Here is a 55,009-nt window from a genome sequence, read left to right on the forward strand (position 1 = left end):
GAGTTCGGCACGCTGAACGAACCCGTGCGCGCCAAGGCGCCAACCGTCCGCGGCGAGCGTATGGAACCGTCGATGGAGCCATCGATGGGGGCAAGGGCGGCATCACCGCGCCGCATCGTCTCTGCGCCGTCGCTCTCCATCGATGACGACGATGATGACGACGATCTGCCCTTCGATGCCGACATGCCGCCGCGCCCGGCCGATATCCTGCCCGACGACGATGACGACGACTGGATGATCCGCGCGCCGGCAAAACCCGCCGGCAAGCCGGAGCCGCGCGTCGTTCCCGTGGTGGCGCGTCCGAAGCCCAGCGCCCGCATCGAGCGGGAGGCACAGGGCTCGTTCATCCGTCCCGAGGGTTTCCAGCTTCCCTCGATGCATCTGCTCGCCGAACCCAAGAATGTCGTGCGCGATTCCACGCTCTCGGCCGACGCGCTGGAGCAGAATGCCCGGATGCTCGAAGGCGTGCTCGAAGATTTCGGCGTCAAGGGCGACATCATCCATGTCCGCCCCGGCCCTGTCGTGACACTCTACGAACTGGAGCCGGCGCCCGGCATCAAGTCGTCGCGGGTCATCGGCCTTGCCGATGATATCGCCCGCTCGATGAGCGCCATTGCCGCCCGTGTCGCTGTCGTGCCCGGCCGCAACGCGATCGGCATCGAATTGCCCAACCAGACGCGCGAGACCGTCTATCTGCGCGAACTCATCGCCTCCCGGGATTTCGAAGGCAGCAAGGCGAAGCTCGCCATGGCGCTGGGCAAGACGATCGGCGGCGAAGCCGTCATCGCCGACCTCGCCAAGATGCCGCATCTGCTTGTTGCCGGCACCACCGGCTCGGGCAAGTCGGTCGCCATCAATACGATGATCCTGTCCCTGCTCTACCGCATGACGCCGGAACAGTGCCGGCTGATCATGATCGACCCCAAGATGCTCGAACTCTCCGTCTATGACGGCATCCCGCATCTGCTTTCGCCTGTCGTCACCGATCCGAAGAAGGCCGTCGTCGCGCTCAAATGGACCGTGCGCGAGATGGAAGAGCGCTACAAGAAGATGTCGAAGATCGGCGTGCGCAACATCGACGGCTTCAACACCCGCGTCGAGCAGGCGCTGTCGAAGGGCGAGGCGATCTCGCGCACGGTGCAGACCGGCTTCGATCGCCATACCGGCGAGGCGATGTACGAGACCGAAGAATTCGATCTCAGGCCGATGCCCTATATCGTCGTCATCATCGACGAGATGGCTGACCTGATGATGGTCGCCGGCAAGGACATCGAAGGCGCCGTGCAGCGGCTGGCGCAGATGGCGCGCGCCGCCGGCATCCACGTGATCATGGCGACACAGCGCCCATCGGTCGATGTCATCACCGGCACGATCAAGGCAAACTTCCCGACCCGCATTTCCTTCCAGGTGACCTCGAAGATCGACAGCCGCACCATTCTCGGCGAACAGGGCGCCGAGCAGCTGCTCGGCATGGGCGACATGCTTTATATGGCGGGCGGCGGGCGTATCCAGCGCGTGCACGGCCCGTTCGTTTCGGATGTCGAGGTGGAAGAGATCGTCTCCTACCTGAAGACCCAGGGCTCGCCGCAATATCTCGATGCGATCACTGCCGATGACGATGACGACGGCGATTACGGCGGCGGTGGCGGCGGTCCGGCCGGCACCTCCAACCTGTCCGATTCGGAAGATCCCTACGACCAGGCGGTCGCCATCGTGCTACGCGACGGCAAGGCCTCGACCTCCTACGTCCAGCGCCGGCTCGGCATCGGCTACAACCGTGCCGCCTCGCTCGTCGAGCGCATGGAGAAGGAAGGCATCATCGGACCGGCCAACCATGCCGGCAAACGCGAGATTCTCGTTCCCACCGAAGGCGACATCCTCGACCGCTGACAGAACAGCCATATATTTCCGATGCAGCCGCTTTTGCGGAAACCTGACAGCATCGAAGCCGTTACCTCTCGCAGGCCGATCGCAATGCCTTGAAGACGCCGCCTTTCGGCAGCATGCAGATCGCATAAAGGAGATTTAGATGAGTCACTCCGATACCTTCCTCTCCGGCCTGACGGTAACGCGCCGCGATCTGCTCGGCGCCTTTGCCGTCGCTGCGGTGGCGAGCGCCATTCCCCTCGGCGCCTACGCTCAGGCGGCGGCTCCCGCCTCCGGCACCGCGCAGGCAATCGCCGACCATTTTTCCGGCGTCACGACGATGCAGGGCGAATTCGTGCAGTTCGGCCCGCGCGGCGAGCAGACCGGCGGCAAGTTCTTCATCCAGCGCCCAGGCAAGCTGCGCTTCAATTATGACGACCCGTCGCCGATGCGGGTGATCGCTGACGGCAAGAACGTCGCCATCGGCAATACGAAGCTCAAGACCTGGGATCTCTATCCGCTCTCCAAGACCCCGCTCAGCCTGCTCCTGGCGCAGCGCATCGACCTGTCGGCCGGCATGGTGAAGGGCGTGAAGGAGGAGTCGGACCTGACGACGATCGCGCTCGGCAACAATACGGTGTTTGGAAACTCGACCATCACCATGATGTTCGACCCGAAGACCTACGACCTGCGTCAATGGACGATCACCGACAATCAGGGCAAGGACACCTCGGTGATGATCTTCAACGTCAAGACGGGCATGCAGTTCGATGATCGCGTCTTCCGCGTGCCGTATGAGAGCATCCCAGGCACGCCTCAGTCGCGCGACTGAGCTTTTCGGTTGCTTTCGCACGCGGCCGGTTCCCTCGCGTCCGCGTTTATTCTAAAGCCCTTTCATGAAAGCGCGTCGCGTCGAGCTGCAGCTCGGCCGACACGCGGGCATTGGACGCGAGAGGGCATCGGGCATGGGTTTTTCGATCACCACCTGGAACATCAACTCGGTGCGGCTGCGCATGCCGATCGTCGAGCAACTCGTCCTCAAGCACAGGCCTGATATCCTGTGCCTGCAGGAAACCAAGGTGACGAACGAGCTGTTTCCGGCGGCACCGCTGCGGGCGATGGGCTATAACCACATCATCATCCACGGTCAGAAGGGCTATCACGGCGTGGCGATCGCTTCGCGCATTCCGCTGACCGAGGATCACCGCCAGGATTATTGCGGCGTCGGCGATGCCCGCCACATCTCGGCGATCTTCGAGCACGGCAATCGCCGCGTCCGGCTGCACAATTTCTACGTCCCGGCCGGCGGCGACGAGCCTGATCGGACGATCAATCCGAAATTCGGCCACAAGCTCGATTTCATCGAGGAGATGAAGCTGCTGAAAGCCAATGGCGAGGCCAATACCTCGGCCATCCTCGTCGGCGACCTCAATATCGCGCCGCTGGAGCACGACGTCTGGTCGCACAAGCAGCTTCTGAAGATCGTCAGCCATACGCCCGTCGAAACCGAGGGGCTGCTCGAGGTGATGAAGCGCGGCGCCTGGCTCGATCTCATGCGCCAGCATGTGCCGGCCAGCGAGAAGCTCTACACCTGGTGGAGCTACCGCGCCAAGGACTGGGAGGCCGCCGATCGCGGCCGCCGTCTCGACCATATCTGGTCGTCATCGGATCTCGGGCCGCATCTGAAGCGGATCGAGATCCTGAAGGAGGCGCGTGGCTGGGACCGGCCCTCCGACCACGTGCCGGTGACGGCGCATTTCGATTTCTAGCGCGTCCTTTCGGACGCGCTGTCTCTATCAGTCTTAGCTGAAGCGGTAGAACTGGCTTGCGGCCTTTGCCGCAAGTTCGGCGAGATTGTCGCGGATGCGGTTCTCGATCAGTCGGGCTGCGTCCGGATATTCCTCGATCAGCCGGTGGAAGAGGGCACGGGTGATGCGGATGATGCTGGTGTCCTCGCGCGCGATGGCCGTGAACTTGCGCTCCACCAAGGTGACCAGTGCCAGCTCGGAAACCAGCGTTCCGGGACCGGCGACCCCCTCTGTCCTCTGCATGCCGTCGCTGCTCGTCGCGCTCAGTTCCAGGCTACCGCTGAGGATGACGTAGGCGCTCTCGGCGGGCGAGCCCTGGCGAAACAGCATCTGGCCGGCGGCGATCATGCGCCGGTCGGCGCCGAAGGCGATCAACCGCAGCTGATCCTCGTTCATGTCCTTGAACAGAGGAAGCTGCGCGAGCAGGTTGATATCGTCGGTCAGCGCCATGCGGGCTTTTCGCCTTAGTACGGAGCGATTTTGCGTCCGGAATTGCGTGAAACGCAGAGATAGAGCATTTCGGTGATTCGGAGAAAACGGAAATGCTCTAGGGTATGATCTTGTAGCCGCCGTTTTCCGTGACGAGGATTTCGGCATTGGAGGGGTCGCGCTCGATCTTCTGGCGCAGGCGGTAGACGTGGGTTTCCAGCGTATGCGTCGTTACGCCGGAATTATAGCCCCAGACTTCCTCGAGAAGCACGTCGCGGGTGACCACCTTCTGTTCGGCACGGTAGAGATAGCGGATGATCGCCGCTTCCTTTTCCGTCAGCCGGATCTTCTGACCATTGTCGGTGGTGAGCAACTTCTGGCTCGGCTTGAAGAGGTAGGGGCCGACGGTGAAGGTCGCATCCTCGCTCTGCTCGTGCTGGCGCAGTTGCACCCGGATACGCGCGAGCAGAACGGCGAAACGGAAGGGCTTGGTGACATAGTCGTTGGCGCCGGCTTCGAGGCCGAGGATCGTGTCCGAATCGGTATCGTGGCCGGTCAGCATGATGATCGGCGCCTTGAAGCCGCCCTTGCGCAGCAGTTTCACCGCCTCGCGGCCGTCCATATCGGGCAGGCCGACATCCATGATCAGCAGATCGACCGGTGTCGAGCGGGCGGTCGCAACACCCTTGCCGGCGTTGGCTTCCTGCAAAACCGAAAATTCCTCATACAGCGACAATTGCTCCGTCAGGGTCTGACGAAGGTCATCGTCGTCATCCACCAGAAGAATGGTGCGTGCGGTCATGCCCTTGCTTTCCTCATGTTAAGTCCCCTAGTCCTACGCCAAATTCCTGGTTTGGCAAGGATCGGGCGCAGGCTGTTGCCGCGCAGGTTTTCATATGATTTCAATCAAAGCCCCAGACAATGCAAGACATGCGAGAAAAATGGAAAAAACAAGGCAGGGACGGGGCATGACGCCATCGACGATCGTGGTGCGCCCTGCGCCGGGGCGTAAGAGCCGGGCGATCGTCCGGCTTGGCGCGATCACCGTGCCTGCCGCGATCGGCCGTTCCGGCCGCACGGTCATGAAACGCGAGGGCGACGGCGCCACGCCGATCGCCTCGATGAGGCTGATATCAGGCTTCCGGCGGGGCGAGCGGAACGGCCGGCTCGTCACGCCGCTTCCCATCCGCCGCATACGTGCCGACATGCTCTGGTGCGATCAGTCCGGCAATGCCAGCTACAACCGTCTCGTCAGGGCGCCGTTCGGCGCAAGTCATGAGGAGATGCGGCGCAGCGACGGGCTCTACGATATCTGCCTGGTGATGGACTGGAACATTTCCTCGCGTGCGCGCAATCGCGGCTCGGCGATCTTCTTCCATCTGATCCGGCCAGGCTATGAGCCGACGGCCGGCTGCGTCGCGGTGAGCCTGCGCGACATGCGCCGCCTGCTGCCGCACCTTCGACAGGGAACGATTGTCCGGGTCGTCTGATTGTCTTCCGGATGCGGCCGCCTATATGTTTTCGGTGACCGAACGCTCCGGCTGAAATGCGTTCCGGGACGCCCGCAGGTGCGGACGCAATTCATGCCTCGTCCAATTCTTCAAACTCCCGGAGATATAGTGTGACCGCTCAACCCATCATCACTTTCCATGACGGACATTCCATTCCCCAGGTCGGCCTCGGTGTCTGGCAGACGCCGCAGGAGATCGCCGCTCCGACCGTGCGGACGGCGATCGCCGCAGGCTACCGCCATATCGATACTGCTTCCGGCTACGACAATGAAGAGGGCGTCGGCGAAGGCATTCGCTCCTCCGGCCTCGACCGCAAGGACATCTTCGTCACCACCAAGCTCAGGAATACCGACCAGGGCTACGACAATGCGCTGCGCGCCTTCGACGGCAGCCTGAAGAAGCTCGGTTCGGAGTATGTCGATCTCTATCTCATCCACTGGCCGTCGCCGCATCGCGGTCTTTATACCGAGACCTGGAAAGCTTTCGTGCGCATCCGGGAAGAGGGCCGCGCCCGTTCGATCGGCGTGTCGAATTTCTATCCCGAACATCTGGAGCGCATCATCGGCGAAACCGGCGTCGTTCCCGTCATCAACCAGATCGAGCTGCACCCCGACTTCCAGCAGAAGGCGGCGCAGGAGGCTCATCAGAAACTTAACATCGTCACCGAATCCTGGAGCCCACTCGGCCAGGGCAAGTTCATCTCGAACGCCGTGATCGGCGAGATCGCCAAAAAGCATCAGAAGACGCCGGCACAGGTGATCATCCGCTGGCACATCGACACCGGCCTCGTCGTCATCCCGAAATCGGTGACGCCATCGCGCATCGAGGAGAATTTTAAGGTGTTCGACTTCAAGCTCGATGCCGATGACATGGCGGCGATCGCCAAGCTCGACAGCGCCGACGCCCGCATGGGACCGGATCCGCACACAGCAACCTTCTGATCGCCGTCCCAATCATTGCTAAGCCAATCAGCGGCCGCCCCGGGAGAGATCGCCCGCGGCGGCCTTTGTATGGCGGTCGCATCAATAATTACATTTGGACGAGCCGTTGGTCGGGGTAAAACCGAAGTTGCAGGCATTGTTCAGGCGCTGCGGCCGTCCGATCGAGCCGGTATATTCGTCCGAAGCATTGAAAGCGCGCGCGGGATACCAGTAGCCGTTCGAGCTCCTGATATAGCCAGCCCGGGCGCTGCTGTAGCCGCGATACCCGTTGAGGGACGGTATCTTGCTTTGCGCGACCTGTTGCAGCAGGGCGGAAGAGATCACCGGCGGCGGTGTCGGATGGATCGGCGCGGCAGCAGCGACATCGATCGATGCCAGCGATACGAATACGCCCAGGATGGTTCGCGGCAGGCGTCCTGCCATTTTCGGTCTCATGGCTATTCTCCCAGATCACACAACGCGGAGCTTTCCTGGTGCAGCCAGGCCAGTTGATCGCCGAGGCCGGTAACGGACGCCCGAAAGCGGTGCCTGTCGAACGTCGCGCGAGTTGCGCCTGAAAGCGCCATGTCGATGAAGCCACAGGCATTCTTCGATGTCGATTGCCCGAACGGGTGAAATCGGGAACTCGGGTCATGCACTGACACGGATATGGGGCATCGCCCGATGAGACAGGGTACCATAAAATGCGAAGCCCCCGATGCCTTCAGGAGGCATCGGGGGCTTCGGACTGTCATCCGTTTTGACGGATCAATTCCACTCGCGGATATCGACGAAGTGTCCGGCGATCGCGGCTGCCGCTGCCATTGCCGGCGAGACGAGATGCGTGCGGCCCTTGAAGCCCTGACGGCCTTCGAAGTTGCGGTTCGAGGTCGAGGCACAGCGTTCGCCCGGCTTCAGGCGGTCGTCGTTCATGGCAAGGCACATGGAGCAGCCCGGCTCGCGCCAGTCGAAACCGGCGGCCTTGAAGATCTTGTCGAGACCTTCGGCTTCCGCCTGTTCCTTGACGAGGCCTGAGCCCGGAACGATCATCGCGTCGACGGTCGGGGCAACCGTCTTGCCTTCGACGACCTTGGCGACTTCGCGCAGATCCTCGATACGGCCGTTGGTGCAGGAGCCGATGAAGACGCGGTCGAGCGTGATGTCGGTCATCTTGGTGCCCGGCTTCAGGCCCATATAGTCGAGCGCGCGCCACTTGGAGGTGCGTTTGGTTTCGTCCTGGATATCGTCGGGGTTCGGAACGATGCCCTGGACGGAGATGACGTCCTCGGGCGAGGAGCCCCAGGAGACGATCGGCGGCAGGCTGGCGGCGTCGAGGACGACGACGCGGTCATAGTGAGCGCCTTCGTCGGTCTGCAGCGTCTTCCAATAAGCGATCGCCTGTTCCAGCGCCTCGCCCTTCGGCGCGCGCGGCTTGCCCTTGATGTATTCGAAGGTCTTTTCGTCAGGCGCGATGAGGCCGGCGCGGGCGCCGCCTTCGATCGTCATGTTGCAGATGGTCATGCGGCCTTCCATCGACAGCGCGCGGATCGCTTCGCCGGCAAATTCGATGACGTGGCCGGTGCCGCCGGCGGTGCCGATCTCGCCGATGATGGCAAGGATGATGTCCTTGGCGGTAACGTGCGGCGGAAGCAGGCCGTCGACACGCACCAGCATGTTCTTCGCCTTCTTCTGGATCAGCGTCTGGGTCGCCAGAACATGCTCGACCTCGGAGGTGCCGATGCCATGCGCCAGCGCGCCGAAGGCGCCGTGCGTCGAGGTGTGGCTGTCACCGCAGACGATGGTCATGCCGGGCAGGGTGAAGCCCTGTTCCGGGCCGACGATGTGAACGATGCCCTGGCGCTTGTCGCTTGCCGAATAATATTCGACGCCGAATTCGGCGGCGTTGGTGGCGAGCGCCTCCACCTGGATGCGGCTTTCCTCGTTCTTGATGCCGAGGTGGCGATCGGGCGAGGTCGGGACGTTATGGTCGACGACGGCCAGCGTCTTTTCCGGGGCGCGAACCTTGCGGCCGGTCATGCGCAGGCCTTCGAACGCCTGCGGCGAGGTGACTTCGTGGACCAGATGGCGGTCGATGTAGAGAAGACAGGTGCCGTCTGCCTGTTCGTCGACCAGATGATCGTCCCAGATCTTGTCGTAGAGGGTACGCGGTGCGCTCATGGCGTTAAGTCCGTTTTTTTGGAAGCTTTGGAAAATCGAGAATGCGGATCAGGCTCCGCGGCCGTCATTCGATCAACGAAGTCGGCTGTTGAGCGCACCGGACACGCAGGCAAAAAACCGCGCCGGCAGGCGATAATGGTCCTGCAGCACGAAAATATGCGCGCCAGTGCATCTGAACTTGGATTCCATCGCCTGCATATATCAACTTTCCACCGCCTGAGCAATGTTCTGCTAAGTCACATGCTCCAGTGGATAAATCGGATTACAGAGTCGAATATCCCTGGGTGAACTGTCGGCCTCAATTCCAGTTACAGCTTAGTTCGTCTTCAAAGCAACGATAGCCGACATTGCCTGCCAAGCAGCGTAGGAGCGGCCGATAAGATCCCTGGCCCAAAGTGCGGCAGTAGGCGAATGATTTTTCCGAGACGATCGTCCAGTGCTCAGCGAGCTTCTTCTTTGCGTCAGCCTCATCCTGAAGACACTTGTTTGTCTCGATGTTTTTTTCATCCGCATTCAGCATCTTTGAGGTTAGCCGGACACAGTATGAGTCGTCATATTCAGGCAACTCTGCTGCTTCTACAGAATACGGTTCTCCAATAGTGGCTACCAAAAGAAGCGCGGCGACCGAAAACTCTAGGAATCGTATCGTCACAGCGTTTTTCCGCGACAAGTCAGTGTTCCCGAATAGCATTTTTGACCAACGATAGATGAAAGGCATCCCATGAGCTGCTGATAGGATTTAATCTCATCCATGGTTCCCTTAGATTTCATACAGAATTTCATGTCATCGTCGGTAACCAGGAACCAATGTTTCTGCAATTGCTCCTTAAAGCGATTTTCGGAGCGATTGCATTGTATAAGAGCAAGGAAGCGGTCGGCGGGCTTTATCGGCTGCTTTGCGACTTCCGTACAAAATTCCCCTTGAAACGCGGGAAATTCGGTGGCTTCAGCCGGAAATGATATCGTGCTGGCAAAAACAACGATCGCCAAGAAAAACGGGAGAGGCGCGGTCATCTAAAGACTCCAAGACTTTGCAACCTAGAAATTGCTCCTGAAAAAGACGCAGGCAAAAAGTTGGCTTCGTTCACCGCGACTTCAGCCACTTCTCCGTCCGCCGCAGGACCAGCGACAGGCCGATCGTCAGGATCAGGTAGATATAGGTGACGATCGAATAGGTCTCGAAGAAGCGGAAGGAGCCGGCGGCGTAGACCTTGCCCATCTGGGTGATGTCGGCGACGCCGAGCACGGAGACGAGCGAGCTGTCCTTGACCATCGAAACGAAATCGTTGGAGAGCGGCGGGAAGATCACCCGGATCGCCTGCGGAAAGACGACGGAGCGGAAACGCCGGTAGCGCGAGAGACCGAGCGCCTTGGCCGCCTCGATCTGGCCGATATCGACCGACTGGAAACCGGCCCGAAAGATCTCGGCGATGAAGGAGGAATAACCGATCGTCAGCGCGATGACCGCCCGCCACATCAGTGAGAGATCGCGCACCAGGATGGGCTCGGCCATGCCTGACGTCACCAGCGGCGAAATCAGGAAATTATAGGCTGCGACCAGTGCCGGCGCACCGACGAAGGCGACATAGAACAGCAGCACGAGGATTGGGATGCCGCGGATGATCTCGATGTAGAACCGTGCGATCTGGCGCAACACCGGGCTGTCGGCCATGCCGAGCAGGCAGATGCCGAGGCCGAGCACGGTGGCGAGCACGAAGGCGACCAGCGTCACGAAGACGGTGATGCCGACACCGTTGACGACGGTGCGAAAGACCTGAGCATAGATATCGTTGGTGATGATGACAACGGCAAGGACGATGCCGATCGCGACGAGCGCGACCAGCCACCAGGGATAGTCGTCCTTGACGGGTCTGTGGGAAGATGTTTGCAGGGCCATTCGTCTAGCGGCTGCTCGGCATCATTCGCCCATCTTGTAGTCGAGGAACCACTTCTTGTTCAGCCCATCCAGCGTGCCGTCGGCCTTGAGTGCTGAAATGGCGGCGTTGACGGGGGCGACGAGATCGGACCCCTTCGGGAAGATGAAGCCGAAATCCTCGGTGCCGAGCGGCTCGCCGATCAGCTTCAGGGCGCCGCCTGAAGCATCGACATATCCTTTGCCGGCGGTGCCATCGGTCAGCACGACGTCGACGTCGCCGGCCTTCAATGCCTGGACGGTGGCGCCGAAGGTTTCGAAGAGCTTGATGCGCGGGTTCTGCTCGTTGCCATCCAGCACTTCATAGACAGCGGTGTAGAAGGGCGTGGTGCCGGGCTGCGCGCCGACCAGGCCATCCTTGAATTCGCCGAAGGACTTGGCATCGGTGAAACGCTTCTCGTCGCCGCGCACCAGCATGAACTGCTGCGAGCGCATATAGGGGTCGGAGAAATCCACCTTCTGCTTGCGGTCTTCCTTGATGGTGATGCCGGTCATGCCGATGTTGTACTGGCCGTCGGACACTGCCTGGATCATCGCGTCCCAGCTGGTGTTCTGGTATTCGACCTTGAAATTCAGCCGCTTGGCGATCTCGTTCATCGCATCATATTCCCAGCCGATCGCCTTGCCCGATTTCGGATCGACGAATTGCAGCGGTGGATAGGCATTCTCGGTCACGACGACGACACTCTTGCCGCCGAGATCAGGCAATTCGGCGGCCGATGCGGCCAGGGGGGCAAGAGCAAGGGCGGCGAAGCTCGCAAGAACGGTACGACGAAACAACATTGAATGGTTCCTAAAAATTGAACGGCAAAAACTGTCACGGAAGATAGGCCCGAGGCAAGGCCGCCAGCTGCGTGGCCAAACAAAAAATAGAAAAGGCGACCCGGAGGCCGCCTTTCCAAGCGAAGAATTTTGCTTCAAGCAAAGAATTTTGCGTGGTGCAGATCTTATTCTGCTGCCGGTTCCGCTGCAGCGGCAGCGGCAGCGGCTGCTGCTTCAGCAGCGGCCTTGGCTTCCGCAGCTTCTGCTGCTGCCTTCTCGGCGGCGAGCGCCTGGGCTGCTGCAACCTTTTCAGCTTCGATGCGTGCCTTTTCCTCGGCAATGGCGGCGCGCTCGGCGTCGTTGAGCTTGCGGGCGCGGACGCCGGTGTCTTCAACGATACGGGCAGACTTGCCGCGACGGTCGCGGAGGTAATAGAGCTTGGCGCGACGGACCTTACCGCGGCGAACGACGTCGACGCTTTCGATCATCGGCGAGTAGACCGGGAATACGCGCTCGACGCCTTCGCCGTAGGAGATCTTGCGGACCGTGAAGTTTTCCTGCAGGCCGCCGCCGGAGCGGGCGATGCAGACGCCTTCATAGGCCTGAACGCGGGTACGGTTGCCTTCCGTGACCTTCACGTTGACGCGGACGGTGTCGCCCGGGGAAAATTCGGGAAGCGTGCGCTTGGCTTCGATCTTGGCGGCCTGTTCGGCCTCAAGCTGCTGAATGATGTTCATCGTCTTAACCTTTGGTTCTTCTGAAACAGCCAGAGCGCTCGACACTGATCCTTCGGAACTGGCCTCAGGACTTTGCCCATCAAGGGCGGGAGCGGATTCGCCATTCTTTGTTTGCTGGCAGACGGGGATAAACCCCATTTCCGCGTGCGCCAATACACGAAAGGCCAGGGCTTGTCATCCCTTGGACGGCATTTTTGTGAAAAGGGCCGCGAAATCAGCCGTTTTTCTCGTTTCTGGCCTTTTCGAGCAGATCCGGGCGGCGCAGCTCGGTCAGCCGCACCGCCTCCTGGTGCCGCCATTTCTCGATGGCGCCGTGGTTGCCCGAGGTGAGGACGGAGGGAATTTCGCGGCCTTCCCACTCCTGCGGCCGGGTATATTGGGGATGTTCCAGCAGTCCGCCTTCGAAGCTTTCGTGCAGGCCGGAAAGATCGTTGCCCATGACGCCTGGCAGGATGCGGATGATCGCATCGAGGACGATCAATGCGGCCGGCTCGCCGCCTGACAGCACATAGTCGCCGATCGAGACCTCTTCCAGTCCGCGCGCCTCAATCACCCGCTGGTCGACACCCTCGAAACGGCCGCAGACGATGATGACGCCGTCGCCTGCCGCGAGCGCGCGCACACGCTCCTGTGTCAGCGGCCGGCCGCGCGGGCTCATCAGCAGCCGCGGGCGGGTATCGTTTTCCGAGACGCTGTCGATCGCACGGGCGAGAACGTCGGGTTTCAGCACCATTCCGGCGCCGCCGCCGGCAGGGGTGTCGTCGACGCTGCGGTGCCTGTCGGTGGCGAAGTCGCGGATCTGCACCGCGTCCAGCGACCATTGCCCGCGCTCCATCGCCTTGCCGGCGAGCGAGAAGCCCAGATGTCCCGGAAACATCTCCGGATAGAGTGTCAGCACGCTCGCCCGGAAAGCCATGGCGTCACTTCTTCTTTTTCGGCTTGTCCGCGGTGAATTTCGAAAGCTCTTCGGGATCGTCGACCAGTCCCGCCGCCAGCGGATCGATCAGCAGTGTGCCGGCCTCGAGATCGATCTCCAGCACCGAGGCTTCGGAGAAGGGGATCAGCACTGGGCGCTTGCCCGGGCCTTTGAGTTCCAGGAGATCGCCGGCGCCGAAATCGAAGACGCCGGTGACCGTGCCGTAGCTGACACCCTTGTCATCTAGCGCTTCGAGCCCTTCGAGATCGGCATAGTAGAACTCGTCGTCCTCCAGTTCCTCGTCCGGCAGGTTGTCGCGTTCGATATAGAGCTCAAGTCCGTTCAGCGCCTCGGCGGCATTGCGGTCGTTGACGCCGCGGAAACGGACGACGACGACATTCTTGGTCTCGCGGATTTCGAGGACTTCGAAACTGCGGCCGTCCATGCTGTGGAGATGGCCGTAGTCGCCAAGCGCGCTGGGATCGGCCGTATAGGCCTTGGCGCGCACCTCGCCCCGGAGGCCCTGCGCGCCACCGATCGTCGCCATCAGAACGGGGTTTTCAAGCTTTGTCATGGGTTCCTTCATGTGAAGCCGAAAGACAGGTTTCTCATAAACGAAGTGCGCAAGATTGGAAACGAAAACGGGCGGCATGTCGCCATGCCGCCCGCTCGATCGAGGGAAGTCCCGATTATTCCGCGGCGTCGGCAGCAGCAGCGGCTGCGTCGGCAACCTTCTGAGCCTTTTCGGCGGCGCGCTCCTGGGCGCGCTTGCCCGGCTTTGCCTTGATCGGGTTGTTCTTGGTTTCGCGCTTGGCAACGCCGGCTTCATCGAGGAAGCGCAGAACACGGTCGGTCGGCTGGGCGCCGTTTTCGATCCAGTGCTTGATGCGCTCGGCGTTCAGCTGAACGCGCTTCTCGTCGTCCTTGGCAAGCATCGGGTTCCAGGAACCGAGGTTTTCCAGGAAGCGGCCGTCACGCGGGCTGCGCGCATCGGCGAGAACGACGTGGTAGTACGGGCGCTTCTTGGAGCCACCGCGGGCGAGACGAATTTTCAGTGCCATGTTCTTTACTCCTTAGGCTTTTCTTGACCACCTGGTTCGGTGGTACGGGTTATCGGGCTGCAGCGCTCTGTTCAGCGTGATCCGCAGCGATCTGCTCATGATGCCGGATGACTTCCTTGATGACGAAGTTCAGGAACTTCTCAGCGAAATCCGGATCCAGATTGGCGGTTTTCGCCAGCTGGCGAAGGCGTTCGATCTGGTATTCCTCGCGCGCCGGGTCGGCCGGCGGCAGATTGTATTTGGCCTTCAGCACGCCGACCTCTTTGGTGCAGCGGAAGCGTTCGGCCAGCATGTGCACGAGAGCGGCATCGATATTGTCGATCGACTGACGATAGCTCGCGAGCTGGGCTTTGACGTTTGGATCAATCATGGGGCAAGCGATCCTTTCACTTCTTCTTCGGCAATCCGGGCAATCCCGGGAACCCACCGCCAAGGCCCGGCAGCTTGGCGCCGCCGAGGCCTGGCAAACCACCCGGCAGACCGCCGAGACCGGGCATACCCCCACCCGGTTTTCCAAGTCCCGCCGCTTCCGCCTGCTTCTGCAGGGCCTCGAGCTGCCGGGGATCGATATTCGAGAGATCGGGCATGCCGCCGCCCATGCCGCCCAAGCCGCCAAGTCCCATCTTGCCGGCAAGGCCGCCCATCATCTGCTTCATCATGCCGCCTTTGCCCTTGCCGCCCATCATCTTCATCATGTCCGCCATCTGGCGGTGCATCTTCAGAAGCTTGTTGATGGCGGCGGCATCGGTGCCGGAACCGGCGGCGATGCGCTTCTTACGCGAATGCTTGAGCAGGTCGGGATTGGCGCGCTCGGCCTTGGTCATCGACTGGATGATGGCGATCTGGCGGCCGAAAAGCTTGTCGTCGAGGCCGGCTGCGGCCATCTTGTCCTTCATGCCGGCCATGCCGGGCATCATGCCCATGATGCCGCCCATGCCGCCCATCTTCTGCATCTGGCGCAGCTGATCGGCGAGGTCGTCGAGGTCGAACTTGCCCTTGGCCATCTTGGCGGCCATGGCGGCCGCCTTCTCGGCGTCGATATTCTCCGCAGCGCGCTCGACGAGCGAGACGATGTCGCCCATGCCGAGGATGCGGTCGGCGATGCGGCGGGGATGGAATTCCTCCAGCTCGCTCATCTTCTCGCCGACGCCGATCAGCTTGATCGGCTTGCCGGTGACGGCGCGCATCGAAAGGGCCGCACCACCGCGGCCGTCGCCGTCCATGCGGGTCAGCACCAGACCGGTGATGCCGACGCGTTCGTCGAAATTGCGGGCGAGGTTGACGGCGTCCTGGCCGGTGAGGCTGTCGGCGACCAGCAGGATTTCATGCGGGTTCGAGCGCTTCTTGATGTCGGCCATCTCGACCATCAAGGGCTCGTCGATATGCGTGCGGCCGGCGGTATCGAGGATGACGACGTCATGGCCGCCGAGCTTGGCCGCCTGTACGGCGCGCGCGGCAATATCCGTCGGCGACTGGCCTGAAATGATGGGCAGCGTATCGATATTGGCCTGGGCGCCAAGCTGGCGAAGCTGCTCCTGGGCTGCCGGACGGCGCGTGTCGAGCGACGCCATCAGCACCTTCTTCTTCTCGCGCGTCGACAGGCGATTGGCGATCTTCGCCGTCGTCGTCGTCTTGCCGGAGCCCTGCAGACCGACCATCATGACGACGACGGGGGCGGGCGCATGCAGGTCGATGCCGACCCCTTCGCCGCCCAGCATCTCGATCAGTTCGTCATGGACGATCTTGACGACCATCTGGCCGGGCTTGATCGACTTCAGGATCTCGGCGCCGACGGCCTTTTCTCGCACGCGGTCAGTGAAGGAACGCACGACGTCGAGCGCGACGTCGGCCTCCAGCAACGCACGGCGAACCTCGCGCAGCGCTGCGGAAACATCGGCTTCCGAAAGCGCGCCACGGCCTGTCAGTCCATTCAGAATGGATCCAAGACGGTCCTGGAGGTTTTCAAACATCGGCTCTTCCTTGATACGTTTCGGGCGGGTTGGGATATGCCCGGAAACGTCGTGCTTTTCCTTGACGAAAACAAGACGCAAAGCCAAAAAGCACCCGAGGGCGCATCGCGCTGTCGGGTGTTGACCTCCGGGATCTCAGGGTCCCGGTCGGCGGCTCGGAGTCATGCGGCTCGTCGCGGATTGGGCGCGATAAACAGGAAAGCTGCACGAAAGTCAAGGTGAATGCGGACAAATGACCGCGTGGCGGCTTTTCAAAGGCCGTTTGACGTGGGCGCGGCGGATGTGCCGGCGGACAGGGCATGAAAGTACATGTTCAAGTCGACTTGTGTATAGCATTGCGCGTTCCGCTTGGTTCTTCCGATTTTGCCGGCAAAAATTCCGCTTGTCGGCCTGGATTCCCTGGGCGGGCCAGTTGCAAAATATTCCGCTTATGATTCTATTTTCTACTTAAGTGCCTCCTGTAAAATGATTCGTGAATATCCTTGATGCCGAATGAATCGGCGGAGATATCGAATGATAGATCCTGATATTGAGAGCTGGGCGCTGGCGCGGGCTCATCATATTGTTCTGAACGAAGGCTTGAATCTTGCGAAGGCGGCACAGGATCTGGATCGCAAACGGTCCCGCTCGCTGGTCTACGAGTTGAGGAAGGTCATCACCGCAGCGATCGTCGAAGCCCATGCTGCGTCCTTCGATCGCGACGGTGTGCAGCGGTAACGCCTGCCCGGCACTCACCCACTGGTAATTCCCGCGCATTTCCGCCATATACACCGGAAAGACAGACGGAACGATACCATGAGTGCAACGGTCGAATTCGCGAGGATGAACGGACTTGGCAACAAGATCCTGGTCGTCGACATGCGCGGCCGGCCGGATAAGGTGACGCCGGCGGCGGCGGTCGCGCTCAATGCGGATCCACAGACCGAGTTCGACCAGATCATGGCGATCCATGATCCGAAGGCCGAGGGCACCGATGCCTTCATCGATATCCTGAATTCCGATGGCTCGAAGGCGCAGGCCTGCGGCAACGGTACACGTTGCGTCGTGCAGGCGCTTGCCGCCGAAACCGGCCGGAAGGTCTTCACCTTCCAGACGGTCGCCGGCATCCTCAATGCCGTCGAGCACGAGGACGGGACGATCTCGGTCGATATGGGCCGGCCGGTCTTTGATTGGGACAGGATTCCGCTGGCGGAAGAATTCCACGACACCAGCCGCATCGAACTGCAGATCGGCCCGATCGACAATCCGGTGCTGCATTCGCCATCGGCGATGTCGATGGGCAATCCGCATGCGATCTTCTGGGTCGACAGGGACGTGATGTCCTATGATCTTGCCCGTTTCGGACCGCTGCTCGAAAATCATCCGATGTTTCCCGAGCGCGCCAATATCACGCTGGCGCAGGTGACCTCGCCGACATCCCTGACGACGCGCACCTGGGAGCGGGGCGCGGGACTGACGCTCGCCTGCGGCTCGGCCGCCTGTTCGGCTGCCGTCAGCGCTGCGCGCACCGGCCGCACCGGCCGCAAGGTGACGATCAATGTGGCAAGCGCCAAGCCGCCGGCCGCACTTTCCATCGAATGGCGCGAGCGCGACGATCACGTCATCATGACCGGCCCGGCCGAATGGGAATGGTCGGGCAGACTCGATCCTTCGACGGGTCTCTGGTCGCGCGATGGTACCCGAGAGGCGGAGGCGCAGTGAGCGGTATCGAGGTCATTACCTTCGGCTGCCGCCTCAACACATATGAATCCGAAGTGATGAAGGCGCAGGCTGAAAAGGCCGGGCTCAACAATGCCATCCTGGTCAATACCTGTGCCGTCACCGGCGAGGCCGTGCGCCAGGCCCGCCAGGCGATCCGCCGGGCGCGGCGCGACAATCCGCATGCCCGCATCATCGTCACCGGCTGCGCCGCGCAGACGGAAAAGCAGGCCTTTGCCGACATGGCAGAGGTCGATGCCGTGCTCGGCAATGAGGAGAAGCTGACCAGCGCCTCCTATCGCAGCCTGCCGGATTTCGGCGTCTCGGCCGAAGAGAAGCTCCGCGTCAACGACATCATGAGCGTCAAGGCGACGGCGCCGCAGATGGTCAGGCATATCGACGGCCATGTGCGCGCTTTCATCCAGGTGCAGAACGGCTGCGATCACCGCTGCACCTTCTGCATCATTCCCTATGGTCGCGGCAATTCCCGCTCCGTGCCGATGGGCGCCGTCGTCGACCAGGCCCGCAATCTCGTCGCCGGTGGTTATCGCGAGATCGTGCTGACCGGTGTCGACGCCACCAGCTATGGCGGCGATCTGCCCGGCGCCCCGACGCTCGGCCTCCTGGCCAAGACACTGCTGAAGCAGCTCCCCGATATCCGCCGCCTCAGGCTTTCCTCGATCGACAGCATCGAGGCCGATGCCCACCTGATGGATCTGATTGCCGACGAGCCGCGTTTCATGCCGCATCTGCATCTGTCGCTGCAGCATGGCGACGACATGATCCTGAAGCGCATGAAGCGGCGGCATTTACGCGCCGACGCGCTGCGTTTCATCGAGGAGGCGCGCCGTCTTCGACCCGAGATGAGCTTCGGCGCCGATATGATCGCCGGCTTCCCAACCGAAACCGAAGAGATGTTCGACAATGCCGTGCGGCTGGCTGAAGAGGCTGATATCGCGCATTTGCACGTCTTCCCCTACAGCCCGCGTCCCGGCACGCCGGCTGCCCGCATGCCGCAGCTCGACCGGTCGCTGGTCAAGGATCGCGCCGCCAGGCTGCGCGCCGCTGGACATATGCTGCATCAGTCCCATCTCGATCGGATGATCGGAACCCGGCAATGGCTGCTTGTTGAAAACAACGGCCTGGCGCATACGGAGAACTTCACGCTGGTTGCCGCGCCCGGCCTTCGTCCCGGCGAACTTGTGCCGGTCACGATCAACGGCCACAATGGCAAGCATCTCGACATGCAATTGACGGCCGCAGCCGCGGCCTGACTTTCACGGAATCCCCATGGCGCTCAGTTTCATCAAAAAGGTCTTCACCTTCGGCAAGCCGGCTGAAGAAGCTGTGCCTGCGGCCGTGGAAAGGGAGCTGGAGCCGCGTTCGCGCGACGAAGATCTGCCAATCGCGGATGATCCTGTTCTACCCGAGGAAATGGATACGGCCGGCGGGCCGGCTGCCGATATCGACGAGGGCGCAGTGGATGCGCCGGTTGCTGAAGATGATGACGAATCCGCAATCCTGCCCGCGGCCGACCAATTGAGCGATATGGGCGTCGTGCCGCTTTCATTGCTGGAAGCCGAGGCGGCCGCGGAAGCGGAGACGGAAACCCGGCCGGCCGCCGGCAACGTTGCGGAAGCCCCCCCCTCTGTCCCTTCGGGATATCTCCCCGACAAGGGAGGAGATCATCCGGAGACTGACGCGCCGGCTTCGATCGAAGAGATCGCCGAAGTGCTTCCCGAAGGGCTTTCACCTGAGACCGACGTAGAGCAAGACATCTCCGTTCAGCCGATCTCCTCCCCTGCGGGGGAGATTCCCGGCAGGACAGAAGGAGGAAACCCCGCGGCAGAACCGCAGACCGGCTCTCCCATCCTCCCAAAAGGCTTTGCCACCGGTCCGAAGGTCGTCGAGCCGGAGCCGATTGTCCCGCAACCGAGGCTCAGCTGGTTCCAGCGCCTGCGCAACGGTCTTGCGCGCACCTCCTCGCAGTTGTCCAGCCAGATCACTGCGCTCTTCACCAAGCGCAAGCTCGATGACGAGACGCTGCAGGATCTCGAAGACCTGCTGATCCAGGCCGATCTCGGCGTCGAGACCGCGATGCGCGTCACCGATACGCTCTCTTCCGAGCGTTATGGCAAGGATGTCACCGGCGAGGATGTCAGCCGCATCATGGCGTCCGAAATTGCCAAGGTCCTGAAGCCGGTCGCCAAGCCGCTGCAGCTCGACCTTTCGCACAAGCCGCATGTCATCCTCGTTGTCGGCGTGAACGGCACCGGCAAGACGACGACGATCGGCAAGCTTGCGGCGAAACTTTCCGGCGCCGGGCTGAAGGTGATGCTGGCTGCCGGCGATACTTTCCGTGCGGCGGCGATCGAGCAGCTGAAAATCTGGGCCGACCGGACGAAATCCGAATTCATCGGCACCAAGCTCGGCGCCGATGCCGCAGGCCTCGCCTATGACGCCTTCGAACAGGCAAAGGCAAAAAAATGCGACGTGCTGATCGTCGATACCGCCGGCCGCCTGCAGAACAAGGCCGAGCTGATGGCCGAGCTCGAGAAGATCGTGCGCGTGCTCGGCAAGCTCGATCCCGATGCGCCGCACACCGTGCTGCAGACGCTGGACGCCACGACGGGGCAGAATGCGCTGAGCCAGGTCGAGATCTTCCGCAACGTCGCCGGCGTCAACGGGCTGATCATGACCAAGCTCGACGGCACGGCGCGCGGCGGCATTCTCGTCGCCATCTCCGCCAAGCATAAGCTGCCGGTCTATTTCATCGGCGTCGGCGAGGGTGTCGAGGATCTGGAGCCGTTCGAGGCCGAGGATTTTGCCCATGCCATTGCCGGACTTGGGCAATGATGCCACAGATATGCCGCCGAAAGCCTGCAGGGCACGGCCGGGAAACAGGTTCCCAGGAAAAACAGGTTTGAAGAACGCATGAGCACAGAGAGCGATATCACCCCGAGCGCCGCCGACCGGCATCATCCGCTGCTGAAACTGGCGCTGGAACTCGGGCCGCTGATGATCTTCTTCTTCGCCAATCTGCGCGGCCAGTGGCTGGTAGAGAAGTTTCCCGCTCTTTCCGAACTCGGCGGACCGCTGTTCGTGGCGACCGGGCTCTTCATGGCGGCGACGATCCTCTCGCTGATCGTTTCGAAGATCGTGCTCGGCCATCTGCCGATCATGCCCTTCGTATCCGGCATCGTCGTCGTCATCTTCGGCTCGCTGTCGATCTGGCTGCAGAACGAGACCTTCATCAAGATGAAGCCGACCATCGTCAACGCGCTTTTCGGAGTGGCGCTGCTCGGCGGGCTGGCCTTCGGCAGGTCGCTGCTCGGCTATGTCTTCAACGCCGCCTTCCAGCTCGATGCCGAAGGCTGGCGCAAGCTGACCATCCGGTGGGGCATCTTCTTTCTCTTCCTCGCCGTGCTGAACGAAGTCGTCTGGCGCAATTTTTCGGACGATACTTGGGTCGCCTTCAAGGTCTGGGGCACGATGCCGATCACCATCATCTTCACGCTGGCGCAGATGCCGCTGGTGCTGAAGCATAGCATCAACCTGGAAACGGACGGCGAAAAGTGAGCGCTGCAGAGGCCGAATACCGCGTAAAGCACCAGACCTTCTGGTTTGTCGCCTGCCTTGCGGTGCTGATCATTCAGATCGCCGCTGAATATATGATGGGCCGCGTGCCGATCTGCGCCTGCGGTTACGTCAAGCTCTGGGAGGGCGGGGTCAATACCAGCGGCAATTCGCAGCATCTGTCGGATTGGTACACACCGTCGCATATCATCCACGGCTTCCTGTTCTACGGGCTCGCGCATCTCCTGCTGCGCGGCAAGCCGCTGGCGGCAAGGCTGCTGCTGGCGCTGTTGATCGAATCCGGCTGGGAGCTGCTCGAGAATTCGCCGCTCATCATCGACCGCTACCGCACCGCGACGATCGCGCTCGATTATTACGGCGACAGCATCCTGAATTCGGCGATGGACACCGTCTTCATGTGCATCGGCTTCTTCTTCGCGCGGCGCGCGCCGGTGGCGCTGACGGTGGCGATCGCCATCTTCTTCGAGATTTTCACCGGCTACATGATCCGCGACAACCTGACGCTCAACGTTGTCATGCTGATCTGGCCGGTCGAGGCGATCAAGGTCTGGCAAGGCGGGGTGTAAGGATAGACCCCGCTACGAAGCGGGCTTGCCGAGCGCCTTCTCCATCGCTGGAAACAGCCCTTCCTTCAGGCTGGTATCGTCGAAGGGGCCGACACGCTTGTAGAGGATCGTGCCGTCGGGGCCGACCAGGTAGCTTTCCGGAATGCCGTAGACGCCCCAGTCGATCGCCGCCTTGCCATTCGGATCGATGCCGATTGCCTTGTAGGGGTTGCCGAGCTCGCCGAGGAAACGCAGGGCGTTGTCGCTCTGATCCTTGTAGTTGATGGCGACGATGTTCAGCCGTCCGTCCTTCGCCAGTTCTTTCAAGACGGGGTGTTCGTCCCGGCAGGGGAGGCACCAGGAGGCGAAGACGTTGACGAGGGTCAGCTTGCCCTTGATGGCGGCATCGGTCAGCGCCGGCAGGTTGGCGCCGTCGAGCGGCGGAAGGTTCAGCGCCGGTGCCTTGGTACCGATCAGGGCGGAGGGGATTTCGGTGATGTTCTTGCCATGGAAATCCTGGTCGTAGAGCATCTTGGCGGCGGTGGCCGCAATGCCGCCGAAGACGATCAGCGGCAGAAGCGCCAAGGTGTAGCGACCAAGCGCCCGTGGCTTGTCGGTCGTCTTTTCCGGCGTGTCGCTCATTCGCCATCCCTTACACGCGCCGAGCGGCGGCGGATACCGGCGGCCTCGAGGGCAGCAAGTTCCCGGCGGCGGGCGCGACCGTCGGCCCAGGTCCAGGCCGTGACGGCGACCGTCACCAGAGCTGCGAAGCCATAGGAGGCGTAGACGTAGAAGGCATGCGTCACAGTCTATTCCTCCCGGCTGGCCATGCGGGCGGCAAGGCGGCGCTGGGCGGCGATGCGGCGGCGCCAGATCTCGTTCCTCATCGCCATGATGTGCAGCGTGAAGAAGAGCAGCGTGAAAGCGATCGCCATGATGAAGAGCGGCCGCAGGAATTCCGGATCGATCGCCGGGCCGTCGAGGCGCAGCACGCTTGCCGACTGGTGCAAGGTGTTCCACCACTCGACCGAGAATTTGATGATCGGGATGTTGACGAAGCCGACGAGGATGAGCACGGCGCTGACGCGTGCGGCCTTCGACGGGTCGTCGATGGCGCGCCCGAGCGCAATCAGCCCGAGATACATCAGGAAGAGAACGAAGACGGAGGTCAGCCGAGCATCCCAGACCCACCAGGTCCCCCACATCGGCTTGCCCCACAGCGAGCCGGTGACGAGGGCGAGCAGGGTGAAGGCGGCGCCGAGCGGGGCTGCAGCCTTGGCAGAGACATCGGCCAGCGGATGGCGCCAGACCAGCGTGCCGATCGCCGAGACGCTCATGATCGTATAGCACATCATCGAAAGCCAGGCCGAGGGCACATGTACATACATGATGCGGACGGTCTCGCCCTGCTGGTAGTCGCCTTCGGTGGCGAAGCTCAGATAGAGGCCGACGATAAAACAGAGGGCGGTGATGCCGGCCAGCCATGGAATGGCGAGCGCCGCCAGCGCCAGAAACCGCGTCGGGTTGGCGAGATCGCTGAATTTGCTGATGGCAAGGCTCGTTTCGCTCATGTCCGCTTCCATACCTTGATCCGGCTTTTCCCGCAATCGAATGGCCCATCAATCCGCTGTGTTTCGCAGCGCCAGGGCGGCGGCGGCCGGACCGATGACGGCGAAGAAGAGCGTCAGCGCAATCAGGATGAGGAAGGGCGGCAGGAACGGGGCGGGATCCTCGACCGCGGCATAGGCGGCGCTGACGCCGAAGATCAGCACCGGAATGGTCAGCGGCAGCACGAGGATCGAGACCAGCAGGCCGCCGCGGGGCAGCGCCACGGCGACGGCGGCGCCGACGGCGCCGATGAAGGTGATGGCGGGCGATCCGACGAGCAGCGTCAGCATGGTAGCAGCAATCGCAGTCTCGTCCATATTCATGAACAGGCCGAGCAGCGGCGAGGCGATGACGAGCGGCAGGCTGGTGGCCGTCCAGTGGGCGACGCATTTGACCAGCACGGTGAGGACAAGCGGCGTTTCCTGCATCAGCATCAGGTCGAGCGATCCGTCATCGCGCTCGGCCTGAAACAGGCGGTCGAGGCCGAGCAGGGCGGCAAGCAGTGCGCCGATCCAGACGATGGCGGGACCGATGCGCGACAGCAGCTTGAGATCGGGACCGACGCCGAAAGGGATGACGGCGACGATGGTCAGGAAGAACAGCACGCCGATCAGCGCACCGCCGCCGGCGCGGATGGAAAGTTTCAGGTCGCGAAGGAAGAGGGCGGTCATGCGCGGCGGCTTTCTGCATGTGCGATGGATGAGGCACCCACGTCGAGAAACATCACCCCCATACCCCCGCATCCACGCCGGCAAAGCCCGTCATCTTCAATTCCCGCGCATTCTCCACCCCCAGCGGCTGATGTGTTGCCGCCAGCACGATGCCGCCCTTGGTCAGATGTGCGGCAATCAATTCGGCAAACAGCCGGTCAGCGCTGGCATCGAGCGCCGCTGTGGGTTCGTCGAGGATCCAGATGGGGCGGTGGGCGACGAGCAGCTTGGCGAAGGCCATCCGGCGCTGCTGGCCGGCGGAGAGATAACCGAAGGGAAGATGGGTGATTCCCGAAAGGCCGACGGCGTCGGCGGCGTCCTCGACGGAGAGGCCGGCAGCACCGCCTGGATTGCCGAGAAAGGCGCGCCAGAAGTCGAGGTTTTCTGCAACCGTAAGTTCATTCTTCATTGCGTTTCGATGACCAAGGTAGTGACTGACCTCGCCCGGATGGCGGTCTTCCCCGCCCTTTTCGTCGCGGAAGATGACAGTGCCTTTTTCCGGTCTCAGGAGGCCGGCGGCGACGCGCAGCAATGTGGATTTTCCCGATCCATTTCTTCCCGTGAGGACAAGCGCCTCGCCGGCCGCCAAGTGAAAGGAAATGTTTACGAAAATCAGATCCTCACCGCGCCTTGCAGCCAGATTTTCGGCGGTGAAATGCATGCGTCGGCTCTTTCTTGGTTTCGGCTTGCGGCGGGGTCAAAAAATGTCCGATTTTGACTGTTTTCGGGTATGGCAAGTTTTTAGGAAATTATCTATAAGACCTGCAACCACGCCAGCGGTCGGCGTGAATTTCATCCTTGCGCCGAACTTGGAGCGTCTGTTCCACGTGCGGACAGCGGAAATGGCCGTACCCGCATCCTGATGTGCATTAAGTGCATAGGCGTTCGCACGACTGTGTTGGCTATCAGAAACGGGGTCTCTCGTGTCTAAATCTCTTGACAGTTTCAATTGTCGTTCCACGCTTTCCGTGAACGGGAAGGACTATGTCTATTACAGCCTGCCCAAGGCTGAGGCAAACGGTCTGGCCGGCGTGTCGAAGCTTCCCTATTCGATGAAGGTGCTGCTCGAAAACCTGCTGCGCTTCGAAGACGGCCAGTCGGTCACCAAGCAGCACATCCTGGCCGTCGCCGAATGGCTGAACAACAAGGGTGCGGTCGAAAACGAAATCGCCTATCGCCCGGCGCGCGTGCTGATGCAGGACTTCACCGGCGTTCCCGCCGTCGTCGATCTTGCCGCGATGCGCGACGCGATGGTGTCGCTCGGCGGCGATCCCGAGAAGATCAACCCGCTCGTTCCCGTCGATCTCGTCATCGACCACTCCGTCATCGTCGACGAATTCGGAACGCCTCAGGCTTTCGCCCGTAACGTCGAGCTGGAATACCAGCGCAACGGCGAGCGCTACCGCTTCCTGAAGTGGGGCCAGCAGGCCTTCAAGAACTTCCGCGTCGTGCCTCCCGGCACCGGTATCTGTCATCAGGTCAATCTCGAATATCTCGGTCAGACCGTCTGGACCAAGGAAGAGGACGGCGAGACGATCGCCTATCCCGATACTTGCGTCGGCACCGACAGCCACACGACGATGATCAACGGTCTCGGTGTTCTCGGCTGGGGTGTGGGCGGTATCGAAGCGGAAGCGGCGATGCTCGGCCAGCCGGTCTCGATGCTGCTGCCTGAGGTCATCGGCTTCAAGCTGACCGGCAAGCTCAAGGAAGGCGTCACCGCGACCGACCTCGTTCTCACCGTCGTGCAGATGCTGCGCAAGAAGGGCGTCGTTTCGAAGTTCGTCGAATTCTTCGGCCCGGGCATGGACAACATGCCGCTCGCCGACCGTGCGACGATCGGCAATATGGGCCCGGAATACGGCGCCACCTGCGGCTTCTTCCCGGTCGACGGCGAGACGATCAACTATCTCAACATGTCCGGCCGCACCAAGGACCGTATCGCGCTCGTCGAAGCCTATTCGAAGGCGCAGGGCATGTGGCGCGAGGGCGACGGCTCCGAACTCGTCTTCACCGACACGCTGGAACTCGATCTCGGCGACGTCGTGCCGTCGATGGCCGGCCCGAAGCGTCCGGAAGGCCGCATTTCGCTGGAGAACATCGCTTCCGGTTTCGCCGGCTCGATGGACACGGACTACAAGAAGCCCGGTCAGCTTTCGAACCGCTATGCCGTCGAAGGCACGGATTTCGATCTCGGCCATGGCGACGTGGCGATCGCTGCCATCACCTCCTGCACCAACACCTCCAATCCGTCGGTCCTGATCGCTGCCGGCCTGCTTGCCCGCAACGCTGTTGCCAAGGGCCTGAAGACGAAGCCGTGGGTGAAGACCTCGCTGGCACCGGGAAGCCAGGTCGTCGGCGAATATCTCGCCAAGTCGGGCCTGCAGGCCGACCTCGACAAGCTCGGCTTCAACCTCGTCGGCTTCGGCTGCACCACCTGCATCGGCAATTCCGGTCCGCTGCCGGCGCCGATCTCGAAGACGATCAACGACAAGGGCCTCATCGTTTCCGGCGTTCTCTCCGGCAACCGCAACTTCGAAGGCCGTATCTCGCCCGACGTACAGGCGAACTATCTGGCCTCTCCGCCGCTCGTCGTCGCTTATGCGCTGGCCGGTACGGTGCAGAAGGATCTGACCAAGGAGCCGATCGGCGAGGACCAGAACGGTAATCCCGTTTACCTGAAGGACATCTGGCCGACCTCGAAGGAGGTCCAGGAGTTCATCCTGAAATACGTGACGCGCGAACTCTACGAAAGCAAATATGCCGACGTCTTCAAGGGCGACGTCAACTGGCAAGCCGTCCAGGTTCCGCCGGGCCAGACCTATGCCTGGGACGACAATTCGACCTATGTCCAGAACCCGCCTTACTTCGTCGGCATGGGCAAGAAGGGCACCGGCGTTTCCGACATCAAGGGCGCCCGCGTGCTTGGCCTGTTCGGCGACAAGATCACCACCGACCACATCTCGCCGGCCGGTTCGATCAAGGCGGCATCGCCGGCAGGCGCCTATCTGCTCGGTCACGACGTCGCCGTTGCCGACTTCAATCAGTACGGCACGCGCCGCGGCAACCATGAAGTGATGATGCGCGGCACCTTTGCCAATATCCGCATCCGCAACCACATGCTCGGCCCGAACGGCAAGGAAGGCGGTTACACCATCCACTATCCGTCGAAGGACGAAACCTCGATCTACGACGCGGCGATGCAGTACAAGCAGGAAGGCGTGCCGCTGGTCATCTTCGCCGGTGTCGAATATGGCAACGGCTCTTCGCGCGACTGGGCTGCCAAGGGCACCAACCTGCTCGGCGTCAAGGCGGTGATCGCCCAGTCCTTCGAGCGCATCCATCGTTCGAACCTGGTCGGCATGGGTATCATTCCCTTCGTCTTCGAAGAGGGCACGACCTGGCAGAGCCTCGGCCTCAAGGGTGATGAACTCGTCACCATCGAAGGTCTGGAAAAGATCAAGCCGCGCGAGAAGAAGATCGCCAAGATCACTTATGGCGACGGCACCGTGAAGGAGGTTCCGCTGCTGTCGCGCGTCGATACGCTCGACGAAGTGATCTACCTCAACAATGGCGGCATCCTGCAGACGGTTCTGCGCGATCTCGCTGCCTGATTTTCAGAGCATGATGCCGAAAAGTGTGAGCGGTTTTCGGACGACATCATGCTCTTCTTCTTTGATATAGATCCGGATTCAGATTCATCCGGATTTAGGAGACTTGATTGATAATGGCCGCCGGAGAGCAGTTTCCGGCGGCTTTTCTGTGTGGCGACAGTATTCGGACGGGCTCACGATGATTTGTTTTCCGCAAGTTCCGGTGGAGCTCCGTCTCACCCGTTCGTGACTTTTCGTTTGGACCCGGAAGGATTATTCGTACGTTCATATGTCAGGGCCTGCGGTTCCAACACGCTGTCGGCGCTGAAAAAGAGGTGCAGGTGAATGTCCCCCCGTTTTTTGATTCCGCTGATCGCTGGCGTTGTTCTGTCAGGCCCGCTGCAGGCCGAAGACGGCACGCCGAAAGGTGTCGTTGAACTCTTCACGGCGCAGGGCTGCTCCTCCTGTCCTCCGGCTGATGCGGCTTTCCGCACGCTGGTGAATCAGGGCGATGTCATCGCGCTCGCCTATCATGTCGATTACTGGAATTATCTCGGCTGGGCCGATACGCTGAGCTCCAAGGAAAACACCGAACGGCAATATGGCTATGCCAGAACGATGGGCCGCAGCAACGTCTACACGCCGCAGGCGATCGTCAACGGACGCGGCCATCTGGCCGGCGCCGATCTCAACGGCATCAACAGCAAGATCGACACCTACAGCAGCGAAGGCAACGGGCTGACCGTTCCGATCAACGCCGCGATGCGCGGCGACGAGCTGGAGATCAAGATCGGTGCGGGACAGGGCAAGGCCAATGTCGTGATGGTCTATTTCGACAAGGAAAAGACCATCGACGTCGAAAAGGGCGAGAACAGCGGCCGGAAGCTTTCCTACCTGCACAGCGTCACCAATGTCGAAACCATCGGCATGTGGGACGGCAAGGCAACCAGTCTGACGCTGCCGGCCAGCGTGTTGCAGCGGCCGCAGCTCGAGGGCTGCGCGATCCTGCTGCAATCGGCGACCGCAGACGGCGATCCGGCTGCGATCCTCGGCGCGACCGTTGTCATGGCTGGCAAAAATATCTGAGATTTCATCCGGTAGTGGATGAAGTGCTGGGGCGGCCCGGCCGAGCGTATTCGGGGCTGGGGTTAAGGTCGATACGCTCCGCCGGGCCCTTTGGCGCGCTGGCGCCAAACTGGAATTCATAAATCTCCTGCAAATGAGGCGCTGTTTTGACTGAAATGCGGCGCTGCGGAGAAAGCGTGAGCCTATCCAGGACATCATGCTTTCCGAATTCGGACCCAACTTTTAGAAGGCATGATGCGCAGATTCAAAGTGCTGCAGCGTCTTTGCGCGAGAGACGCGCGGCGCTGTGGTGCGGCCGAATGTGACGGCTGGCGCTCTTGCAATTTGCGGCGGCTCGGGCAAACTGTCACTCTCCTGTCACATGCGGAGGCCTTGGGAGACTGATGACAGATCAGCCGGATTTGCGACACGGCGAAAGCCGCTCCGTCGACAATAGTTCCTCAGTCGTCGTCGATCTCAGGGAATACAAGCAAAGCAAGGACCCGCTTCCGGTGACCTTCCACCGGCGCGAACTGGACGCGATCCTCTGGATCTACGGCCGCATGGTCGGTGACGGTGAATGGCGCGACTACGCCATTGATCACCTGAAGGACAGGGCGGTCTTTTCCGTCTTCAAGCGTTCCGGCGAAATGCCGCTCTTCCGCATCGAGAAAAACCCGAAGCTCGCCGCCAAGCAGGGCGCCTATTCCGTCATCAACGTCCACGGCACGATCCTGAAGCGCGGTCACGAGCTGAACCAGGTGCTGAAGGTGTTCGACAAGGCCCTGAAGCTGGTCGACAAATAAGCCGCATCAACCGGTAAACAGCGTGCCGGGATAGGCGGACGGATCCGGATCGGTCGTCATCCCCTCGCCGAGGCCACGCTGCATCAACATCGTATCCAGCCAGCGGCCGTGCTTGTAGCCGGTGCCCCGCATCAGACCGACCTCCTCGAAGCCGGCCTTCCTGTGAAGCGCGATCGAGGCGGGGCTGGCGCCGCCGATGACGGCCGTCATCTGCCGAAAGCCGAGGCCGGTGCAGCGCTCGATCAGCTCGGCAAGCAACGCCTTGCCGATGCCCCGGCCGCGGGCCTCAGGCACGAGATAGATCGAGTCCTCGACCATCCAGCGATAGGCCGAACGCGTGCGAAAGGCGGAAGCATAGGCGTAGCCGAGCAGGGTTCCGTCCGTGCCGATGGCCGCGATGTAGGGATATTGCTGGCTGATGATCGTCGAAAAGCGCAGCGCCATCTCGGCCTCGGAAGGCGGCACGATCTCGTAGCTCGCGACGCCGTTGAGGACGGATTCGCGATAGATATCGGCAATGGCGGGGATATCGGCTTGGGAGGCATCGCGCAGGCGGAATGACATTCGGCGGCATCCATCGGGAAAAGTAAGGTTTCCTAAGACCACTCCGCGAAAGCCTGCGCAACAAAAAAGGCGGCCGAAGCCGCCTTTTCGAACTCAGTCTGCCCTGCTTATTTACGGTTGCCCATGAACTGCAGCAGGAACATGAAGAGGTTGATGAAGTCGAGATAGAGCGTCAGCGCACCCATGATCGCCTTGCGGCCGGCCACGGCAACGTCATCGGCTTCCAGGTACAGTTCCTTGATCCGCTGCGTATCGTAGGCGGTGAGGCCTGCGAAGATCAGAACACCGAGAACGGAGATCGCGAACTGCACAGCCGACGAAGCCAGGAAGATGTTAACCAGCGAAGCGATGATTAGGCCGAACAGACCCATGATCAGGAACGAGCCCATCGCCGACAGGTCACGCTTCGTCGTGTAGCCGTAAAGCGACAGCGCGCCGAAGGAGGCGGCGGTGACGAAGAAGGTCTGAACGACGCTCTGGCCGGTGTAGATCAGGAAGATCGACGAGAGCGACAGGCCGACGAGCGCGGCGTAGACTGCAAAGGTCGTCTGGGCGGCGGCCACCGTCATGGTATGAATCCGGAAGCTCAGGAAGAACACCAGAGCCAGCGGCGCCAGAATGACCACCCACTTCAGCGGGCTCACATAGATCGCCTGACCGAAAGCGGTCAGCTCGCCATTGGCGAAGGCGAATTGGAACGACAGATATGCGGCCACACCGGTGATCGCCAGACCCAGCGCCATCAGGTTGTAGACCTTGAGCATATAAGCGCGCAGGCCTTGATCAATCATCTCGCCGGTCTGAGCGCGGCTTTGATAGTTACGAAGATCAGCCATAGTTTCCTCTTACAAGCTCCGATGGAAATACGGTGTCGGGGTTTTCGACCCGGGCGCCGCTGCGGAGCTCCAGCATGCCTGCGGATAATATGAGGCTTTCGCCCATTGCAAACAAGAGGCTTGCAAAGGCTCGGCCGGTTAAATCGCCGTAAGGTGAAGGGTTTGAGTGCCGCTGCCCGGTCAAAGCTCGCGCAAAACGGGGGCCGCCTTTTGCCCAAGGATGCGCCAGGTGCCGATCAGGCCGATGCCGACGGTCAGGACGAGCGCGGTCACAAGCGTCAGCCCCGCCACGTCGGGCAGAAAGGTCGACGGCAGACGCATGATGCGGGCGACGATGAACCAGGCGGCGACGCTGCCGGCGATCAGCGCGAAGATCGCGGTCGCAAGCCCAAGGATCAGATATTCGTAGCTGAAGGCGCGGATCAGCATGGCGCGCGTGGCGCCGAGCGTCTTCAGCACCACCGCGTCGTGGGTGCGCGCCCGGTTTCCGGCAGCAAGCGCCCCGGCAAGGACGAGGATCGAGGCGATGAGGGCGACAGAGGCGGCGGCGCGGATCGCGGTCGCCAGCTGCGCGACCAGCTGGTTGACGATATCGATCGCGTCCTTGACCCGCACGCTGGTGATCGTCGGATAGGTGTTGGTGACGGATTTTAGGATTGCCGCATCTTCGGCGGGCGTCGACGAGGGATCGGTCAGCGTCGCCAGCCAGGCATGCGGAGCGCCGCGAAATGTGTTCGGCGAGAAGACCATGACGAAATTGATCGACAGCGATTCCCACTCGACGCGGCGCAGATTGGCGATCTTCGCCGTGATGTTGCGGCCGAGCACGTTGACGGTGACGGTATCGCCGATCTTCAGGCCGAGCTCATGCGCCTCTTCCGAGGAGAAGGAAACGAGCGGCTGGCCGCCGTAATCCTTGTCCCACCAGCTGCCTTCGGTGAGGGCGGCGTTCTCCGGCAGGGTCTCGGCATAGGTGATGCCGCGATCGCCGTTCAGCACCCAGCGACCGGCCGCCGGCACGGTCAGTTTGCTGACGTCCTCGCCGTTGAAGGCGACGATCCGGCCGCGCAACATCGGCACTTCGACGAGCTTTCCCTGAGGCGCCTGCGCCTGGACGAGATCGCGGAATGCGCCGACCTCGGCGCTCTGGATATCGACGAAGAAAAAGTTCGGTGCGCCCTCGTTCATGCGGCCGGTCAGCTGCTGGCGCAGGTTGCCGTCGATCAGGGTCAGCGTCACCAGCAATGCCAGTCCGAGGCCGAGCGACAGCACGACCGAGGGCGTCAGTGCGCCGGGGCGGTGGATATTGCCGATCGCCAGCCGCAAGGCCGGTGAATTGACGCGCGGGCTGCGGCGCGCGAGCCAGGCGATCGCTGCTGCGACGAGGCGCAGGACGACGAAGGCGAAGACGATCGCACCGACGAAGACGACGGCGATGAAACGGTCATAGGCGGTCAGGATGGCAAGGCCGGCAAGGGCGGCCATGAAGAGCGTGGCAAGTAGGATATAGGGCCAGGAGGGCAGGCGGCGGGCCTCGAAGCCCTGCTCGCGGAAGAGGGCGGTCGCCGGCACTTCGCGGGCATGGCCGAGCGGCAGGATGGCGAAGGCCAGCGTCGTCAGGATACCGAAGAGCGTGGCGAGCAGCAGGGCGCCGGGATAGAGGGTCGGCGTCGTGGAGACCGGCAGGAATTGCGCCAGGAACTGCGCGGCGAAGATCGGCGACAACGCGCCGATGACGAGGCCGATGAGGATGCCGCCGAGGGCGATAATGGCGATCTGGAAAAGATAGATCAGGACGACGACCTGGGCCGGGGCGCCGAGACATTTGAAGGTGGCGATGGTCGTGCGCTTGGCATCGAGGAAGGCGCGCACGGCATTGGCCACGCCGACGCCGCCGACGATCAGCGCGGTGAGACCGACCAGCGTCAGGAACTGCGAGAAGCGGGTAATGTTTTCGGTGAGCGAGGGCGCTGCGCGATCGCTGGTGCGGACCGCCCAGCCGGCGGAAGGGAATTCCTTGGAGGCGCGCGCCTGGATGCCCGACATCGCGCCATTGTCTTCCAGCCGGATCTTGTAGGCATGTTCGACCAGGCTTCCCGTCTGGATCAGCCCGGAGGCCTGGAGCGCCTGGCGGCTGACCAGCAGGCGCGGCGCGAAACCGAAGCCTTCCGACAGCGCATCCGGCTCGGTTTTCACCGTGCCGGTGATGCTGAGCTTGACGTTGCCGAGCAGCAGTTCGTCGCCGACGGCAAGCCCGAGACGATCGAGAAGCAGGGGCGCTGCCACCGCACCATAGGTGCCGCCTTGGCCCGAAAGCAGCGCTGCAAGCGGATAGTCCGGTTCGGCCACGAATCTGCCGTAGAGCGGGTAGCCGTCGTCGACGGCCTTGACCTCGACCAGCGCCTGATCGGAGCCGTCAGGCTTGCGGGCCATCGAGCGCAGGCCCGTTGAAACCGAAACCGTGCCGAGGCTTTCGAGGAAGCCCAACTCCTGAGGCGTGGCTTCGCGGTTGTTGAGTTCGAAGCGGACGTCGCCGGCCAGCAGTTCCTGCCCCTGCGAGGCGATCGTGTCGGTGATCGACTGCGAGACGGAATTGACGGCGGCAATTGCGCCGGTGCCGAGCGCAATGCAGGCAAGAAAAATGTAGAAGCCGCGAATGCCGCCGCGCAACTCGCGGAGCGCCAGGCGAAAAGCAAGCGAGACGCGCGGGGTGATCATTCTCATGCGATCGCCGCCTCGCTGTGGCGGGCGGTGCTGTCGCCCTCGATCCTGCCGGAGCGGACGCGGATCTGGCGTGAGCAGCGGTTTGCCAGGGCGACGTCGTGGGTGACGAGAAGCAGGGTCATGCCGCGTTCGGCCTGCTTGGAGAACAGAAGGTCGGCGATCTGGCGGCCGGTCTCGGTGTCGAGATTGCCTGTGGGTTCGTCGGCGATCAGCAGGGCGGGCGAGGGGGCGAGCGCCCTGGCGATCGCCACGCGCTGCTGCTCGCCGCCGGAAAGTTGGCCGGGATAGTGGTTCAGCCGTTCACCGAGGCCGACCGATTTCAGCTCGCGATGGGCGATCTCGAAGGCGTTGCGGACATTGGCGAGCTCGAGCGGCACGGCGACGTTTTCCAGCGCCGTCATGTTGGCGATCAGGTGGAAGGACTGGAAGACGATGCCGATGTTGCGGCCGCGGAAATCGGCGACCTCATCCTCGCTGAGGCTATGGAGCGGCGTGTCATTGATATTGATCTCGCCGCTGTCGAGTTTCTCCAGCCCGGCAAGCACCATCAGCAGGGTCGATTTGCCGGAGCCGGAAGGGCCGACGATGCCGACGGATTCGCCGGCCGCGACATCGAGATCGATGCCCTTCAGCACGTGGACGGAGGCGGCTGCGCTGCCAAGGGTCAGATCGGCGCTCTTCAACTCGATAATGGTTTTTGCCAACAGAAATCGCCCTATATAAATCCCCAACAGAATGGCCGCATAACGGCACTTCGCCAATCTAGGGAAGCCAGAATGAGATTTAAAGTTGCCGCCCTTCAATTCACCGTCATTGCCGTCTCGCTGATCTTTGCCGCTACAGCCAATGCCCGGACGATCAATCTGGTCGGTTTTGGGGACAGTTTGATGGCGGGCTATCAACTGCCGGCCGGCGACGGCTTTCCGGAAAAGCTGCAGGCAGCCCTGAAGGCGAAGGGGCTCGAGGTCACCGTCGCCAATGCCGGGGTCTCCGGCGATACGACGGCAGCGGGTCTTGCGCGCATCGACTGGTCGGTGCCCGACGGCACCGACGGCGTCATTCTGGAGCTCGGCGCCAATGATGCGCTGCGCGGCATCCCACCCGAGGAGAGCGAGAAGAATCTCGATCAGATGATTATCCGGCTAAAGGAGCGCGGGATTGCCGTGCTGCTCGCCGGCATGATGGCGCCGCCGAACATGGGGGCGGACTATGCCGCACGATTCAACCCGATCTACCAGAAACTTTCGGAAAAACATGGGCTTCCGCTCTATGCCTTCTTCCTCGACGGCGTCGCGCTGGAAGCCGGGCTGAAGCTTGAAGACGGCATGCATCCAAATGCGAAAGGCATCGACGTCATGGTCGAAAAGATGGAGCCTGCTGTCACAAATTTCGTCGAAACGATTTCTTCTGTGAAGAAATAGGGGCTTGCGCGGTTGTTGATTGCGTGATTCCGTGTGAGCACCTGCAAAAGATTCGGGGAGTGCTCGTGATGCCGAGACTGTTTACCGCCCTCGAAATTCCGCGCAATGCGGCGATGAGCCTTTCATTGCTGCGCGGTGGCCTCCCCGGAGCACGATGGATCGATGTGGAGAATTACCACATCACCCTGCGTTTCATCGGTGATGTCGACGGCCGCACGGCCGATGAAATCGTTGAACGCCTCGACCGGATCGATCGGCCGGAATTCCAGTTCCGGCTCGAAGGAATCGGTTCCTTCGGCTCGAAGAAACCGCATTCGGTCTGGGCCGGCGTTTCGCAATCGCCTGAAATGTATGCCCTGCAGGGCGAGATCGAGCGCATCTGCCAGCGCATCGGCCTGCCGCCCGATCCCCGCAAGTTCATGCCGCATGTGACGCTGGCGCGGCTCAAATCCTCGCGGCTCGACGATGTCGTGCAATATCTGGCGGGACGCGGCAACTTCCACACCGCAACTTTCACCGCGCCGCGCTTCGTGCTGCTTTCGTCGCGCGAATCGGTCGGCGGCGGGCCCTACCTCACCGAGGAAGTGTTCCCGCTGCATGAGGCCCGTTCGACGCCCAGCGTATCGAGCAGGCTGCTGCAGCCGGCCAAGAGCCTGGTGTAGACCAGCTCGAAGCCGCCCGGGCCGCCATAATAGGGATCGGGGATATCCTCTCCGGTTCCGAGCGCGGCATCCCCGAAAAGGCGGATATTCGCCCCATGCGGCGCGCTTTTTTCGAGCGCCGCCACATTGTCGCGGTCCATGGCGAGGATCAGATCGAAATCCCTGAAATCCCTCGATTGGATGCGGCGGGCGCGTTGCCCCGATATGTCGATGCCGTGGTTTTTCGCAGCGGCGATCGAACGCCGGTCGGGTGGCTCGCCTTCATGCCAGCCGCCGGTGCCGGCGGAATCGATGGTAAAATCGCCGGTCAAACCCGCTTCGGCGACGAGATGGCCAAAAATTCCTTCCGCGAGCGGAGAACGGCATATATTGCCCATGCAAACGAAGAGGATGCTGATGCGTTTCATCGGTAAACCTGTCGGACAGAGAAGAGGACCATGGCATGAAAATGGAAAGACTGGAACGGACGGCGGCCGAGGCGCAACTGGCTGGACTTGCAGGCTGGGCGCTCAATGATGCGGGTTCTTCGATCTCGAAGACGTACAAGTTCGCAAATTTCATCGAGGCTTTCGGGTTCATGACGGAGGCAGCACTTGCGGCCGAGAAGCTCAATCATCATCCCGAATGGTTCAACGTCTATTCTAGGGTGGAGGTGACGCTGAACACACATGATGCCGGCGGACTGACGGAGCTGGATTTCAAGCTCGCCAAAGCCATGGAGAAGGCTGCGGCGCGCCGTATCGTTTGACAGCGGGGCCGATTGAAAGCCGGTCCGCCATCACCATATGTTCGCTTGGACGAAAGGGATGCAGGGATGGACGAGGTTAAATTCGGGGAAATCCTGTTGCCGGGCGACGAGGACACCCAGAGCCGGCGCGAGAAGACCGTAAGGCAGAAATTCTGGCCGACCTTCCGGCGGGCCGTGCGGCAGATCCCGTTCTCGCGCGATGTGGTTGCCGGTTTCTATTGCGCGCTCGATCCGCAGACGCCGACGAAGGTGCGCGGCGTGCTGCTCGCGGCGCTCGCCTATTTTGTCATGCCGATCGACATGATCCCGGATGTTTTCGCCGTCATCGGCTTTTCCGACGACATCGCCGTGCTTTCGGCCGCCTTCGCTATGGTGCGTGGCCATATAAGGCCGGGCCATTACGAAGCGGCCGACCGCGTTCTTGCCGACCGGCCGGAAGAAGCGATGAAGACGATCTGAATCCCGTTCTAAATTAAAGAGTCAGGCGATTTCGCGTTCCAGCACCTTGCGGAGCTTGCCAAAGGCAAGCCGGATGCGCGACTTCACCGTACCGAGCGGCAGCCCGGTTGATTCGGCGATCTCCGAATGCGATTGGCCGAGGAAGAAGGCGGCGCGCAGCATGTCGCGCTGTTCCTCCGGCAACTGCCCGACGGCGGCGCGTATCCTGGCGTCGCGATCGTCATTGGCGATAATTTCCTCCGCGCCGATATCGGCGGGCGGCTGCAGGGCCGGGTCGGTCTCGTCGAAGATGCGGGTATTGGCGCGGCGTTGCATGTCGATGCGGCGGTTGCGGGCAATGCGGAAAAGCCAGGTTGAGAGCGAAGATCGCGTGGCATCATAGAGATCCGCCTTGTGCCAGAGCACGATCATGATCTCCTGGACCAGTTCCTCGGCCTCGCCGGGTGTCATCTTCTGGCGCATCAGCCAGGCCTTCAGGCGGGGTGCGAAATAGTCGAACAGGATGGAAAAGGCCTGCTGGTCGCGATCGTCCGCGACGGCCTTGGCGAGGGCAGCGAAACGCTGTCTTTCCTCGGCATCCATGTCTCCTCACAAGCCCCCTGCGGCAATAATTTCGTCCCGGATTTCCAAGTCTTAATGAGGTACAACGGATTTGGGAAAGGTCAAACTCTTGCCTGAATCTTTGTGTCTTAAATTCACCCGAACGGACGGCCAGTGCCATCGGGGCACGATGTCGCGGCCTATACCGTCAAAGGTGCGAAAATTGACACTCGAGCTGAAATGACACAGGCAGATACAAATCGCAGCTATTGTTGACCATTTGGTAACCTGAATTAAGTCAAAATAAAGCAGATCGTGATTATGCGGCGCCCGCTATGATCGCTTCGGGCCTTGAATCGCAAGAACCGGCAGGAATCCATGTTTGTAAAAAGTATCGTATCCGCTCTCGCACTCACCCTGACCATGGCCGGAGTTGCGGAAGCGCAGCAGGCCGCGCCGAACCGCATCCAGCAGTTCCAGGCATGGGGCGCCTATTCCTACAAGTCGGGCAAGAGCACCGTGTGCTACGTGTTGTCCGTTCCGACGGCAAAGCAGCCGGCAAGCGTCGATCACGGTGACAATTTCTTCATCGTCTCGCAGCGCCCCGGCCAGAACATCTCCTATGAGCCGCAGGCCATGATGGGCTATACGGTGAAGGAAAATTCAAAGATCAACGTGGTCATCGACAACAAGACCTTCGTGATGTTCACCAAGGACAAGGCCGGCTGGGTCGAGAATGCTGCCCAGGAGCCAGCCCTCGTCGCGGCGATGAAAACGGGTCATTCGATGACGGTGAATGCCGTTTCGCGCAAGGGCACCGGCACCTCCTACAGCTATTCGCTCTCGGGTATCTCGGCTGCGCTGAAGCAGATCGAAACCTGCAAATAAGCGTTTTTTTGTTCGCAGAGCTTCCAGGGCCGGCCTTGCGCCGGCCTTCGTCGTTTCCATCCAAAGCGCGGCGATCTTTCAGATCTGCCTGCCGCGCTTTAGGTCTTTGATTTCAGCATGTCGTCGTCGCAAAACCGCTGCACAGTTTTGCGCGACATGCTTGATAGTGACGCGCGGGCAAAATGATGCTAAAGGCCGCGCAACAGCGGACAGATCGCGATTTCAGTCGCCGTTCCGCCATTCAATTTCTGCCAATGTGCCGTCATGCACCCGCCAGTCTTCCGGCTTTGCCCTGAAGTTCGCAGGGCTTGCGGGGCGGTTACGTGTTCGAATTCGGGATGAATGCCTATGTCCGTCATGGATGCGATAGATGTGACCAAGCCGCAGGCGCGCACGTCCGCCAGCCTCGAGAAGCCGTCGTTGATCGGCATATCGCGCGAAGAGATGGCGGCGGCACTGCGGGAAAAAGGGGTGGCCGAGAAGCAGATCAAGATGCGCGTCTCGCAGCTCTGGAACTGGATCTATGTGCGCGGCGTCTCCGATTTCGACCATATGACCAATGTCGCCAAGGACATGCGCGAGATGCTGAAGCAGCATTTCACCATCGCACGTCCCGAGATCGTCGAGGAGCAGGTCTCCAACGACGGCACGCGCAAATGGCTGCTGCGCTTTCCCGCCCGCGGCGCCGGACGTCCCGTCGAGATCGAGGCCGTCTACATTCCGGAAGAGGGCCGCGGCACGCTCTGTATCTCCAGCCAGGTCGGCTGCACGCTCACCTGTTCCTTCTGTCATACCGGCACGCAGCGTCTGGTGCGCAACCTGACGGCGGAGGAAATTCTTTCCCAGCTGCTGCTTGCCCGCGACCGGCTTGGAGACTTCCCGGATCGTGAAGCGCCGCAGGGTACGATCATGCCTGCCGAGGGCCGCAAGGTCAGCAACATCGTCATGATGGGCATGGGCGAGCCGCTCTATAACTTCGATGCCGTCAAGCAGGCATTGCTGATCGCCACGGATGGCGACGGCCTGTCGCTGTCCAGGCGCCGGGTGACGTTGTCCACCTCCGGCGTCGTGCCGGAGATCTTCCGCACCGGCGAAGAAATCGGCGTCATGCTGGCAATCTCGCTGCATGCGGTGCGCGACGACCTGCGCGACATTCTGGTGCCGATCAACAAGAAGTACCCGCTGAAGGAACTGATCGAAGCCTGCCGGGCCTATCCCGGTCTTTCGAACGCACGGCGCATCACCTTCGAATATGTGATGCTGAAGGACGTCAACGATAGCCTGGAAGACGCCAAGGGGCTGATCAAGCTCTTGAAGGGCGTGCCGGCAAAGATCAACCTCATCCCGTTCAATCCCTGGCCCGGCACCAACTACCAGTGTTCGGACTGGGAGCAGATCGAGAAATTCGCCGATTTCATCAACTCGGCAGGTTATGCTTCGCCGATCCGCACGCCGCGCGGCCGCGACATTCTTGCCGCCTGCGGCCAGCTGAAATCGGAATCCGAACGCATGCGCAAGACCGAACGCCTGGCGTTCGAAGCGATGATGATCGCCAATCACGGCGCCGACGACTGATCAGCAAGTTTGATCCTCGCTACAATTCTCCTGCATTGATTTAAGCATGCGCTTTTCCTAATAGTGCCGCCAAAATCATTCAGGAGGATACCCATGCGTTCGGTTCTGCTCGCTCTCGCCGCCAGTTTGGCGCTTTCCCTGCCCGCAAAGGCTGATGACGTGACCGTCGCCGTGACGGCGATCGTCGAACATCCGGCGCTGGATGCAGCGCGCAAGGGCGTTCTCGATGCGCTGACGGCCGCGGGTTATAAAGAGGGCGAGAACCTGAAATTCGTGTTCGAATCGGCGCAGGGCAATCCGGCGACGGCAGCGCAGATCGCCCGCCAGTTTGCCGGCGACGAGCCCAATGTCATCGTTCCGATTTCGACGCCCTCGGCCCAGGCGGTCGTCTCTTCGACGCGTGACATTCCCGTCGTCTTCACGGCTGTCTCCGATCCGCTTGGCGCCCAGCTCGTCAAGAACATGGACAAGCCCGGCGGCAATGTCACCGGTCTTTCCGACATGTCGCCGGTCGCCGAGCATCTGGCGCTGATCAAGGAAATCCTGCCTGATGTGAAAACCATCGGCTATCTCTACAATTCCGGCGAGGCGAATTCCGTTTCGCTGCTCGCCGTCCTGCAGGCCGAGGCCGAAAAGGCCGGCCTGAAGGTGGTGGAATCAGCCGCCACCAAGTCGGCCGAGGTTCAGGGTGCGGCGCGCGCCCTCGTCGGCCGCGCCGATGCGATCTATATTCCGACCGACAACACCATCATCTCCGCGCTCGAAGGCGCCGTCGCGGTGGCCGAAGAGAGCAAGCTGCCGCTCTTCACCGCCGATACGGATTCGGTTTCGCGCGGCTCGATCGCTGCCCTCGGCTTCAACTATTACGATGTCGGCAAGCAGACCGGCGAGATCGTCGTGCGCGTGCTGAAGGGCGAAAACCCTGGCGATATCGCCGTCAAGACGGCTGCCGGCAGTGATCTCGTCGTCAACAAGGCCGCGGCTCAGAAGATGGGCGTCACCCTGCCTGAGAGCGTGCTTTCCCGCGCCAACAAGGTCATTGAATAATCGGCCGTCCCTTCAACGTTTAGTTGGATACAGCCGCTCCTGTTTGCACGGGGGCGGCTCTTCGTATTAAAAAGCTGCGGTTTCGCGACGGGCGAAACAGAAATCAAAAGGGGCTGAAAGCCTTGAGCCAAATCGCATTCTGGGGGGCCGTCGAGCTCGGCCTGGTCTATTCTTTCGTCGCTCTCGGCGTCTATCTCGCCTTTCGCGTTCTCGACTTTCCCGACCTGACGGTCGATGGCTCCTTTCCGCTTGGCGCGGCGGTGACGGCCGTGCTGATCATTGCCGGCGTCAATGCCTGGCTTGCGGCGCTGATCGCCATGGCGGCCGGGGCCGCGGCGGGCATGGTGACGGCGCTGCTCAATGTGCGCTTCAAGATCCTCAACCTGCTGGCCTCGATCCTGACGATGATCGCGCTGTTTTCCGTCAATCTGAGGGTGATGGGCAAACCCAATGTCGCGCTCATCAATGCCGATACGATGATCAGCCCGTTTTTCGGCCATGGCCTTCGCGATTTCTACGTGCGGCCGCTCTTTGTCGGGGTTCTGGTCGTCGTCGCTCTTATCCTGGTCTGGCGTTTCCTGGAAAGCGATGCCGGGCTTGCCATGCGGGCGACCGGCGCCAATGCGCGGATGGCCCGCGCCCAGGGCGTCGATACCAGCCGGCAGATCTATCTCGGCATGGCGATCTCCAATGCGCTGGTGGCGCTCGGCGGCGCGCTGTTTGCCCAGACGAACGGCTTTGCCGACGTCACCTCGGGCGTCGGCACGATCGTCGTCGGTCTCGCCGCCGTCATCATCGGCGAGACGCTGCTTGGGCGGCGCGGGTTGCTGATCGCGCTCGTCGGCTGCGTGCTCGGTTCGATCCTCTATCGCATCGCGATTCAGTTGGCGCTTTCCAGCGACGTCATCGGTCTGCAGGCGTCCGATCTCAATTTCGTGACCGCCGTGCTGGTGACCGTGGCGCTCATCCTTCCCCGTCTTCGCGGAGGTGCCGCATCGTGATCAGCGTCAAGGACATCAAAGTCGTTTTCGGACGCGGCACGCCGCTGCAGAAACAGGCGCTGAACGGCGTCAGCCTGACCATCGAGCAAGGCTCCTTCGTCACCGTCATCGGTTCGAACGGCGCCGGCAAATCGACGCTGCTCGGCGTGCTCGCCGGCGACGTCATTCCGAGCGAAGGGCAGGTGCTGATCGGCAAGAGCGACGTGACGCGCAAGTCGACGGCGGCGCGCGCCGGCCTTGTGGCGCGTGTCTTCCAGGATCCGCTGACGGGAAGCTGCGGCGCATTGTCGATCGAGGAGAACCTTGCTCTGGCTGCCCGGCGCGGCGAGAAGCGCGGGCTGGCATCGGCGCTCGGCGGAAACAGGCGCGACTATTTCAAGGAACGGATCGCCGAGCTCAATCTTGGGCTGGAGAACCGGCTGAAGGACCGCATGGATCTTCTCTCCGGTGGCCAACGGCAGGCCGTTTCGCTCGTCATGGCGACGCTTGCGGGATCGGAAGTGCTGCTGCTCGACGAACATACGGCGGCACTCGACCCCGGCATGGCTGAGTTCGTGATGAACCTCACGCAGAAGATCGTCGCCGAACGCAAGCTGACGACGATGATGGTGACGCATTCCATGCGCCAGGCGCTGGATTACGGCCACCGCACGATCATGCTGCATGGCGGCGAGATCGTTCTCGATGTCGCGGGCGACAACAGGAAGAACCTGCAGGTCGAGGACCTGATCGCCATGTTCCGCAAGATGCGCGGCCAGACGTTGGATGACGATGCGCTGCTGATCGGCTGAGGCGACAGCGGCGGTTCGGTACCCGACCGCTGATTATTTCGCCTGGGTGAGCAGGATCTTCGCGGCGAAGATCGAGAAGACGCCCGCGAAGGTATAGTCCATGCCACGCAGCACTTTCTTGTTGCTCTGCAGCCATGAGGCCAGCCAGTCGGCGGCAAAGACCACGCTGGCATTGACCGGCATGCCGATCAGGATGAAGCAAAGCCCGAGGAAAAGCAGCTTGTGCGTGACGGCCGGATCGCCGGCGCTGACGAATTGCGGCAGGAAGGTCATGAAGAAGATGATGACCTTGGGGTTCAGGAGATTGACCCAGAAGCCCGACGAGATGTTGGAAAGTGCCGTGCCCTTCTGCTCCTCGACCTTGGCGACCGTAAGCTTGGAGCCGAAGCGGATCGCCTGCACCGCCAGCCAGAACAGATAGGCGGCGCCGCCGGTCTTCAGGATCAGGAAAGCGGTCGGCGAGGCGGTGATCAGCGCCGAAATGCCGAAAGCGACCAGCATGGTGTGGACGACGATGCCGAGGCTGGTGCCGACGACGACGAAGAGGGCTGCCTTCTTGCCCTGGGCGAGCGCACGGCTGATCGACAGCGTCATGTCGGGGCCTGGGGTCGCCGCGAGCAGCAGCGTCGCGGCGGCAAAGGCGAGAAGGGTCGGTAGGCTGGGCAGGAAATCCATGGCACTCTCTGAAAGCCGGGAAAGACCTGACGATCTCTTACCCGGCTTTCGGAAAATTACCAATCAAACCTGATGATGGCGCCGATCACTTCTGTTCGAGGAAGGCTTTGTATTTGTCGGCGTAGTCCTTGTGCCAGCGCGACAGCGGCGGACGGTTCTCGATGATGTCGCCGGCGGCCCAGGCCATCCGGCGTTCGTCGACCGGACGCGCCACGTCATTGTCGGGGCAGAGAATATAGAAATCACCGCGTTCGAGGCTTTCGACCATGAAATCGACCGTCTGCTCTGGTGTCCAGGCGGCGGCCGGTTTTTCCGCGCGGTCGCCCTTGGTGAGGCCGGTGAAGACGAAGCCGGGGATCAGAAGATGGGCGGAGATCTTTCCGCCTTCGGTATTGCGAAGCTCATGCTGCAAGGCTTCGGTGAAGACCTTCACACCCGCCTTGGAGATATTGTAGGCGGGGTTGCCGGGCGGCGTGGTGATGCCCTGCTTGGAGCCGGTGTTGATGATGAGGCCGGGCTCGCCATGCGACAGCATCTTCGGGCCGAAGGTGCGCGTACCGTTGATCACGCCCATCAGGTTGACGGCGAAGATATGGTCCCAGTTCGCCTGCGGGCTGAAGATTGAGGTTTCCGGGCCGATGCCGGCATTGTTCATCAGCACGTGCACACGGCCGAAACGCTGGAGCACGGCGCGTTCGAGCGCTTCCAGGGATTCCTTGACGGCGACGTCGGTCTCGACCGCCATCACATTTTCCTCGCCGGCAATGGCCTTGAGTTCGTCGGCGGCCGCGGCCAGCCGGTCGCCGCCGAGATCGGCGATGGCGACGCTCATGCCGCGTGCGGCGAAATATTTCGCCGCGGCAAGGCCGATGCCGGAAGCGCCGCCGGTGATGACGGCAACATTGGACTTCTTGAAAATGTCTTGAATATTCGTCACGGGGCAGCCTCTCCTCGAGCATTTGCGGACGCTGGCGAATATGGGCTCCGCTTTCGCGCTGTCAAACGGTATCGGCACGGTCGCTGTCGCACTTGGCCTTGCGTCACGCGCCAATCTCGCTAAAAGTGCCGCGACACCGGGTTTTCGCCGGCCTATTATGCAACGGACCTCATCATCATGGCATCATACAAAGACGTGAAGAAAGTCGTGCTCGCCTATTCCGGCGGCCTCGACACCTCGATCATCCTGAAGTGGCTGCAGACGGAACTCGGCGCCGAAGTCGTCACCTTCACCGCCGATCTCGGCCAGGGCGAAGAGCTGGAGCCGGCGCGCAAGAAGGCCGAGATGCTCGGCATCAAGGAGATCTACATCGAGGACGTGCGCGAGGAATTCGTGCGCGATTTCGTCTTCCCGATGTTCCGCGCCAATGCCGTCTATGAGGGCGTCTATCTGCTCGGCACCTCGATCGCCCGTCCTTTGATTTCCAAGCATCTGATCGACATCGCCCGCAAGACGGGCGCGGATGCGATCGCCCACGGCGCCACCGGCAAGGGCAACGACCAGGTTCGTTTTGAACTGTCCGCCTATGCCCTGAACCCCGACATCAAGATCATCGCGCCGTGGCGCGACTGGGCCTTCAAGAGCCGCACCGACCTGCTGGCCTTTGCCGAACAGCATCAGATCCCGGTTGCCAAGGACAAGAAGGGCGAAGCGCCGTTCTCCGTCGACGCCAACCTTCTGCATTCCTCTTCCGAGGGCAAGGTTCTCGAGGACCCCGCCCAGGAGGCGCCGGAATATGTGCATATGCGCACGATCTCGCCTGAGGCTGCGCCCGACAAGGCGACCACCATCAAGGTCGGATTCCGCAAGGGCGATGCGGTCTCGATCAACGGTGTCGAGATGTCGCCGGCAACGCTGCTCGCGACGCTCAACAATTACGGCCGCGACAACGGCATCGGCCGTCTCGACCTCGTCGAGAACCGCTTCGTTGGCATGAAGTCCCGCGGCGTCTACGAAACGCCAGGTGGCACGATCCTGCTCTCGGCGCATCGCGCCATCGAATCGATCACGCTCGACCGCGGTGCTGCCCATCTCAAGGACGAGATCATGCCGCGCTACGCCGAGCTGATCTATTACGGCTTCTGGTTCTCGCCGGAGCGCGAAATGCTGCAGGCGCTGATCGACAAGAGCCAGGAGCATGTCGAAGGCGAAGTGACGCTGAAGCTCTACAAGGGCAATGTCATGGTCATCGGCCGCGAGAGCGAAAAGTCGCTCTATTCCGACAAGCTTGTCACGTTCGAGGACGATCAGGGTGCCTACGACCAGAAGGATGCTGCCGGTTTCATCAAGCTCAATGCGCTGCGCCTGCGCACGCTCGGCAAGCGCAATCTCATGAATTGATCAAGGTTCATTTTCGAGCCGCATAAGAGTCAGCCGTCATTGAACTGATCCCAATAAGTTGGACGGATTAAAGGCTGGTTAGATTTAAGGGCTGAGTTCTGTACTGGACAGGGCTCAGCCCTTTGAGTTTCAACTTGATGCGCTCGAAGCCGCCGGGACGTGGCCCGCGACATCGCAAAAACCGACACCTACGTGCCCTCACGGCGTCAGCGGAAGAGCCTGCGTAAACTCGCTAAGCTGATCCGGCCAGCGCCCCTGCCCGTCGCTGAAGAGGCGCAGGCCTCCGGCCGTTTTTCATCCGACGACGCGCGGGATGAGAGCCTTCTTCAACGGTATCGAGCCGCAGCAGACGATTATTGCTGCCGCCGCCGCGGTGCATGACCTCGAATGACCGGTCGACGGCAGGGAAGAGTTCGGGAGGCTTGCGCTTCCTGCGCGAGCAGGTTATATACTGAACTACATGGTTCAGTATCCAAGTCATTGCCTCGATCGCTCGTTTGCGGCGCTGTCCGATGCGACCCGCCGCGGGATCATCCATCAGCTTGGCCGAGCGGACGAGTCGATCACCAGTCTCGCGGATAAGTTCCAGATGACGCTGACCGGCATGAAGAAGCACATCCAGGTCCTCGAGCGGGCGGGGCTCGTCGTCACGCAGAAGGTCGGACGGGTGAGAACCTGCAAGCTTGGGAAACGCGGTCTCAAGGCGGAGGCCGATTGGATCGAGGCGCATCGCAAGCTCTTCGAGGCCCGCTTCGAAGCATTGGACGAAATCATCAGCGAAATGAAACAGGATGGAAGCGATGAATCAGCAAGTTGACGGTGAAGGTGGTGCACAGAACCGCACGTCAGTCGAGCGCAGAGGGGATCGCGAACTCGTCGTAACGCGGACATTCAATGCGCCGCCGAGCACGGTTTACAGGGCGTGGAGCCAGCCCGAGCTGTTCCAGCGCTGGTGGGTGCCAAAATCGGCATCCGGCGTTTCGCTCGTATCGTGCGATATGGACGTCCGTACCGGCGGCAAATATCGGCTGGAATTCGGCGCCGGCGGTGCGGACACCATGGCCTTCTACGGCAAGTATCTTGAGGTGGTGCCGAACGAGCGCATCGTCTGGACCAACGACGAAGGCGAAGAGGGCGCGGTCACGACCGTGACCTTCGAGGACCAGGGCGGGAAGACGCTGCTGATTTTCCACGAAGTCTACCCGTCCAAGGAGGCGCTAGAGGAGGCACTACAGGGCTCGGCGGTCGCATTGCCGGAGCAGTTGGAGCAGCTCGACGAATTGCTTTCCAGCTTGGGCGAGTAGCGCGGGTCGGGAAACTCGCCTCGCGGGACTCTGCTCTTGGGAAGTGACTCCACCGGCCTTTCCGGCGGGAGCAGGGCGCAAAGCAGCCGCATCCTTCAACGATGAGATGTCCGCTTCGTGTCGAAAGCCGCCTCTGGTCGCCTTTGCTACCTGATCCATTTTTCACGGCGGTGCACCACCCTTGACGGATGGCTGTGATCGCTTAGTCTGCCGTTATCATCCTCCGGAGCATTTCCATGACGCAGTCCTTGCTCTTCGGCGCCTTTCTGGCGGCGCTCTTCTACGTGCTCATTCCGGGACCGGCTTTCCTGCAACTGCTCGGCATCGGCGCCGGGCAGGGCCGGAAGGCCGGCGCCTTCTTCATGATGGGGCATCTGGTCGGGGATCTCATCTGGTCGTCGCTGGCGCTGATCGCGATCGTCGGGGCCAAGACGATCGGAACCTTCGTCTTCGACCTGCTCGGACTTGCCTGCGGTTTCTACCTCGCCTGGATCGGCTGGAGCGCCATCAATGCCAAGCCGAAAGCGGAGGGGCAGGCGCTTGTTGTGGTCGAGCGGCCGTTTCGCCGCGGTCTGATCTTCGGCGTCACCAATCCGAAGGGTTATCCGGTGGCGCTCGCGACCTTCACGGCGCTGGTCGCAGGCTCGGCCGGCGCGCTCGATTTCGAGGCGTTGCCGGTGCTTCTCGGCGTATCGTTCGTCGGTTTCGTGACTGCCGATATCATCCTGATCGGCGTCATCGGCGCAGGCGCGGTCCGCCGCTTCTACCGCGCCCATGAGCGGCTGATCGTGCGCTGCTCCGGCGTACTCTTCATGGGATTTGCAGCCCAGGCGCTCTGGCATGCCACACCCGGCCTGCTCGGCTGGCGCAAGGCCTGACCTAGAGCGGTTCAGCTTTTAACGGAAACGCAGAACCGCTCTATCCTTTTGTTTTTACGCAATTCCGGACGGAAAACCGCTTCGGACTTTTCCTGGAATTGCTCTAGAACAGGCATCATGCTCTGATCAGCCGTCCAGGAAATTGACGATCGATTTCAGCGTCTGAACCTCGTTGGGATCACCGATCGACATGGCGACCTGGAGCTGGTTCTTGTAATAATCGAGGAAATTGAAGCTGGTGCCGTCGGTGACGCTGGAGAGATCGATGACGTTGCCGAGCGGATCGATCGCATGCATCGGCAGCGGCTCGGAGATCGCGGCATAGGTGTTCTGATCGATCAGGCCGCTGTCGAAACTCTGGCGCGCGTAGTTGCGCAACTCTCCAGGGCTGACCGCGGTAAAATCAGGCCCTTCGTCAACATTGTCTTCGATCTGGAACGAGGCCGGGGCCGGAGCTTTGGTCTCGATTTGAATATCAGAGGTCTTCGAACTTTTTGCGTTATTAGGATTGTTTTTAAATAGCAAACTCTGAGAAGACCGCACAGAAAAAATTTCCATGGCGCATGTCCCCTTACAAGAAGAACACCTGAAAACTAGCGCTTGCGCGTGATTCGCGTCAATCGTTAACGATTGGTTAATTGTCACGCGTCAACTTTTGTCCACCGGATTTGGCAGGCGTTCGCCAGATTTGGTGGACGAGGCAAAAGGTCTTCCCCGCCAACATACCAATTCCATGGTTGCTCTCCTATATTGACGATCCACCTGCATGCCAAAAAGGAATTTTCCAATGCCTTCTCCACATGATTTCAATCCGGCGCTGGTAAGCTGGGACGGTCTTCACGGCCTGCCGCGCTTCGATGCCGTTGATGACGGCGACTTTGCCGCCGCCTTCGAAGCCGCCCTTGCTGCGCATGAAAGGGAGATCGACGAGATCGCCGGAAACGGCGATGCGCCGACATTCGACAATACAGTCGTGGCGCTGGAGATTGCCGGCGACGCACTGTCGCGCGTTTCGGCGTTGTTCTGGAACAAGGCGGGCGCCCATACCAATGATGTGATCCAGGCGCTGGAGCGGGAGATCTCGCCGAAAATGTCGCGCCACTATTCCAAGATCGGGATGAATGCTGCGCTTTTTGCCCGCATCGATACGCTCTGGGAGAGACGCGAGAGCCTTGGCCTGACGCTCGAACAGACGCGCGTGCTGGAACGCCATTGGAAAGGCTTCGTCAAGTCGGGCGCCAAGCTTGACAAGGCCGAGCAGGAGAAGCTCGCCGCGATCAACGAAAAGCTTGCCGGCCTCGGGACGCAATTCGGCCAGAACGTGCTGGCCGACGAGAAGGCCTGGGCACTGCTGCTTTCCGACGGCGCCGAGCTCGCCGGGCTGCCGGAATTCCTTCGCGACGCGATGGCGGCGGCCGCGCGCGAACGCGGCGAAGAGGGCAAATATGCGGTGACGCTGTCACGCTCGATCATCGAGCCGTTCCTCACCTTTTCGGAGCGCCGCGATCTGCGCGAGCAGGCTTTCAAGGCGTGGGTGGCGCGCGGCGAAAATGACGGGGAGACGGACAACCGCGCCGTCATCAAGGAAACGCTGGCGCTGCGCCATCAGGTGGCGACGCTGCTCGGCTACGGCAATTTCGCCGAGCTGAAGCTCGACAACACGATGGCGAAGACGGCGGAGGCGGTGAACGGCCTGCTCAAAGCCGTCTGGGCGCGGGCGGTGAAACGCGCCGGCGAGGAGGAGGCCGATATCGCGGCGCTGATATCAGACGAGGGCCGGAACCATGAGGTGATGCCCTGGGACTGGCGCCACTATGCCGAAAAGATCCGGACGCAAAAGTTCGATTTCTCCGAGGCCGAACTCAAGCCCTATCTGCAGCTCGAGAAGATCATCGAGGCCTGCTTCGATGTGGCCGGGCGGCTGTTCGGCATCCGCGCCGTCGAGAAGAAGGGTGTGGCCGCCTATCATCCTGACGTCAGGGTGTTCGAAATCAGGGACCGCGAGGACCGGCTGGTCGCCCTGTTCCTCGGCGATTATTTCGCCCGCAGCTCGAAACGTTCCGGCGCCTGGATGAGCTCATTGCAATCGCAGCACCGGCTTGAGCTGAAGAACGGCCGCCACGGCGAATTGCCGATCATCTATAATGTCTGCAACTTCGCCAAGCCGGCGGAAGGCAAGCCGGCGCTGCTGTCGCTCGACGACGCGCGCACACTGTTCCACGAATTCGGCCACGCGCTGCACGGCATGCTGTCGAATGTTACCTACCCTTCCGTTTCCGGCACCAGTGTTTCGCGCGATTTCGTCGAGCTGCCGTCGCAGCTTTATGAGCACTGGCTGACGGTGCCCGCTATCCTGAAGCGCTATGCCGTGCATTTCGAGACCGGCGAGCCGATGCCGCAGGCCCTGCTCGACAAGGTGCTGGCCGCGCGAACGTTCAATGCCGGTTTCAATACCGTGGAATTCACCTCGTCGGCGTTGGTCGATATGGCGTTTCACACGAGAACGACCGTCGAGGACCCGATGGCGGTGCAGGCGGAGGTGCTGGCCGAGATCGGCATGCCGAAGTCTATCGTCATGCGCCACGCAACGCCGCACTTCCAGCACATCTTCTCCGGCGGGTATTCGGCCGGCTATTACTCCTACATGTGGTCGGAGGTGCTCGACGCCGACGCCTTCGCCGCCTTCGAGGAGACGGGCGACGCCTTCAACGGCGAGATGGCGCGCAAGCTCAAGGAGAATATCTATTCCGTCGGCGGCTCGGTCGATCCAGAGGATGCCTATAAGGCCTTCCGCGGCAAGCTGCCGAGCCCGGATGCGATGCTTCTGAAAAAAGGACTTTCGACCTTCGAGGAATTGACAGGCAGCGACGCCTAAGACAATTTGATGACACGCTGTGATGCGGCGGGGCGAAAGCCTTGCCGCAGCTTTTGCGCGTTCCCCCCTTTCGCAAACGCAAAAAAAACTGTATGGACGCCCCAAACTAATAGGCGCGTCCTCTAGAGCGTGCGCCCCAGCCTCAGAGATTTCACATATGGCACTTCGCAATATCGCGATCATCGCGCACGTTGACCATGGCAAAACGACCCTGGTGGATGAGCTTCTCAAGCAGTCCGGCTCGTTCCGCGAAAATCAGCGTGTCGCTGAACGCGTGATGGACTCGAACGATCTCGAAAAGGAACGCGGCATCACCATTCTCGCCAAGGCGACCTCGGTGGAATGGAAGGGTGTCCGCATCAACATCGTCGACACCCCCGGCCACGCCGACTTCGGCGGTGAAGTCGAGCGCATTCTCTCGATGGTGGATGGCGCGATCGTTCTCGTCGATGCCTCGGAAGGCCCGATGCCGCAAACGAAATTCGTCGTCGGCAAGGCGCTGAAGGTCGGCCTTCGCCCGATCGTCGCGATCAACAAGATCGACCGTCCGGACGGCCGCCACGAAGAAGTCATCAACGAAGTCTTCGACCTCTTTGCAAACCTCGACGCGACCGACGAGCAGCTCGACTTTCCGATCCTCTACGGTTCGGGCCGCGACGGCTGGATGAACGTCAATCCAGAAGGTCCGAAGGATCAGGGTCTTACCCCGCTTCTCGACCTGGTGCTCAAGCATGTTCCGGAGCCGACCGTCCACGAAGGTCCGTTTACGATGATCGGCACGATCCTCGAAGCCAACCCCTTCCTCGGTCGCATCATCACCGGCCGCATCAATTCCGGTTCCATCAAGCCGAACCAGGCGGTGAAGGTTCTCCACGCCGACGGCAAGACGATTGAAACCGGCCGCATTTCCAAGATCCTCGCCTTCCGCGGCATCGAACGCCAGCCGATCGAAGAAGCGCATCAAGGTGATATCATTGCGATCGCCGGCCTTTCCAAGGGCACGGTCGCCGACACCTTCTGCGATCCTTCGATCACAGCACCGCTGCCGGCGCAGCCGATCGATCCGCCGACCGTCACCATGTCCTTCATCGTCAACGATAGCCCGCTGGCGGGCACCGAAGGCGACAAGGTGACGAGCCGCGTCATCCGCGACCGCCTCTTCAAGGAAGCGGAGGGCAACGTCGCCCTGAAGATCGAAGAAGCCGAAGGCAAGGATTCGTTCTACGTGTCCGGCCGCGGCGAACTTCAGCTCGCCGTCCTCATCGAAACCATGCGTCGCGAAGGCTTCGAGCTTGCCGTGTCGCGTCCGCGTGTCGTGATGCACAAGGATGAAAGCGGCCAGCTTCTGGAGCCGGTCGAAGAGGTCGTCATCGACGTCGACGAAGAACATTCCGGCGTCGTCGTGCAGAAGATGTCCGAGCGCAAGGCCGAAATGGTCGAGTTGCGTCCGTCGGGCGGCAACCGTCTCCGCCTGCGTTTCTACGCACCGACCCGCGGCCTGATCGGCTACCAGTCGGAGCTGCTGACGGATACGCGCGGCACGGCGATCATGAACCGCCTGTTCCACGACTACCAGCCCTACAAGGGTGTGATCGGTGGCCGCGTCAACGGCGTGCTGCTCGCCAACGCTCCCGGCGAAGCTGTCGCCTATGCGATGTTCAACCTGGAAGATCGCGGCCCGATGATCATCGAGCCGGGCGAAAAGGTCTATGCCGGCATGATCATCGGCATCCATTCGCGCGACAACGACCTTGAAGTCAACGTCCTGAAGGGCAAGCAGCTCACCAACATCCGCGCCGCCGGCAAGGACGAAGCGGTGAAGCTGACGCCGCCGATCCGCATGACGCTTGATCGCGCACTCTCCTGGATCCAGGACGACGAGCTGATGGAAGTGACGCCGAAGAATATTCGTCTGCGCAAGATGTATCTCGACGCAAACGATCGCAAGCGTTTCGAAAAGTCGAAGGCGGCCCTCTGAGAGCCTGGCGCAGTTTAGAGAAGTCCTTAAAACCCCGGCCCTCGCGCCGGGGTTTTTGTTGTGCGCCGCGTCGATTCCATCTTGTGACAATCGTTAAAAAAGCGTTAACTTTTGACCATCGTCCACATGTTAAGTCTGTGGGCAATGGACCGGAATGCGGTATCGCATATGGTTAATTGCCTCTGGCGGGACCAGAGTAAACGTTATGAAGACGTTGTCGATCGATGTCCGGCGGGCCGAGCCGCATGATGCCCGCGCTATATCGGAAACACACAGGCTCGCCTGGCAGCATACCTATGCGGGTATCATTCCGCATCGTGCGCTGACGCAGATGATCGAGCGGCGCGGCGAAAGCTGGTGGCGCAAGGCGACGCGCGGGCCGGCAACGCTGCTGGTTCTCGATGTTGCCGGCACCGTCGCCGGCTATGCGACGCTTGGCCTGAACCGCGCCCGCGCTTTACCGCAGGAAGGCGAAATCTACGAGCTTTACCTTCGGCCCGAATATCAGGGCATCGGCCTCGGCAGGATGCTGTTCGGCGAGGCGCGCCGGCTGTTGAAGTCGCTGGGCTGCAACGGGCTGGTGGTCTGGTGCCTCGAGGAAAACGAGACTGCCGGCCGCTTCTACCGCCATCACGGCGGTGTCGATTTCTGCGAAGGCATGGAAAGTTTCGACCACAGGCAATTGAAGAAGATCGGCTTCATCTGGAGCTGATCGATCCCTAGCGTGTCTGAAAAGACGCACGGCGCTAGAGTCGGCCTTCGCCTATCTCCTACCGGAAGTTTTTGATGTGAATGTGCGCCGCTGCAGTCAAGCATTGGCGCTGTGCGATGTTGCGTTGCCACATGAAACTGATTATCTGGCTGCGAACAAATTCAACCTCGCGGGAGTTTCCTATGCGCATCGACGCTATTTCCATCGGTAATAATCCACCTGAGGACGTCAACGTTATCGTCGAGGTTCCGGTCGGCGGTCATCCCATCAAGTATGAGATGGACAAGGAAGCCGGCACGCTGGTGGTCGATCGTTTCCTCTATACGCCGATGACCTATCCCGGCAATTATGGTTTCGTGCCGCACACACTGTCGGAAGACGGCGACCCGATCGATGTGCTGATCGCCAGCACCCGCCCGCTGGTTCCCGGCTGCGTCATCAATGTCCGCCCGATCGGCGTCCTGAAGATGGAAGACAATTCCGGCAAGGACGAGAAGATCATCGCCGTGCCGTCGCCGAAGCTGACGCTGCGCTACGAGAAGGTGAAGGACTACACCGATCTTCCCGAGATCACGCTGAAGCAGATCGAGCACTTCTTCGAGCACTACAAGGATCTGGAGCCCGGCAAGTGGGTGAAAATCTTCGGCTGGGGCGACTCCAAGGAAGCCGGTGAACTGATCCTCGAAGCCGTCGAGCGCGCCAAGACGACGAAGGGCTGATCGTTCAGCGAAGAAACGCTTCGAGCTTTCTTGCCAAATCCTCCGGGTCGCCGTCGATCCGGAGGATTTTTTTGCGTGCGGTCTCGCCGGAGACAAAGCTGACGCTGGATTTGGGAATGCGCAGCGATTGCGCGATCAGCAGGATGAGGGCCTTGTTTGCCTTGCCCTTTTCCGGGACCGATGTGACGCGCGCCTTCAGGAGGGCTTCACCCTCGCCGTCGGCCTCGATGCCATCGATTGCGTCACGCCCGCCATTCGGCGTCAGCCGGACGGCGAGGCGCAGATGGTCATCGAAAAGGCGCCAGGGACGGCTCAAGCGACCAGCGGGTACAGCGTGGTCCACAGCAAGGTGCGCAGGAAGAAGATGATCAGCAGCAGGATGATCGGCGAAATGTCGATGCCGCCAAGGTTCGGCAGAAAGCGGCGGATCGGCTTCAGCGCCGGTTCGGTGACGTTATAGAGAAAAGTGCCGACCGAATTGACGAACTGATTGCTGGAGTTGATGACGTTAAAGGCATAGAGCCAGGAAAAAATGGCACTGCCAATCAGGATCCAGGTGTA

61 protein-coding genes and 1 pseudogene (2 of these 62 cut by a window edge) are annotated in these 55,009 nt (G+C 61.3%); 31 read left to right on the forward strand and 31 right to left on the reverse strand.

Annotated elements, in window-relative coordinates:
- The 3 genes from FHT75_RS25025 to FHT75_RS25035 all read left to right on the forward strand — a co-directional run.
- Positions 1 to 1,890 carry the 3' portion of a DNA translocase FtsK gene (locus tag FHT75_RS25025; protein ID WP_063473821.1) on the forward strand. It extends 801 nt beyond the left edge of the window, so 1,890 of the gene's 2,691 nt are visible here — the last part of the coding sequence; its start codon lies off the left edge, out of view; its stop codon occupies positions 1,888 to 1,890.
- Positions 1,891 to 2,029: 139 nt separating this feature from the next.
- Entirely contained in the window at positions 2,030 to 2,698 is a 669-nt protein-coding gene (locus FHT75_RS25030; RefSeq protein WP_028757777.1) for an outer membrane lipoprotein carrier protein LolA, read from the forward strand.
- Positions 2,699 to 2,831: 133 nt separating this feature from the next.
- On the forward strand, positions 2,832 to 3,635 hold the full coding sequence (locus FHT75_RS25035; protein ID WP_028757778.1) for an exodeoxyribonuclease III: 804 nt from the start codon (positions 2,832 to 2,834) through the stop codon (positions 3,633 to 3,635).
- A gap of 33 nt (positions 3,636 to 3,668) precedes the next feature.
- On the opposite strand, the gene FHT75_RS25040 is transcribed toward FHT75_RS25035, so the two are convergent.
- Together FHT75_RS25040 and FHT75_RS25045 are read right to left on the reverse strand one after the other, a co-directional pair.
- Complete coding sequence (locus FHT75_RS25040; protein ID WP_028757779.1) at positions 3,669 to 4,124, reverse strand: cyclic nucleotide-binding domain-containing protein; 456 nt, start codon at positions 4,122 to 4,124, stop codon at positions 3,669 to 3,671.
- A 97-nt stretch (positions 4,125 to 4,221) separates the two neighbouring features.
- Positions 4,222 to 4,905, reverse strand: a complete 684-nt coding sequence (locus tag FHT75_RS25045; protein ID WP_003582964.1) for a response regulator transcription factor — start codon at positions 4,903 to 4,905, stop codon at positions 4,222 to 4,224.
- A 166-nt stretch (positions 4,906 to 5,071) separates the two neighbouring features.
- Here FHT75_RS25045 and FHT75_RS25050 point away from each other — a divergent pair, with 166 nt between their 5' ends.
- Together FHT75_RS25050 and FHT75_RS25055 are read left to right on the forward strand one after the other, a co-directional pair.
- Positions 5,072 to 5,593 carry a L,D-transpeptidase gene (locus tag FHT75_RS25050; RefSeq protein WP_063473820.1) on the forward strand — a complete coding sequence of 174 codons (522 nt, stop codon included), beginning with the start codon at positions 5,072 to 5,074 and terminating at the stop codon, positions 5,591 to 5,593.
- A 131-nt stretch (positions 5,594 to 5,724) separates the two neighbouring features.
- Positions 5,725 to 6,555 (forward strand): aldo/keto reductase, encoded by an 831-nt coding sequence (locus FHT75_RS25055; RefSeq protein WP_063473819.1) that lies wholly within the window; start codon positions 5,725 to 5,727, stop codon positions 6,553 to 6,555.
- An 81-nt stretch (positions 6,556 to 6,636) separates the two neighbouring features.
- On the opposite strand, the gene FHT75_RS25060 is transcribed toward FHT75_RS25055, so the two are convergent.
- From FHT75_RS25060 to ffh, 12 genes are all read right to left on the reverse strand, one after another.
- On the reverse strand, positions 6,637 to 6,990 hold the full coding sequence (locus FHT75_RS25060; RefSeq protein ID WP_047616056.1) for a hypothetical protein: 354 nt from the start codon (positions 6,988 to 6,990) through the stop codon (positions 6,637 to 6,639).
- A 312-nt stretch (positions 6,991 to 7,302) separates the two neighbouring features.
- Positions 7,303 to 8,712, reverse strand: a complete 1,410-nt coding sequence (gene leuC / locus FHT75_RS25065) for a 3-isopropylmalate dehydratase large subunit (RefSeq protein ID WP_028757783.1) — start codon at positions 8,710 to 8,712, stop codon at positions 7,303 to 7,305.
- Positions 8,713 to 9,010: 298 nt separating this feature from the next.
- The gene (locus FHT75_RS25070) at positions 9,011 to 9,364 is read right to left on the reverse strand and encodes a hypothetical protein (protein WP_132574369.1); all 354 of its coding nucleotides are present in this window, start codon (positions 9,362 to 9,364) and stop codon (positions 9,011 to 9,013) included.
- Positions 9,361 to 9,726: a hypothetical protein gene (locus FHT75_RS25075; protein ID WP_132574367.1), complete on the reverse strand. Its 366-nt coding sequence runs from the start codon at positions 9,724 to 9,726 to the stop codon at positions 9,361 to 9,363. Before FHT75_RS25075 ends, FHT75_RS25070 begins: the two co-directional genes overlap by 4 nt.
- Before the next feature lie 70 nt (positions 9,727 to 9,796).
- On the reverse strand, positions 9,797 to 10,609 hold the full coding sequence (locus FHT75_RS25080) for an amino acid ABC transporter permease (protein ID WP_132574365.1): 813 nt from the start codon (positions 10,607 to 10,609) through the stop codon (positions 9,797 to 9,799).
- 21 nt (positions 10,610 to 10,630) lie between these two features.
- Positions 10,631 to 11,428 carry a basic amino acid ABC transporter substrate-binding protein gene (locus FHT75_RS25085; protein ID WP_063473818.1) on the reverse strand — a complete coding sequence of 266 codons (798 nt, stop codon included), beginning with the start codon at positions 11,426 to 11,428 and terminating at the stop codon, positions 10,631 to 10,633.
- 164 nt (positions 11,429 to 11,592) lie between these two features.
- Positions 11,593 to 12,144, reverse strand: coding sequence for a 50S ribosomal protein L19 (rplS, locus tag FHT75_RS25090; RefSeq protein WP_132574363.1), 552 nt, complete (start codon positions 12,142 to 12,144; stop codon positions 11,593 to 11,595).
- 214 nt (positions 12,145 to 12,358) lie between these two features.
- Entirely contained in the window at positions 12,359 to 13,060 is a 702-nt protein-coding gene (gene trmD / locus FHT75_RS25095; protein WP_183845233.1) for a tRNA (guanosine(37)-N1)-methyltransferase TrmD, read from the reverse strand.
- Between the two features lie 4 nt (positions 13,061 to 13,064).
- A complete protein-coding gene (gene rimM / locus FHT75_RS25100) occupies positions 13,065 to 13,634 on the reverse strand; it encodes a ribosome maturation factor RimM (RefSeq protein ID WP_028758033.1) in 570 nt (189 codons plus the stop codon).
- Between the two features lie 115 nt (positions 13,635 to 13,749).
- Positions 13,750 to 14,121 carry a 30S ribosomal protein S16 gene (rpsP, locus tag FHT75_RS25105; protein WP_028756609.1) on the reverse strand — a complete coding sequence of 124 codons (372 nt, stop codon included), beginning with the start codon at positions 14,119 to 14,121 and terminating at the stop codon, positions 13,750 to 13,752.
- Positions 14,122 to 14,170: 49 nt separating this feature from the next.
- Positions 14,171 to 14,491 (reverse strand): chorismate mutase, encoded by a 321-nt coding sequence (locus FHT75_RS25110; protein WP_027682490.1) that lies wholly within the window; start codon positions 14,489 to 14,491, stop codon positions 14,171 to 14,173.
- A 16-nt stretch (positions 14,492 to 14,507) separates the two neighbouring features.
- Positions 14,508 to 16,091, reverse strand: coding sequence for a signal recognition particle protein (ffh, locus tag FHT75_RS25115; RefSeq protein WP_028756610.1), 1,584 nt, complete (start codon positions 16,089 to 16,091; stop codon positions 14,508 to 14,510).
- 492 nt (positions 16,092 to 16,583) lie between these two features.
- Between ffh and FHT75_RS25120 the strand changes: the two genes are divergently transcribed.
- From FHT75_RS25120 to FHT75_RS25145, 6 genes are all read left to right on the forward strand, one after another.
- On the forward strand, positions 16,584 to 16,808 hold the full coding sequence (locus FHT75_RS25120) for a hypothetical protein (RefSeq protein ID WP_028756611.1): 225 nt from the start codon (positions 16,584 to 16,586) through the stop codon (positions 16,806 to 16,808).
- Positions 16,809 to 16,886: 78 nt separating this feature from the next.
- The gene (gene dapF / locus FHT75_RS25125; protein ID WP_097631151.1) at positions 16,887 to 17,792 is read left to right on the forward strand and encodes a diaminopimelate epimerase; all 906 of its coding nucleotides are present in this window, start codon (positions 16,887 to 16,889) and stop codon (positions 17,790 to 17,792) included.
- Complete coding sequence (gene mtaB, locus FHT75_RS25130) at positions 17,789 to 19,063, forward strand: tRNA (N(6)-L-threonylcarbamoyladenosine(37)-C(2))-methylthiotransferase MtaB (protein WP_183845234.1); 1,275 nt, start codon at positions 17,789 to 17,791, stop codon at positions 19,061 to 19,063. Before dapF ends, mtaB begins: the two co-directional genes overlap by 4 nt.
- 16 nt (positions 19,064 to 19,079) lie before the next feature.
- Entirely contained in the window at positions 19,080 to 20,645 is a 1,566-nt protein-coding gene (gene ftsY, locus FHT75_RS25135) for a signal recognition particle-docking protein FtsY (RefSeq protein ID WP_063473816.1), read from the forward strand.
- Positions 20,646 to 20,723: 78 nt separating this feature from the next.
- Entirely contained in the window at positions 20,724 to 21,368 is a 645-nt protein-coding gene (locus FHT75_RS25140; RefSeq protein ID WP_047615640.1) for a septation protein A, read from the forward strand.
- The gene (locus FHT75_RS25145; protein ID WP_028756580.1) at positions 21,365 to 21,952 is read left to right on the forward strand and encodes a DUF2585 domain-containing protein; all 588 of its coding nucleotides are present in this window, start codon (positions 21,365 to 21,367) and stop codon (positions 21,950 to 21,952) included. Before FHT75_RS25140 ends, FHT75_RS25145 begins: the two co-directional genes overlap by 4 nt.
- Before the next feature lie 12 nt (positions 21,953 to 21,964).
- Here FHT75_RS25145 and FHT75_RS25150 read toward each other — a convergent pair whose 3' ends face one another.
- The 5 genes from FHT75_RS25150 to ccmA are packed head-to-tail and all read right to left on the reverse strand — an operon-like array spanning position 21,965 to position 24,910.
- Positions 21,965 to 22,573 (reverse strand): DsbE family thiol:disulfide interchange protein, encoded by a 609-nt coding sequence (locus tag FHT75_RS25150; protein ID WP_047616047.1) that lies wholly within the window; start codon positions 22,571 to 22,573, stop codon positions 21,965 to 21,967.
- The gene (gene ccmD / locus FHT75_RS25155; RefSeq protein ID WP_028758040.1) at positions 22,570 to 22,737 is read right to left on the reverse strand and encodes a heme exporter protein CcmD; all 168 of its coding nucleotides are present in this window, start codon (positions 22,735 to 22,737) and stop codon (positions 22,570 to 22,572) included. The genes FHT75_RS25150 and ccmD overlap by 4 nt, the downstream gene beginning before the upstream one ends.
- 3 nt (positions 22,738 to 22,740) lie before the next feature.
- Positions 22,741 to 23,502 (reverse strand): heme ABC transporter permease, encoded by a 762-nt coding sequence (locus FHT75_RS25160; protein ID WP_063473908.1) that lies wholly within the window; start codon positions 23,500 to 23,502, stop codon positions 22,741 to 22,743.
- A gap of 48 nt (positions 23,503 to 23,550) precedes the next feature.
- Complete coding sequence (ccmB, locus tag FHT75_RS25165) at positions 23,551 to 24,210, reverse strand: heme exporter protein CcmB (protein ID WP_028756584.1); 660 nt, start codon at positions 24,208 to 24,210, stop codon at positions 23,551 to 23,553.
- Between the two features lie 52 nt (positions 24,211 to 24,262).
- Positions 24,263 to 24,910 (reverse strand): heme ABC exporter ATP-binding protein CcmA, encoded by a 648-nt coding sequence (ccmA, locus tag FHT75_RS25170; RefSeq protein ID WP_028756585.1) that lies wholly within the window; start codon positions 24,908 to 24,910, stop codon positions 24,263 to 24,265.
- Positions 24,911 to 25,172: 262 nt separating this feature from the next.
- Between ccmA and acnA the strand changes: the two genes are divergently transcribed.
- The 3 genes from acnA (at position 25,173) to FHT75_RS25185 (ending at position 29,713) form a co-directional block, all read left to right on the forward strand.
- The gene (gene acnA / locus FHT75_RS25175) at positions 25,173 to 27,863 is read left to right on the forward strand and encodes an aconitate hydratase AcnA (protein WP_168333362.1); all 2,691 of its coding nucleotides are present in this window, start codon (positions 25,173 to 25,175) and stop codon (positions 27,861 to 27,863) included.
- Positions 27,864 to 28,187: 324 nt separating this feature from the next.
- A complete protein-coding gene (locus FHT75_RS25180) occupies positions 28,188 to 28,928 on the forward strand; it encodes a DUF1223 domain-containing protein (RefSeq protein WP_028756587.1) in 741 nt (246 codons plus the stop codon).
- A gap of 383 nt (positions 28,929 to 29,311) precedes the next feature.
- Positions 29,312 to 29,713 (forward strand): DUF2794 domain-containing protein, encoded by a 402-nt coding sequence (locus tag FHT75_RS25185; protein ID WP_003582910.1) that lies wholly within the window; start codon positions 29,312 to 29,314, stop codon positions 29,711 to 29,713.
- Between the two features lie 6 nt (positions 29,714 to 29,719).
- Here the strand turns inward: FHT75_RS25185 and FHT75_RS25190 are convergent, their stop codons facing one another.
- From FHT75_RS25190 to FHT75_RS25205, 4 genes are all read right to left on the reverse strand, one after another.
- Positions 29,720 to 30,277, reverse strand: coding sequence for a GNAT family N-acetyltransferase (locus FHT75_RS25190; RefSeq protein ID WP_183845235.1), 558 nt, complete (start codon positions 30,275 to 30,277; stop codon positions 29,720 to 29,722).
- Positions 30,278 to 30,384: 107 nt separating this feature from the next.
- Complete coding sequence (locus FHT75_RS25195; protein ID WP_028758043.1) at positions 30,385 to 31,113, reverse strand: Bax inhibitor-1/YccA family protein; 729 nt, start codon at positions 31,111 to 31,113, stop codon at positions 30,385 to 30,387.
- A 180-nt stretch (positions 31,114 to 31,293) separates the two neighbouring features.
- Positions 31,294 to 33,837: an ABC transporter permease gene (locus tag FHT75_RS25200; protein ID WP_063473814.1), complete on the reverse strand. Its 2,544-nt coding sequence runs from the start codon at positions 33,835 to 33,837 to the stop codon at positions 31,294 to 31,296.
- Positions 33,834 to 34,541 (reverse strand): ABC transporter ATP-binding protein, encoded by a 708-nt coding sequence (locus FHT75_RS25205; RefSeq protein ID WP_028756591.1) that lies wholly within the window; start codon positions 34,539 to 34,541, stop codon positions 33,834 to 33,836. Before FHT75_RS25205 ends, FHT75_RS25200 begins: the two co-directional genes overlap by 4 nt.
- A gap of 72 nt (positions 34,542 to 34,613) precedes the next feature.
- Between FHT75_RS25205 and FHT75_RS25210 the strand changes: the two genes are divergently transcribed.
- On the forward strand, positions 34,614 to 35,258 hold the full coding sequence (locus FHT75_RS25210) for an arylesterase (RefSeq protein ID WP_063473813.1): 645 nt from the start codon (positions 34,614 to 34,616) through the stop codon (positions 35,256 to 35,258).
- Between the two features lie 68 nt (positions 35,259 to 35,326).
- Complete coding sequence (gene thpR, locus FHT75_RS25215) at positions 35,327 to 35,920, forward strand: RNA 2',3'-cyclic phosphodiesterase (protein WP_028756593.1); 594 nt, start codon at positions 35,327 to 35,329, stop codon at positions 35,918 to 35,920.
- On the opposite strand, the gene FHT75_RS25220 is transcribed toward thpR, so the two are convergent.
- Positions 35,827 to 36,327 (reverse strand): low molecular weight protein-tyrosine-phosphatase, encoded by a 501-nt coding sequence (locus FHT75_RS25220; protein WP_080759901.1) that lies wholly within the window; start codon positions 36,325 to 36,327, stop codon positions 35,827 to 35,829. The two genes, thpR and FHT75_RS25220, sit on opposite strands and share 94 nt — an antisense overlap.
- 35 nt (positions 36,328 to 36,362) lie before the next feature.
- Here FHT75_RS25220 and FHT75_RS25225 point away from each other — a divergent pair, with 35 nt between their 5' ends.
- On the forward strand, positions 36,363 to 36,668 hold the full coding sequence (locus FHT75_RS25225) for a 4a-hydroxytetrahydrobiopterin dehydratase (RefSeq protein WP_028756595.1): 306 nt from the start codon (positions 36,363 to 36,365) through the stop codon (positions 36,666 to 36,668).
- 66 nt (positions 36,669 to 36,734) lie between these two features.
- Positions 36,735 to 37,127, forward strand: coding sequence for a YkvA family protein (locus tag FHT75_RS25230; protein WP_018072065.1), 393 nt, complete (start codon positions 36,735 to 36,737; stop codon positions 37,125 to 37,127).
- A gap of 21 nt (positions 37,128 to 37,148) precedes the next feature.
- Here FHT75_RS25230 and FHT75_RS25235 read toward each other — a convergent pair whose 3' ends face one another.
- Positions 37,149 to 37,709 (reverse strand): sigma-70 family RNA polymerase sigma factor, encoded by a 561-nt coding sequence (locus FHT75_RS25235; RefSeq protein WP_028756597.1) that lies wholly within the window; start codon positions 37,707 to 37,709, stop codon positions 37,149 to 37,151.
- 336 nt (positions 37,710 to 38,045) lie between these two features.
- Between FHT75_RS25235 and FHT75_RS25240 the strand changes: the two genes are divergently transcribed.
- The 5 genes from FHT75_RS25240 (at position 38,046) to FHT75_RS25260 (ending at position 42,969) form a co-directional block, all read left to right on the forward strand.
- Complete coding sequence (locus tag FHT75_RS25240) at positions 38,046 to 38,555, forward strand: invasion associated locus B family protein (RefSeq protein WP_028756598.1); 510 nt, start codon at positions 38,046 to 38,048, stop codon at positions 38,553 to 38,555.
- A 348-nt stretch (positions 38,556 to 38,903) separates the two neighbouring features.
- Complete coding sequence (rlmN, locus tag FHT75_RS25245) at positions 38,904 to 40,130, forward strand: 23S rRNA (adenine(2503)-C(2))-methyltransferase RlmN (protein WP_028756599.1); 1,227 nt, start codon at positions 38,904 to 38,906, stop codon at positions 40,128 to 40,130.
- 93 nt (positions 40,131 to 40,223) lie between these two features.
- Positions 40,224 to 41,177, forward strand: a complete 954-nt coding sequence (locus FHT75_RS25250; RefSeq protein ID WP_028756600.1) for an ABC transporter substrate-binding protein — start codon at positions 40,224 to 40,226, stop codon at positions 41,175 to 41,177.
- A 122-nt stretch (positions 41,178 to 41,299) separates the two neighbouring features.
- Positions 41,300 to 42,178: an ABC transporter permease gene (locus FHT75_RS25255; RefSeq protein WP_028756601.1), complete on the forward strand. Its 879-nt coding sequence runs from the start codon at positions 41,300 to 41,302 to the stop codon at positions 42,176 to 42,178.
- Positions 42,175 to 42,969: an ABC transporter ATP-binding protein gene (locus FHT75_RS25260; protein WP_028756602.1), complete on the forward strand. Its 795-nt coding sequence runs from the start codon at positions 42,175 to 42,177 to the stop codon at positions 42,967 to 42,969. The genes FHT75_RS25255 and FHT75_RS25260 overlap by 4 nt, the downstream gene beginning before the upstream one ends.
- 33 nt (positions 42,970 to 43,002) lie before the next feature.
- Here the strand turns inward: FHT75_RS25260 and FHT75_RS25265 are convergent, their stop codons facing one another.
- Both FHT75_RS25265 and FHT75_RS25270 read right to left on the reverse strand, forming a co-directional pair.
- Positions 43,003 to 43,644 (reverse strand): LysE family translocator, encoded by a 642-nt coding sequence (locus tag FHT75_RS25265; protein ID WP_028756603.1) that lies wholly within the window; start codon positions 43,642 to 43,644, stop codon positions 43,003 to 43,005.
- Between the two features lie 85 nt (positions 43,645 to 43,729).
- Positions 43,730 to 44,581 carry an SDR family NAD(P)-dependent oxidoreductase gene (locus FHT75_RS25270; RefSeq protein ID WP_028756604.1) on the reverse strand — a complete coding sequence of 284 codons (852 nt, stop codon included), beginning with the start codon at positions 44,579 to 44,581 and terminating at the stop codon, positions 43,730 to 43,732.
- A gap of 177 nt (positions 44,582 to 44,758) precedes the next feature.
- On the opposite strand from FHT75_RS25270, the gene FHT75_RS25275 reads away from it, so the two are divergent.
- Positions 44,759 to 45,982, forward strand: a complete 1,224-nt coding sequence (locus FHT75_RS25275; RefSeq protein ID WP_063473811.1) for an argininosuccinate synthase — start codon at positions 44,759 to 44,761, stop codon at positions 45,980 to 45,982.
- 67 nt (positions 45,983 to 46,049) lie between these two features.
- Here FHT75_RS25275 and FHT75_RS36515 read toward each other — a convergent pair.
- Positions 46,050 to 46,127 (reverse strand): annotated as a pseudogene (locus tag FHT75_RS36515) (IS3 family transposase); the annotation flags it as partial.
- Positions 46,128 to 46,442: 315 nt separating this feature from the next.
- Here FHT75_RS36515 and FHT75_RS25280 point away from each other — a divergent pair.
- The 3 genes from FHT75_RS25280 (at position 46,443) to FHT75_RS25290 (ending at position 48,164) form a co-directional block, all read left to right on the forward strand.
- Positions 46,443 to 46,799, forward strand: a complete 357-nt coding sequence (locus FHT75_RS25280; protein WP_063473810.1) for an ArsR/SmtB family transcription factor — start codon at positions 46,443 to 46,445, stop codon at positions 46,797 to 46,799.
- Positions 46,783 to 47,286, forward strand: a complete 504-nt coding sequence (locus FHT75_RS25285; RefSeq protein ID WP_028756607.1) for an SRPBCC family protein — start codon at positions 46,783 to 46,785, stop codon at positions 47,284 to 47,286. The genes FHT75_RS25280 and FHT75_RS25285 overlap by 17 nt, the downstream gene beginning before the upstream one ends.
- 236 nt (positions 47,287 to 47,522) lie before the next feature.
- Complete coding sequence (locus FHT75_RS25290) at positions 47,523 to 48,164, forward strand: LysE family translocator (protein ID WP_028756608.1); 642 nt, start codon at positions 47,523 to 47,525, stop codon at positions 48,162 to 48,164.
- Between the two features lie 126 nt (positions 48,165 to 48,290).
- Here the strand turns inward: FHT75_RS25290 and FHT75_RS25295 are convergent, their stop codons facing one another.
- Positions 48,291 to 48,722 (reverse strand): hypothetical protein, encoded by a 432-nt coding sequence (locus FHT75_RS25295; RefSeq protein ID WP_028757796.1) that lies wholly within the window; start codon positions 48,720 to 48,722, stop codon positions 48,291 to 48,293.
- A gap of 229 nt (positions 48,723 to 48,951) precedes the next feature.
- Between FHT75_RS25295 and FHT75_RS25300 the strand changes: the two genes are divergently transcribed.
- The 4 genes from FHT75_RS25300 (at position 48,952) to ppa (ending at position 54,448) form a co-directional block, all read left to right on the forward strand.
- A complete protein-coding gene (locus FHT75_RS25300; RefSeq protein WP_047615622.1) occupies positions 48,952 to 51,039 on the forward strand; it encodes a M3 family metallopeptidase in 2,088 nt (695 codons plus the stop codon).
- A gap of 157 nt (positions 51,040 to 51,196) precedes the next feature.
- A complete protein-coding gene (typA, locus tag FHT75_RS25305; protein ID WP_018243938.1) occupies positions 51,197 to 53,017 on the forward strand; it encodes a translational GTPase TypA in 1,821 nt (606 codons plus the stop codon).
- A 205-nt stretch (positions 53,018 to 53,222) separates the two neighbouring features.
- The gene (locus FHT75_RS25310) at positions 53,223 to 53,729 is read left to right on the forward strand and encodes a GNAT family N-acetyltransferase (protein WP_047615619.1); all 507 of its coding nucleotides are present in this window, start codon (positions 53,223 to 53,225) and stop codon (positions 53,727 to 53,729) included.
- A 182-nt stretch (positions 53,730 to 53,911) separates the two neighbouring features.
- A complete protein-coding gene (gene ppa / locus FHT75_RS25315) occupies positions 53,912 to 54,448 on the forward strand; it encodes an inorganic diphosphatase (protein WP_028757793.1) in 537 nt (178 codons plus the stop codon).
- A 4-nt stretch (positions 54,449 to 54,452) separates the two neighbouring features.
- On the opposite strand, the gene FHT75_RS25320 is transcribed toward ppa, so the two are convergent.
- Together FHT75_RS25320 and FHT75_RS25325 are read right to left on the reverse strand one after the other, a co-directional pair.
- Positions 54,453 to 54,764, reverse strand: a complete 312-nt coding sequence (locus tag FHT75_RS25320) for a DUF167 domain-containing protein (protein WP_028757792.1) — start codon at positions 54,762 to 54,764, stop codon at positions 54,453 to 54,455.
- Positions 54,761 to 55,009, reverse strand: partial view of a YggT family protein gene (locus FHT75_RS25325; protein ID WP_028757791.1) — the 3' portion only. It continues 42 nt past the right edge of the window; only the last 249 of its 291 coding nucleotides appear in the window; its start codon lies off the right edge, out of view; the stop codon is at positions 54,761 to 54,763. The genes FHT75_RS25320 and FHT75_RS25325 overlap by 4 nt, the downstream gene beginning before the upstream one ends.

This window comes from Rhizobium sp. BK112, assembly GCF_014193215.1.
GTDB lineage: Bacteria > Pseudomonadota > Alphaproteobacteria > Rhizobiales > Rhizobiaceae > Rhizobium > Rhizobium anhuiense.

Coding starts and splice junctions, on each gene's coding strand:
- trmD (WP_183845233.1), bottom strand. CDS start 13,060: ATGGCTTTCCGGGCGAGCGTGCTGACACTCTATCCGGAGATGTTTCCG.
- FHT75_RS25295 (WP_028757796.1), bottom strand. CDS start 48,722: ATGGAAATTTTTTCTGTGCGGTCTTCTCAGAGTTTGCTATTTAAAAAC.
- dapF (WP_097631151.1), top strand. CDS start 16,887: ATGAGTGCAACGGTCGAATTCGCGAGGATGAACGGACTTGGCAACAAG.
- FHT75_RS25080 (WP_132574365.1), bottom strand. CDS start 10,609: ATGGCCCTGCAAACATCTTCCCACAGACCCGTCAAGGACGACTATCCC.
- rlmN (WP_028756599.1), top strand. CDS start 38,904: ATGTCCGTCATGGATGCGATAGATGTGACCAAGCCGCAGGCGCGCACG.
- FHT75_RS25310 (WP_047615619.1), top strand. CDS start 53,223: ATGAAGACGTTGTCGATCGATGTCCGGCGGGCCGAGCCGCATGATGCC.
- ppa (WP_028757793.1), top strand. CDS start 53,912: ATGCGCATCGACGCTATTTCCATCGGTAATAATCCACCTGAGGACGTC.
- FHT75_RS25050 (WP_063473820.1), top strand. CDS start 5,072: ATGACGCCATCGACGATCGTGGTGCGCCCTGCGCCGGGGCGTAAGAGC.
- FHT75_RS25075 (WP_132574367.1), bottom strand. CDS start 9,726: ATGACCGCGCCTCTCCCGTTTTTCTTGGCGATCGTTGTTTTTGCCAGC.
- FHT75_RS25250 (WP_028756600.1), top strand. CDS start 40,224: ATGCGTTCGGTTCTGCTCGCTCTCGCCGCCAGTTTGGCGCTTTCCCTG.
- FHT75_RS25150 (WP_047616047.1), bottom strand. CDS start 22,573: ATGAGCGACACGCCGGAAAAGACGACCGACAAGCCACGGGCGCTTGGT.
- FHT75_RS25045 (WP_003582964.1), bottom strand. CDS start 4,905: ATGACCGCACGCACCATTCTTCTGGTGGATGACGACGATGACCTTCGT.
- FHT75_RS25060 (WP_047616056.1), bottom strand. CDS start 6,990: ATGAGACCGAAAATGGCAGGACGCCTGCCGCGAACCATCCTGGGCGTA.
- ftsY (WP_063473816.1), top strand. CDS start 19,080: ATGGCGCTCAGTTTCATCAAAAAGGTCTTCACCTTCGGCAAGCCGGCT.
- FHT75_RS25220 (WP_080759901.1), bottom strand. CDS start 36,327: ATGAAACGCATCAGCATCCTCTTCGTTTGCATGGGCAATATATGCCGT.
- FHT75_RS25180 (WP_028756587.1), top strand. CDS start 28,188: ATGTCCCCCCGTTTTTTGATTCCGCTGATCGCTGGCGTTGTTCTGTCA.
- FHT75_RS25200 (WP_063473814.1), bottom strand. CDS start 33,837: ATGAGAATGATCACCCCGCGCGTCTCGCTTGCTTTTCGCCTGGCGCTC.
- FHT75_RS25230 (WP_018072065.1), top strand. CDS start 36,735: ATGGACGAGGTTAAATTCGGGGAAATCCTGTTGCCGGGCGACGAGGAC.
- FHT75_RS25210 (WP_063473813.1), top strand. CDS start 34,614: ATGAGATTTAAAGTTGCCGCCCTTCAATTCACCGTCATTGCCGTCTCG.
- FHT75_RS25275 (WP_063473811.1), top strand. CDS start 44,759: ATGGCATCATACAAAGACGTGAAGAAAGTCGTGCTCGCCTATTCCGGC.
- FHT75_RS25035 (WP_028757778.1), top strand. CDS start 2,832: ATGGGTTTTTCGATCACCACCTGGAACATCAACTCGGTGCGGCTGCGC.
- FHT75_RS25285 (WP_028756607.1), top strand. CDS start 46,783: ATGAATCAGCAAGTTGACGGTGAAGGTGGTGCACAGAACCGCACGTCA.
- rplS (WP_132574363.1), bottom strand. CDS start 12,144: ATGAACATCATTCAGCAGCTTGAGGCCGAACAGGCCGCCAAGATCGAA.
- FHT75_RS25140 (WP_047615640.1), top strand. CDS start 20,724: ATGAGCACAGAGAGCGATATCACCCCGAGCGCCGCCGACCGGCATCAT.
- rimM (WP_028758033.1), bottom strand. CDS start 13,634: ATGACAAAGCTTGAAAACCCCGTTCTGATGGCGACGATCGGTGGCGCG.
- FHT75_RS25280 (WP_063473810.1), top strand. CDS start 46,443: ATGGTTCAGTATCCAAGTCATTGCCTCGATCGCTCGTTTGCGGCGCTG.
- thpR (WP_028756593.1), top strand. CDS start 35,327: ATGCCGAGACTGTTTACCGCCCTCGAAATTCCGCGCAATGCGGCGATG.
- FHT75_RS25040 (WP_028757779.1), bottom strand. CDS start 4,124: ATGGCGCTGACCGACGATATCAACCTGCTCGCGCAGCTTCCTCTGTTC.
- FHT75_RS25160 (WP_063473908.1), bottom strand. CDS start 23,502: ATGAGCGAAACGAGCCTTGCCATCAGCAAATTCAGCGATCTCGCCAAC.
- FHT75_RS25195 (WP_028758043.1), bottom strand. CDS start 31,113: ATGGCTGATCTTCGTAACTATCAAAGCCGCGCTCAGACCGGCGAGATG.
- ccmA (WP_028756585.1), bottom strand. CDS start 24,910: ATGCATTTCACCGCCGAAAATCTGGCTGCAAGGCGCGGTGAGGATCTG.
- FHT75_RS25240 (WP_028756598.1), top strand. CDS start 38,046: ATGTTTGTAAAAAGTATCGTATCCGCTCTCGCACTCACCCTGACCATG.
- rpsP (WP_028756609.1), bottom strand. CDS start 14,121: ATGGCACTGAAAATTCGTCTCGCCCGCGGTGGCTCCAAGAAGCGCCCG.
- FHT75_RS25235 (WP_028756597.1), bottom strand. CDS start 37,709: ATGGATGCCGAGGAAAGACAGCGTTTCGCTGCCCTCGCCAAGGCCGTC.
- FHT75_RS25225 (WP_028756595.1), top strand. CDS start 36,363: ATGAAAATGGAAAGACTGGAACGGACGGCGGCCGAGGCGCAACTGGCT.
- FHT75_RS25120 (WP_028756611.1), top strand. CDS start 16,584: ATGAATCGGCGGAGATATCGAATGATAGATCCTGATATTGAGAGCTGG.
- FHT75_RS25085 (WP_063473818.1), bottom strand. CDS start 11,428: ATGTTGTTTCGTCGTACCGTTCTTGCGAGCTTCGCCGCCCTTGCTCTT.
- FHT75_RS25030 (WP_028757777.1), top strand. CDS start 2,030: ATGAGTCACTCCGATACCTTCCTCTCCGGCCTGACGGTAACGCGCCGC.
- FHT75_RS25300 (WP_047615622.1), top strand. CDS start 48,952: ATGCCTTCTCCACATGATTTCAATCCGGCGCTGGTAAGCTGGGACGGT.
- leuC (WP_028757783.1), bottom strand. CDS start 8,712: ATGAGCGCACCGCGTACCCTCTACGACAAGATCTGGGACGATCATCTG.
- typA (WP_018243938.1), top strand. CDS start 51,197: ATGGCACTTCGCAATATCGCGATCATCGCGCACGTTGACCATGGCAAA.
- FHT75_RS25265 (WP_028756603.1), bottom strand. CDS start 43,644: ATGGATTTCCTGCCCAGCCTACCGACCCTTCTCGCCTTTGCCGCCGCG.
- ffh (WP_028756610.1), bottom strand. CDS start 16,091: ATGTTTGAAAACCTCCAGGACCGTCTTGGATCCATTCTGAATGGACTG.
- FHT75_RS25290 (WP_028756608.1), top strand. CDS start 47,523: ATGACGCAGTCCTTGCTCTTCGGCGCCTTTCTGGCGGCGCTCTTCTAC.
- FHT75_RS25190 (WP_183845235.1), bottom strand. CDS start 30,277: ATGTCATTCCGCCTGCGCGATGCCTCCCAAGCCGATATCCCCGCCATT.
- FHT75_RS25110 (WP_027682490.1), bottom strand. CDS start 14,491: ATGATTGATCCAAACGTCAAAGCCCAGCTCGCGAGCTATCGTCAGTCG.
- FHT75_RS25185 (WP_003582910.1), top strand. CDS start 29,312: ATGACAGATCAGCCGGATTTGCGACACGGCGAAAGCCGCTCCGTCGAC.
- ccmB (WP_028756584.1), bottom strand. CDS start 24,210: ATGACCGCCCTCTTCCTTCGCGACCTGAAACTTTCCATCCGCGCCGGC.